This window comes from Paenibacillus fonticola DSM 21315 (assembly GCF_000381905.1).
GTDB lineage: Bacteria > Bacillota > Bacilli > Paenibacillales > Paenibacillaceae > Fontibacillus > Fontibacillus fonticola.
Window position 1 is genome coordinate 307,067 of the sequence record NZ_KB907246.1, and the last position, 57,671, is coordinate 364,737.

Genomic DNA, 57,671 nt, shown 5'->3' on the forward strand with positions numbered 1-57,671 from the left:
CAGATGTAGGGATTGTGTATGAAAAATCATATAGAATCACTCACGTAGCAGCCAGATGTAGGGATTGTGTATGAAAAATAATATAGAATCACTAACGTAACAGTCAGATTTGGGATTGTATATGAAAAATCATATAGAATCACTCACGTAGCAGCCAGATGCAGAGATTATATATGAAATATCGTATAGAATCACTCAATCATATAGAATCACTAACGTAACAGTCAGATGTTGGGATTATATATGAAATATCGTATAGAATCACTCACGTAGCAGCCAGATGTAGGGATTATATATGAAAAATCATATAGAATCACTCACGTAGCAGTCAGATGTGGGATTATATATGAAATATCGTATAGAATTACTCCCGTAGCAGCCAGATGTAGGGATTGTGTATGAAAAATCATATAGAATTACTCCCGTAGTAGCCAGATGTAGGGATTGTGTATGAAATATCGTACAGAACCACTCTTCCATAGCTGCCAATCCAAGCGGAACAGTACGGAAGTCCAATGCTGAGGTTGACGCTGAGACCGTACCGAGAGCTTTACCTGCTATGGAGACGAATTACTGAGACCGGCAGTTGCCGCATCGTAGCGCCGACTTTATTGCCAAAACAAAATTCCTCCGAGCTATTTATCTCCTTACCTTCAAGCAATGGGCACTAGGTTCTAACTGTTTTTTTCTGCAAAAGTAAACCTAACAAGTACTGTCGGCGGATTGCCAGCAGTGCTTTGTTTTATTTTTCATTTCTTTATTTAACCTTCCTTGTCACCGGAGTTATCTTCGCCTTGCCGGTCTCTCACATCGTATCGTCGCGAGCTGCGTTTAATGGCAAATGTCTGTTTGAATAACTTATCCTTCCGAGGTTACACTGAAATATATAGAGTACACCTCTTGGCAAACAATAAAAATGTGATATAATAAATCCAAAGTCAAAGAAAGTCAAAGTCAACAAACGTTAGCCAACACTGAATCATTGGGCCACTGAGTCACCAAGCATGAGTCACTTGCGCCACATGATCACAAGAGTTAAATGAGTCACAAAGTATGTGTTACAAGCATGAACATGAGTCACAAGCATGTGTCACGAGCATAAATTATGAGCCGCGTGAATTACAAGGCATGTGTCACGAGCACAAATTATGAGCCGCGTGAGTCACAAGTATGTGTCACGAGCATAAATTATGAGCCGCGTGAGTCACAAGCATGTGTCACGAGCATAAATTATGGGCCGCGTGAATTACAAGCATGTGCCACGGGCATGAGTAACATGTATGAGCCACATGTATGAGCCACATGTATTACATGTACTACACGAATTACACGGGTAACTTGCCGGACGAGGCGGCATTTCGTGTCGGCTTTACGTTTGAGCATGGGAGGGATGTTTGATTGCGTAATATCTCCGATATTATCGAAAAATATCTAAAGGGTATTTTGCATGAAAGTCCTGAAGGAACCGTTGAAATTCAGCGCAATGAACTGGCTGACCAATTTTCCTGCGTACCTTCGCAAATTAACTATGTCATCAGTACCCGGTTTACTTTAGAGAAAGGGTACCTGGTGGAGAGCAAGCGGGGCGGCGGCGGTTATGTCCGGATTCGGCGCATTGAGCTGCCCGGACCGATCAGCCTGCACACACATTTGCATCAGACGATCGGGAATGAAATGGGTCAAACGGCAGCAGAGGGGCTAATATATCAATTGGAGGAAGCCCGTTTCCTCAGCAGCCGCGAAGCGGCACTCATGCGGGCAGCCATATCCAGAGAAGTGTTAATGATTAAGCTGCCGGAGCGGGATCGAATCCGGGCTAGAATTATGAAGGCTATGCTGATTTCGCTGCTAGGCTAAATGAGTCTATTTGAGTCTATCTGAGTCTATCCAAGGTAAGGGAGGGACGTCCTATGCTTTGTCAAGAATGCGGAAAACGACCCGCAACACTGCATTTTACTAAAATTGTAAACGGTGAAAAGACGGAGTTTCATATTTGCGAAGCCTGCGCCCGCGAGAAGGGCGAGCTTATTCCCGGAACATCCGGAGGATTTTCCATCCACAACCTGTTATCCGGTTTGCTGGATTTCGGACCAGGAGGTCAAGCTCAGGGGAATAAATCACCTGAACATCTTCGCTGCGAGGAATGCGGTCTGACCTATTCCCAGTTTAGCAAAATCGGGCGCTTCGGGTGCAGCTCCTGCTATAAATACTTCAATGACCGGCTGGATCCGCTGTTCAAACGGGTACACGGCAACACGATGCATGTGGGCAAAGTGCCTAAAAGAGTAGGAAGCCACATTCAAGTCAAGCGCAAGCTCGACGAGCTTCGTAAGGAGCTGCAGTACCGAATCCATCAGGAAGAGTTTGAAGAAGCGGCGGCTCTGCGGGATCAAATCCGCGAGCTTGAGAAGAACATTTCCGCAGAGTAGGAGGAATGAGCGATGACAAAACTTCGGTTTACAGAACAACCGCTGAGCGAATGGATGAGAAGCGGAGGCAAGGAGTCCGAAATCGTCATTAGCAGCCGTGTCCGAATTGCGCGAAATTTGCAGAATCAGCCCTTCCCCATGCTGGCTACCAACCAGCAGTCTGAGGAGGTGCTAAATCAGCTGCAGAGCGTACTGGAGGATGAGCAAATGGAGCAATTCGGCCAATTGTCTCCGATCCTTCTCGCAGAGCTGGATGAGCTTGATAAGAAGGTGCTGGTAGAGAAGCATTTGATCAGCCCGAATTTGGCTGGCGAATCCAGAAGCGGCGCGGTGTTCATTAGTGACGACGAAAGCTTGAGCATCATGGTGAATGAAGAGGATCATTTGCGGATCCAATGCCTGTATCCTGGATTACAGATCGAAGAAGCCTGGGAAAAGGCCACCTCGGTGGACGATATTTTTGAAGCGCATGTCGATTATGCTTTTGATGATAATCGCGGCTTTTTGACCAGTTGTCCTACCAACGTAGGAACCGGACTTAGGGCTTCTGTCATGATGCACTTGCCTGCACTCGTGTTGACCCAGCAAATCAACCGCATCCTTTCAGCCGTCTCTCAGGTCGGTCTGACCGTACGCGGTATTTATGGTGAAGGAAGCGAAGCGACTGGGAACTTGTTTCAAATCTCAAATCAGATTACACTGGGACAAAGCGAATCTGAAATTATAGAAAATTTGTACAGTGTCGTAATGCAAATCATTGAGCATGAGAAGTCATCCAGGGAGAGATTAATGTCAGAATCCCGCCTGCGGATGACGGACCGGGTGATGCGTTCCTATGGGATATTGTCCTATGCGGCGGTTATCGATTCCAAGGAAGCGGCCCAGCGATTGTCCGATGTCAGATTAGGCGTAGACCTCGGCTTGATCGATAATTTGTCCGTGCAGGTATTAAATGAATTGAATGTGTTGACTCAGCCTGGATTTTTGCAGAAGAAATTTCAGGTAAGCATGTCTCCGGGCGAACGCGATATGTATCGCGCCAAGCTCATTCGTGAGCAATTGGGTAAATAAAAGAAACAATGTAAAGGAAATAACGTAAAAAGAAACTACGCAAAGATAACATTCATGGAGGTGTAGGAGTATGATGTTTGGAAGATTTACAGAGCGTGCCCAGAAGGTATTGGCACTCGCCCAAGAAGAAGCCGTACGGCTTGGACATAACAATATTGGTACAGAGCATATTTTACTTGGATTAATCCGTGAAGGCGAAGGGATTGCCGCCAAGGCGCTGATCGGTCTTGGACTCGGACTGGAGAAAATTCAGGATGAAGTTGAGACGCTAATCGGCCGCGGACAAGAGCAGCCGACGAATATTGCCTATACACCGAGAGCGAAGAAAGTTATCGAGTTGTCCATGGATGAGGCCCGTAAGCTGGGTCATACGTATGTAGGCACTGAGCATATATTGCTCGGCCTGATCCGGGAAGGCGAGGGTGTGGCTGCGCGCGTGCTGAACAACCTCGGCATCAGCCTGAACAAGGCGCGCCAGCAAGTGCTGCAGCTGCTTGGAAGCAGCGAGGCGGTTTCCAGTCATCACGGCACCCAGCCTAATGTAAATACGCCAACCCTCGACAGCTTGGCGCGTGACTTGACGGTGTCGGCCAAAGAGAGCAATCTCGACCCGGTCATCGGCAGAAGCAAAGAAATCGAACGCGTCATTCAAGTTTTGAGCCGCCGGACGAAGAACAATCCAGTGCTGATCGGTGAGCCGGGTGTAGGGAAGACGGCGATTGCCGAAGGCCTGGCCCAGAAAATCATCAACAACGAAATTCCGGAAACCCTCCGCGATAAAAGAGTAATGACGCTCGATATGGGTTCAGTTGTAGCCGGCACGAAATATCGGGGCGAATTTGAAGATCGGCTGAAAAAAATTATGGATGAAATCCGCCAAGCCGGGAACATCATTTTGTTTATCGACGAACTGCATACATTAATCGGCGCAGGCGGAGCAGAGGGAGCGATCGACGCCTCCAACATTCTGAAGCCGGCACTGGCGCGCGGCGAGCTGCAATGCATCGGTGCAACGACGCTGGATGAATACCGCAAATATATCGAGAAGGACGCCGCTCTCGAGCGCCGCTTCCAGCCGATTACGGTTGATCAGCCTTCGGTAGACGAAGCGATTCAAATTTTACATGGACTGCGTGACCGTTATGAGGCGCACCACCGGGTTAAAATTACCGACGAGGCCATTGAACAGGCGGTGAAGCTGTCTGACCGGTATATCCAGGACCGTTTCCTGCCGGATAAAGCGATTGACCTGATCGATGAGGCAGGCTCTAAAGTAAGGCTCAACTCTTACACGGTTCCGCCTAACCTGAAGCAGCTCGAAAGCCGTCTGGAAGATATCCGCAAAGAGAAGGACGCTGCCGTGCAAAGCCAGGAGTTTGAGAAGGCTGCGGCACTGCGTGACACGGAACAGAAAATCCGCGAAGAGCTGGACGTCACGAAAAACCAGTGGAAAGAGAAGCAGGGCCGTACCGATTCCGAGGTTACGCCGGAGGATATCGCTCAGGTGGTAGCCAGTTGGACCGGTATTCCGGTAAACAAGCTGAAGGAAGAGGAGACAGAGCGTCTGCTTAATATGGAGCAAATCCTGCATGAGCGGGTGATCGGCCAGGCAGAAGCGGTTAAAGCGGTCAGCCGGGCGATTCGCCGGGCCCGCGCCGGATTGAAAGATCCAAAGCGGCCGATGGGATCCTTTATTTTCCTTGGTCCTACGGGAGTCGGGAAGACCGAGTTGGCCCGCGCCCTCGCAGAAGCGATGTTTGGCGACGAGAATGCGGTAATCCGGATCGACATGTCCGAGTATATGGAGAAACATTCGACAGCCCGTCTGGTCGGTGCTCCTCCGGGATACGTCGGTTATGAGGAAGGCGGACAACTGACGGAGAAGGTGCGCCGCAAGCCATATTCCGTTGTGCTGCTGGATGAAATCGAGAAAGCTCACCCCGAAGTATTCAACATTCTGCTTCAGGTGCTGGAAGATGGCCGTTTGACCGATTCCAAGGGCCGTGTTGTTGATTTCCGCAATACGCTGATCATCCTGACCTCGAACGTCGGGGCGGAAGCGATCAGACGCAATACGCGGCTCGGCTTCACCGCAGTGGAGGATTCGGGGGCCGATTACGACAATATGAAGGGGAAAGTAATGGAAGAGCTCAAGAAGAGCTTCCGTCCGGAGTTTTTGAACCGGATCGACGAGATTATCGTGTTCCATTCCCTCGACCAATCGCACATCGGCGAAATTGTATCGCTCATGGCAGAGGAGTTGCGTAAACGGCTGCACGAATACGATGTAGATTTCGTCTTGACCGATCAAGCGAAGGAATTCCTCGCTAAAGAAGGCTTCGATCCGGCATATGGCGCACGTCCGCTTCGCCGGGCGATTCAGAAGCATATCGAGGATCGCCTGTCTGAAGAGCTGCTGACCGGCAATGTGCAGAAGGGCGATGCCCTGACCATTGACGTGGAAGATGGCGGCCTATCCGTCAAAAAGACAGGAGCCTTCGTAAAAAGCGACAAGTAACAAGCGATAAGTAAGAATTAAGGAGCAAGAAAGCAGCAAGTAAGATGCAGCAAGTATGAATAATCACTAAGTAAGAAGTGATAAGTAAGATCAACAAGCAAGAAAGCAACACTCAAAGCGATAGAAAAAAGACAGCTTTAGGAAGCAAGTGCTCCCTAAAGCTGTCTTTTCTTTGCTCCAATGCTGTTACCTTTTTTGCGAATCCAGGAAAAATAATCGTGAATTTGGATCGGCGTCAGCCGGGCGATTCCCATATTTACACAAACCCAGCGAAAAACCTTTACGTTAAATCTGAAACAATGGTAAACTTTGAGTGTTACCCTTAGTGGTTCGAGCTGCAAGGTTTGTCAAATTTTGCAGATATAATAAGGAGAGAGAAATGGTTAAAGTAAAGACGAAGTTTTTTTGTACTGAATGCGGATACGAATCGCCAAAATGGTATGGAAAATGCCCAGGCTGCGGTTCATGGAATTCCATGGTCGAAGAAACGGAGAAGGTTGTAAAGACGCAAGGGATGTCCTCGGGTTTATTTCATACGAAAGAAAAGCCGCTTCCCATCATAAATATAGAAAGTGACAAAGAGCCGCGAATTGTTACCGGAATCGGGGAACTGAACCGCGTGCTGGGAGGTGGAGTTGTTCCGGGGTCATTAGTTCTTGTAGGCGGCGATCCCGGGATCGGCAAATCAACACTGCTGCTACAGACGTCGCACGAGATGGCCAAGGAGGGACTAAGGGTCCTGTATATTTCCGGAGAGGAGTCGATCCGCCAGACGAAGCTGAGAGCGGAAAGGCTGGGCGCCTTGTCACCGGAGCTCTATGTACTCTGTGAGAGCGACATGGAATCCATCGAAGCGTCGATCGATGATTTGAAGCCGGACTTTCTCGTCATCGACTCAATCCAAACCGTATACTTGCCGGAGGTGACCAGTGCGCCGGGCAGCGTCTCCCAAGTACGGGAATGTACAGCGCGCTTCATGCGCATTGCCAAAGGGCAAGGAATTGCCACTGTGCTGGTCGGACATGTGACCAAGGAAGGGGCAATCGCCGGGCCGCGGCTGCTGGAGCATATGGTGGACTGCGTCCTCTATTTCGAGGGAGAACGGCACCATTCTTACCGGCTTTTGCGAGCGGTCAAAAACCGTTTCGGTTCCACAAACGAAATCGGGATTTTCGAAATGAACGAATCCGGCTTAACAGAGGTTATCAATCCCTCGGAATTGTTTCTCTCCGAACGCCCGCTTGGCGTGTCCGGTTCCACTGTTGTAGCCAGCATGGAAGGGACGCGTCCGATGCTGGTGGAACTGCAGGCTTTAATTGCTGCGACGCATTTTCCATCCCCGCGGCGGATGGCCACCGGGGTCGATCATCACCGGATGGGGCTTATTATCGCCGTACTGGAGAAGCGAATGGGCATGTTCCTGCAAAATCAGGACGCCTATGTTAACTTGGCTGGCGGAGTGAAGCTGGATGAACCAGCAGTCGACCTGGCGATCGCTGTCAGCATTGCCTCAAGCTTCCGGGATTTGCCGACCAAGCCGGATGATGTCATCTTTGGGGAAGTCGGCTTGACAGGGGAAGTTCGGGCCGTCTCCAGAGCGGAACAAAGAGTAAGAGAAGCAGCCAAGCTCGGCTTCAAACGGGTTATTCTTCCCGAGAAGAGCATGAAGGGGTGGCAAAGCCCGTCAGGCATTCAATTGATTGGTGTCAATACCGTTGCAGATGCGCTAACTGTTGCGTTAGATTAGGGGGCATTAGAACTCATGAAAGAAACTACCCATGCGGAGAAAATGAACGACTTACTTCGGCTCGTTGCACCAGGCACCGCTTTTCGCGACGGACTGGAGAATGTGCTCCGGGCTAAGACAGGCGGACTGATCGTAGTGGGATACAGCCCAGAGGTAATGGAAGTGGTTGAAGGGGGGTTCTCCATTAACTGTGACTTCTCCCCGAACTACTTATACGAACTGGCTAAGATGGACGGGGCAATCATTATGAGCGAGGATTTGAAAAGAATTCTGTATGCGAACACCCAGCTCATTCCAGATTCCTCTATCTCATCATCAGAGACGGGAATTCGCCACCGGACCGCAGAGCGTGTGGCGAAGCAGACGGGTAAGCTTGTCGTCTCGATTTCGCAACGACGGAACATTATAACGCTGTATCAGGGCGGGCTACGGTATTCACTCAAGGAAATCGGAGTCATACTTACGAAAGCGAACCAGGCGATTCAGACGCTTGAGAAATATAGAGCTGTACTCAATCAGGCACTAACGAATTTAACGGCTTCGGAGTTTGAAGAGCTTGTTTCCGTGCCGGAGGTAATTAATGTTATCCAGCGGGTCGAGATGGTCATCCGAATAAAAATGGAGATCAAGCGCTTCATTAACGAGCTTGGTTCCGAAGGCCGCCTAATCAGTATGCAAATGGAGGAACTGGTTAGCAATATGGAGGAAGAAGCCTGGCTATTATACAAAGACTATGCTAAGGACGATCATGATGAGGCCATTCGCGAAATTATTCTTGGTTTGAAGCGTTCCAGTGACGATGAACTGCTGGAAATAAGCCATATTTCGCGATTGCTTGGTTACCCAGCCTCTGCCGCCATGTCCGAAGATTTGATATCTCCTCGGGGATACCGCGTACTCAACAAGATTCCACGATTGCCAAACGTTATTATCCATAATCTTGTTGAACGTTTTAAGGAGCTTCCTGGCGTGCTGATGGCGACAATCGATGAGCTGGATGAAGTGGATGGTATTGGGGAAGTAAGAGCAAGAACGATTAAAGAAGGTCTGAAGAGACTGCAGGAACAAGCGTTCATTGACAGACAAATTTAATTAAAAACACCCCATTATCCGATATAATTATAATTATTATTATTGGAAATTTATCCGAGGTGAAGAGATGTTTACGAAATCACTTCCAAATGTGTGTACCCTTGGCAACCTGTTTCTCGGGATGTTATCCATTATTTTCGCATTTGAGGGGAAATACAGCATGGCCGCGATTATGGTCATCGTAGCTATGCTGCTCGATGGATTGGATGGACGAGTAGCGCGTGCCTTGAATGCGCAGAGCGAATTTGGCAAAGAACTGGACTCCTTATCCGATGTTATATCCTTTGGCGTTGCGCCTGCGATTTTGATGTACACGATCGCTTTCAGCAGCATCCAACCCGGACTCGCCTGGGCGATCACCGCGATCTTCCCGATGTGCGGCGCGCTGAGGCTGGCTCGCTTCAATGTTCGGAAGGGCGTGCCTGGTTATTTTATCGGACTGCCGATCCCTGCCGCAGGCGGGGTTATAGCAACGTTGTCCTTATTTCATAAAAATATTACGGCTCCATATTTTATCTTTGGAATTATACTCGTTTCATACTTGATGGTCAGCTCCGTCAAATATCCGAACTTCAAAAAGATCGGTCTTCCCAAAAAGGGAGTGATGCTGGCTCCGCTGGTCGTTATTTTTGCGGTCACCATTGCGGTGGTATTTCCAGAGGAATTATCGAAATTGATATTCATACCGCTTGTTCTTTATGCTGCTTATGGGATTAAGCAGACTTTCGACAAATTGCTTCGCCGCAGCAAGCAAGCGGAAGAGGAAGAGGCGGAGGAAGCCTACAACACCAAGCGATGACAGGACCAATGTCCGAATATGGACAGTCTGAACGATGAATTCAAAAAAGCATGAATGCCTGCATTGGCATCCATGCTTTTTTTGTTCTTTGCAACAACATTAAGCGCATCCCCGCAGGGGACAGCGAACACTAGCACATAATGACAACAAAAAGCCCAAACGTCGTCCCCCCGCCAGCAGGAGCTCAATGGTTGAGCGGTACCCGCAGGTACCAAGCGCGCAATATACAACATTAAGCGCATCCCCGTAGGGGACAGCGAGCACAAGCACATAGTGACAACAAAATGCTCAATACGACCGCCTCCCACCTGCAGGAGCTCAGAAGTTGAGCGTACCCGCAGGGTGACAAGCGGATCCCAGCACACTGCTGCCCAGGCGCTCCGAAAGAAGAATTACGAGCAGCATGTTTCCAGGCAGCCCGGGTGAGCCAAGAGTAAGACGTACCCGAAGGGGGAAAAGCGTTCCACGCACAACGTTAAGCGCATCCCCGTTAGGGGACAGCGAGCAGGAGCGTCTCTTCCCCTCCCACGTTACTTTCATTGTGGGAGTCCAGAGGGCAAAGCCCTTGGGGCCCTCCCTAGGCAGGGAGGGTTTGGGTGGGTACGAAAGAAACTATGATAAATTAAACAATCCCAACGTGGAGCATTTCTGTGATTCGCGTTTAACGACTTCATCCATGTCGATATCAAGCGAATTACATAGTGCGGACATATAGAAAAGATTACGCCCTAATTCATTAGTGATGGCGTCTCGGCAGTTCTCGCACAGTTCGCCATGAACATGCTTGCGGATCGTTTCCTTTGCGTGCTGCAAATCCATGCCGGGCTCGAATTGCTGCTTTGTGGCATGAAGCTCGATGCAACCGCATTCAGTTACTGATTTCGTGACAGAGCGGACGACGGCCGCATTGGTTTGTCCTAACTTGGACAGGACATCTAGTAAACTTCGGTGACGGAGTAACAAATCGGAAACTTGTTCTTGAAAAGATTGCAGGCTTGGAGCGCTCATTTTTCCATCCACCTCAAATTATTATGAATTGAGTTCATTATATGCCACAATTTCCCTTGATATCAAGCTGGAATTCCCATAATGATAGGGTTTGTGCCCATTTTAATGCGGAAGAGGTCCGGATTTTACAGCCGGTTGGGCAAATATCGGCAGCGAATGAGGGGTTGCGGTGAAAATGAGAGCACGCGGTGAAAATCAGGATACTTACATAGCGAGGCCTGGCATGAGCCGGGTTGCCAAAATCCCGGGAGTCCATGCCAGGCAAGTTTTGCTGGAGTTTATTTGAAGCTTTTTTGGTACTCGGCTAATGCTGCTTCCATTGCTTGCGCCCATTCATCCAGGAATTCCTCTGGGCTCTCTTTTCCTAGAAGAACGGATTGAAAGCCGGGCTCCAGCACATTGAGCTGAATTGAAGAGTAATCCGGTAAATAAATTGGAGGGATCAGCACCTTCGTCGTGGGATCGGCGATGGCTTCGGACAGCGCAAGTATATGCTGGCTGTTCTTTACCCACTCACTGTTCAAGGAATCGACACGAGTTGGCATTTGACCGATGTTTTGATTCCAATAGTTTTGGCTTTCCTCGCTTGCTAGGAACGTAAGGAATTTCCAGGCGGCTTCCGGGTTTTTGGACGATTTAAAAATGGCCAGGCCTACATTGTCGCCGCCGGTAACTACCCGGTACCCTTGTGTGGATTTCGGCAATGGAGCAGCCTTGAATTCCGTAGCATTTTCTCCAAATGCCTTCGTGTGCTCGCCGAAGGAGCCTAAATTATGCTGGACCATGGCGGCTATTCCCGTATCAAATACAGCGACCATTTCTTTATAACCGTTTGTTACATCACTGGTTGGCGTATTTTTTCCATACAGCTGCACATATTTCTCTAAAAATTCGACGTGAGCCGGATCGTTGATCGTTGCTTTCCCGTCTTGATCAAAGTACTCGGTAATTCCGGAATAGGCATATAAAATTTCTGTAAGCTGCTTGGAACTGCCTGCACCGCCGCGAATCGTATAGCCATAGCGCCCCTTTGCGGAATCGGTCAGCTTACCCGCCGTAGCGAAAAATTCATCAAAGGTTTGCGGCACGCTTATGCCCGCGTCCTCGAACCAGTCTGCGCGATACCACAGAGTGCTGTAGTTACTCGTATTCGGAATTTGATAAAGCTTCCCGTCCGGCGCGGAGCTTCGGCTGCCGTCAATGGCGGATGGGGCGATTTTATCCTTTTCGCTCCAATTGCTGAAGTAATCCTCCAGGTCAAGCAGCACTCCTTTGGCAACGAAATCTGAAATCCAGAATTGATTGAGGCCTCCGATATCAGGCATTTCATTAGAGGCGATGGCGACATCATACTTTTGCTTGGCGCTTGAAGCGGGCAAGCCTACATAATCAACCTTGATATCCGGGTTGGCAGCTTCAAAGCGGTTGATCAGCTCCTCGTAATATGGAGTACGCTGGGGACCGGAGTTTTCGTCCCAAAACGTAATCGACACCTGTTCACCGGAACTGCTGGAATTACCAGAGCCCCCAGAGCCTTCAGAACCTCCAGAGTTGTCGGAACTGCTCAAACTGACGCTGCCATTGCCGCCATTCACCGATTTGTTAGAGCCGCAGCCGGTTAAAGCTGCGGAAAGAATTAAAATAATGGCTATTGCTGCAGCCGCATATCTTCTCATTTTCATCATGCGAGACTCCCCCTTATAGTAGCTAAAAATTAGGATACGGTACGCAAAGCTAGGCAAAAGTAAAGCAAAAGCCCGAGAAACAGAAAGCAAGTGAGGCAAGTGAAGTAAGTGAGCAGATAAAAAAGCAAGCAGTAAATCAAGCAAAATTAAGTAATAAAGTAACCAAGTAGGCTGAGCCATCTAAGCAATCTAAGCCATCTAAGAAAACTAAGTAGACTAAGTAGACTAAGTAGACTAAGCAGATCAAGCAGATCAAGCAAACCAAGCAATCTAAGCAATCCAAGCAAACCAGTAAGCCAAAACCAAGCTGAGTCAAAGCTAAGTCAAAGCGCTAACCTTTCACCGCACCTGCACCAAGGCCTTGAACCAAATATTTTTGCACATAGGAGAACAGGATGACGACGGGTACGAGGGCGATGACGCTTCCGGCCGCAAGCGCACCATAATTGATGTCGAATTCCCCCTGCATATAGCTAAGACCAACGGGCAGGGTGAACAAGGGCTTCTTGGTAATGAACATGAGCGCAAACAGGAATTCGTTCCATGCTCCGATAAACGTAAAGACTGATGTAGCCACAAGACCCGGGACCAGAATGGGGAGGATAACATGGTAGATCGCTTGTAAGCGGTTGCAGCCATCGACCTCCGCCGCCTCCTCCAGCGCTTCTGGAATGCCGCGGATAAATCCGCTCATCAGAATGGCATTGAAGGGAAGCTGGAAAGCGGAATAAGTAATAATTAGTCCCAAGTGCGTACCTGTAAGGCTCATCGCTTTAAACTGCATAAACAGCGGAATGAGAAGCATGGCCCCTGGTACAAATTGCGTGCAGAGCAGCAAGAGCATAAAAGCGTTCTTGCCTTTGAACTGAAACCTGGAAATCGCATATCCCGCCAGGATGGAAAGGATCAGTACGATGAGTACGGTAGCTAAAGCGATGAACATACTGTTCCTGAAAAAAATGGAGAAACCGACATTGTTCCACGACAGGATAAAATTTTCCAAGGTAGCCGGCGTCGGTAAATATTGAATCGGCATCTTCGTAATATTCGCTTCGTGTTTAAGGGAAGTATTGATCGTCCAGTAGAACGGGATCATGATGAACAAGAGCAGAACGGTCAAAGGCAGGTAGCGATAGATGAAATGACTGTAGAGCCTTTCCAGCTTGTGGTTCATCTGTTACTCCTCCTTTCCGAAGCCGCTGAATTTCAAATAAAGTGCTGCGAACAGAGTCAGCAGAATAACGCCAATGACAGTCAGGGCCGATCCATAACCATAGTTGTTCGACTTGATCGCCTGATTGGCGATATACATTGGCAGCGTCATCGTCATGTTAGCCGGGCCGCCGCCCGTCATCGTAAAGATGAGGTCGACGTTGTTAAACTCCCATACCGCCCGCAGCAGGGTGGTCAGGACGATCGTATCTTTAAGATAAGGCAGTGTAATGCTGAAAAAAGAACGCCATCTGCCGCCGCCATCCACTTTGCAGGACTCATACAGCTCGCCCGGAATATTTTGCATCGCGGCCAATAGTGTAATCGCGAAGAATGGAATGCCCCGCCACAGCTCGGCCGTTACGATGGAACCGAAGGCAGTATCCGGACTGGCGGTCCAGGCGATATTTTGTGATATGATCCCGATCTTTTTCAACAGATCGTTGATTACGCCAAAATGCTCATTAAACATAATGGACCACATAGTTGCCGTAATGACGCCGGAGATAGCCCAAGGAAGGAAAGCGGCAGCCCGGGCTAATCCGCGAAACCGGAACGTCTGATTAAGCAGCAGTGCCAGAATCAGGCCTAGGATCAATTGCAGGACAACCTCGGACAATACCCATTTTAAAGAGATAGACAATGTCGAATAGAAAATTTTGTCGTTCGTAAATATTTGCACGAAATTATCGAACCCGGTAAAGCCATTTGCATAAGGCTTCGCAGGGTTGTAATTTTGTAAGCTTAGAACAAACACGTTTGCGATGGGGTAGAACAGAAATCCAACCAGCAGGATGACCGACGGTGCTATGAACAGGTATGGCCGCCATTTCTTGTTGATGAATACACTCATGAACTTTATCACCATCTCCCTTTTGAACAAGTTTGCTAGCCGGCTTGCAAGCGAATTCGTACAAACTCATTATAAAATTGGATGGCGAGCTCACGGAATGCAATATCTTATCACGAATGTTTCATATTTTAGGATGAACCTTTAAAGGCGGAAGGTGAGAAACCGGTATATTTTTTGAAGCAGGTGCTGAAATATTGGGCATTGCCGTATCCAACCAGTTCGGCCACTTCGTACGATTTCAAATCCTTCAGGCGCAGCAGCTCCATGGCTGCCGTCATTCGGGTTTCCAGCAAATAATCACTGAAGTTGACGTTCTGTTCCTTTTTGAAAATATAACTCAGATAGGTCGGGCTAATATGAACCTCGTCCGCTACGTCCTGCAAAGAGAGACGCTCTCGCATGTAGTTTTTCTCGATATATTCCATCGCTTGCTTGACGATCTCCTTCTGCTGATTTTCTCTGCTGGTATTGACAGCGTTCGCCAAGCGGGCGGCCATCTGCCGAATTTCCGCGAAAACCTCTTTAATCGTTTGCGTATGTTGAATGAGCTCGGTTAACCGGTTGAAATCATCATCGTGCACAAGCTCTCGCAAATCGGAGTCGGCGTAAATGAGAATGACCGTCTCTAGCGCCTTCAGCTTGACTTGATGCAGCGTAATTGAACGGGCGCTCAGCAGCTTGGCTTCGATTTGGTCCAGCAGCAGTCCCGCGTCTTTCTCCAGACCCAGCTTGACCTTGAGCGTCAGCATCTTCTCCAGATCCAAAATATCAATCGACTGGGGCAGATGGGGCAGACCCGTATCCTGAATGGAAATCACCTGATTTTTGCCGATAATATGCCGGATTTCTAAGGCGGACTTGGCATCTGAATACGATTTTGTCACCTGGGCAAGGTGCTGATATAGAAAGCCCATGCCCGCCGTCACCGTCGTTTTCAAATAGCGCTCTACGCTTTCGCGGATCTCCTCGGTGATGGAGAAGCAGCAGGATTGCAGGGTTTCTTCCGTACCCTTCAAGGCAAGAAGGACGATGATTTCATCATCGATCGATTCGAATACAAACCCGGCCTGCTCCCGGGCGATAATTTCTTCGGCGACGTTCTCGATGCAGTACTTGAGCATTTCCTTGCCGAACCGGTGATGATAATTATCGGCGGTGTAATCATCTGCTTTCAAAATGACCGTCATGTAGAAATCGTAATCGAAGTTTAAGTCAAGGATGCCGGCCTGAAAGGCTAAGGCCTCAGCGGACAGCTTGCCGCGGATTAAACGCTCGAAAAATCGCTGCTTCAGCAAAGGGATGCCTTCCAGCAGCTTTAGCTTCAACTGATGATCATAGTTCCATTCCGCAGCGGCACGCTGCACGGTATCAAGTAAATTACCGTTATCGACCGGCTTTAACAAGTAGTCGAAAACTTTCATTTTTAACGCTTCTTTGGCGAATTCCAGCTCGTCATATCCTGTCATCAGAATGATTTTCATTTCCGGATATTTGGATTTCACGATGCTTGTCAGCGTCAGTCCGTCCATAATAGGCATACGAATGTCGGCGATAATGATATGAGGCTCCGTTGCTTCAATCAGTTCCAGCCCCCGCTCGCCGTCTCCGGCCGTGCCTGCCAGGACAATGTCCAGCGCTTCCCAGCAAATGGTTTGACTAAGACCTCTGCGAATTAATCCGTCATCATCAATAATGACCAGCTTTAACATAGCGCACACTCCTTAAATATTTATGTTGAACTACTCCTGTTGGCAGATTATGACTGTCACACAGGTCCCTTTGCCCGGCTCACTTTCATAGGTCAAGCCGCAGCTTGGGCCGTATTGCATGCGCAGCCGCATCTGAACGTTGCGAACGCCGTATCCGACCTGGGAATGCTCTGATTCTGGGTCCTCCAGGCTGGCCGTAATTTCGGCGAGACGCTCAGCAGACATCCCTGCCCCATTATCGATCACCTGGAAGCGGATTTGGCCGCAGTGGAAAGCGCCTGTAACGCGGATTTCCCCTTTGCTGCGCTGCTGCTTCACTCCGTGATAAAGGGCGTTCTCCAGCAGTGGCTGGAGTGTCAGCTTGAGAATTTTATAAGGATACAGTGCAGGATCGACAGCGATTCGATAGTCGAAATCGTCTCCGTACCGCATATGCTGAATGAATAAATAATTTTCGATATGCTCCAGCTCTTCCTTGATCGTAATGATCTCGATGCCCCGGCTGATGCTGGTGCGGTAATAGTTGGACATCGCCTGCACCATCTTGCTCGCATCCCGGGCTAATCCCATGTCGCACAGCTGCCGGATGGAATATAAGGTGTTGTACAGGAAATGGGGTTGAATTTGCGCTTGCAGCACCTTGAATTCGGCGTTTTTGACTTGAATTTGTTTATTTTCCACTTCGACTAGCAAATCTTCGATCCGTAGAATCAAGTTTTGAACTCCCCGGCTTAGCACCCCGATCTCATTTGGCAGTTCTTTATCGAATTGAAGCTTCAAATTGCCATTCCCGATTTTGTTGACGATGCGCGTCAGTTTAATTAACGGCTGAGTTAGAAGCCTGGCCAATATGATCGAGAAGATCATCGCGCAAATCATCATGATGCCCATAGATATGAGGGTGACGTACTTGATCGATTCGATTTTTAGCAGGAGCTCGTTTTTGGGAAACACCGCGGCGATCCGCCATTTGTTAATTTCAATCGTATCGTAGAGGACGATTAATTTGACTCCATCTGCGCTTAACATCTCCTCCACGCCGGCCGGCTCGGAGGACAGCTGGATTTTGCTGATCATGTCGGGCTGGAGTGAATATCTGCTGTCAACAGGCTTGAAGTAAATATCGCTATCCGGACTGATCAGCATCAAGTAACCGCTTTCACTAATTTGCGGACTGGCTAAATAATCATTGAAAAACTGTTCCCTCAGTTCAAACAAAATGAACCCGTCAGGGGTAAGCTCCCGATTTTCGAGGAATTTGTACATGCTGATGAACGTGACCTGTTCAGGATCCGTGTCTTCCCGGCTCGTGTCCGGCTGCTGAAATCCTTTCCACTGCACGATAACCGAGTTTGAATCATAATCGCTGTAAGGAATATAGTCGTAGTCGTAGGTGCTGTAATAGTCATATTTTTTCTGAAAAATAGTTTGCCCATAGTTGAGAGAGACGTATATCGTATCGACGATGGAGTAATAATCTGAATAAATTTTGTTCAGCTTCGTATTAATCGTAAGATAGTCCTCAGGAGTTAGTGTATAGTCCGCGTTCTGAAGCTTTTTGATGAGCATATTTAAATCATAATCTTTGGATAAAATATTGAGTTCGGTAAACAGGGCTGTCAAACGCTCGTTGACAAAATGACTCGTTTGGGAAAGCGTATCGCTGATGCTTGAATAGGCATTTTCTTTCAGCTGGGCTGCAGCCAATTGATAGGATATGAGCCCGGATAGCAAAATGAATGCGGAAATCGTCGGGACAAACAGCCACAAAATCGTCGTTCGCAGCGATCTGAATCGGGGGAATCTCATAGGCTACGTCTCCTTCTGTGCAATGATTATTTTCGATGGATATGTGCTGAACAACGGATAGAGATTCTTTATGTATCAAACAGTTGAATAAGTTATATGACAGAATAGCATGGCGATTTGAATTATGGAATCATTGACTTTTAATTATGAAAAATAATATGAAAAAAGTTCCTCATCCGAAGATTACGCCTCCATAAATTGGATCATACTGGATAAAGAACGTACTTTATTTGGAGGTGAAGAGGGACATGGTCAAAAGATGGCTAACGGTCGTGTCCGCATTGAGCGGAGCGTGGCTCGGCTATACGATGGATGAGCTGACCGGTTTGTTGCCGGAGCCGCTGCGCGCCTGGTTTAGCGGGATGAGCCCTCTGATGTCGCATTTGCTATTGGCGGCAGTCGGGGCTATTTTATGCGTATTCATATTCTCCCTTGTTGCGGATATCGCATCTGCAGCAATCAGGCGGTGGATTGAAACGATTACGGATATACCGATGAATGAAATGATGGCCGGGGCGACCGGGTTAACTGCAGGACTACTTCTTTCTTTAATGGTCAACCCTGTTTTGGCCTTGCTTGGCTCGATGGAGCACTTCGCGCAGTTCGGGATTTCGGCACTTTTAGGCTATATGGGGCTGCGCGTTGGACTTGCTAAGAAGGAGGAACTGTCCTCGTTCTGGAAATCGGGCAAGTGGGGGAATAGCGGAACAGGGGCCGAACGTAAGCTGGAGGAGCATAAAATTCTCGATACGAGCGTCATCATTGACGGACGGATTGCCGATATTTGCAAAACGGGCTTTATCGAGGGCACGATCGTCATTCCCGAATTCGTGCTGGAGGAGCTGCAGCATATTGCGGATTCCTCGGACTTGCTCAAGCGCAACCGGGGCCGCAGGGGACTCGATATTCTGAATAAAATTCAGAAAGAGCTGGATATCAAGGTGATGATCTATGAAGGGGATTTTGAGGAAATATCGGAAGTAGACAGCAAACTGGTCAAACTGGCCAAAGTGCTGGAGGGCAAAGTGGTGACGAACGATTTCAATTTGAACAAGGTGTGCGAACTGCAAGGGGTCTCTGTGCTGAATATCAACGATTTGGCCAATGCTGTTAAACCGGTCGTGCTGCCTGGCGAGGAAATTATGGTCCAGGTCATCAAGGACGGCAAGGAGCATGGGCAAGGCGTGGCCTATTTGGATGACGGAACGATGATCGTCGTCGAAGGGGGCCGGGATTATATCGGTACCATTACCGAGGTGCTCGTCACGAGCGTGCTTCAGACTTCAGCGGGCCGGATGATTTTCGCTAAACCGAAACTGTTGGAAAAAGCCCAGTAAAAACGGTATGATGGGAATATCTGCGCAGCGCTGGCGGGTCTCCTTAAGCGGAGTGACCAGGCCAGATTGCTGGCGCAATTCCAACGGATGAGGCAGGGAAGCATGGTGGCACAAGCGAACAGCGCCGGAGCTGGAGCGATTATCGTAGCGGCCGGGCGCGGTACACGCATGGGTACGAAGGAAAGCAAGCAGTACCTCATGCTGCAGAACAAGCCGATCGTCGTACATACGCTAGAGGTGTTTGACCGCCATCCTCTGATCACCGAGATCGTCCTGGTGACAGGAGAGCAGGATGTGGAGCGGGTCCTGGCGTGGATCGATGAATATGGCATTACAACTCCAATCAAAGTTATTCCGGGCGGCGCCGAGCGTCAGCACTCCGTATACCAAGGGCTGCTTCAAATGAGCTCAGCTTGGGTACTGGTGCATGATGGCGTCCGCCCTTTTGTCACGGAAGAGCAGGTGACCGCCTGCTATGAAGCAGCACGGGCGCATGGAGCGTGCGTGCTGGCGGTTCCAGTGAAGGATACGGTCAAGCAGGTCGATGAGCAGGGCTGGGTGACCGCGACACCCGACAGGCGCAGCCTGTGGGCCATTCAGACGCCGCAGGCTTTCCGCCGCTGTGATCTCTTACAGGCTCATGAGCAGGCCGCGCGGGACGGGTTCGTCGGTACGGACGATTCGATGCTCGTCGAGCGGGCCGGCCTATCGGTTTGCGTCGTGGAAGGCGCATACAGCAACATTAAAATTACGACGCCAGACGATTTGGACTACGCCGAGTTCGTTCGCGCGCAGAAGGAAGCTAGAGGGAGAGGTAACGGATGATTAGAATTGGACAAGGATTTGACGTGCATCAGCTCGTGGAGGGCCGGCCTTGCGTTATCGGCGGGGTAACGATTCCTTTCGAGAAGGGGCTTCTCGGCCATTCCGACGCTGATGTGCTGCTGCACGCCATCACGGATGCGGTGCTTGGAGCGCTCGGGCTCGGGGATATCGGCAGGCATTTCCCCGATACGGATCCGGCCTACAAGGATGCGGACAGCTTGAAGCTGCTGGAGCGGGTATGGGCTATGGCCGTAGAGCGCGGCTACCGCCTTGGAAATCTGGACGCGACGATCATCGCCCAGCGTCCGAAGATGGCACCGTACATCCCGCAAATGGTCGAGGTTATCGCTGGCACGCTGCAGGCGGAGCCGGGGCTCGTGAACGTAAAGGCGAGCACGACGGAGCAGCTCGGCTTCAACGGGCGGGGGGAAGGCATTACCACTTTGTGTGTTGTGTGCCTGACGAAAGATATGCTATCATCTTAAAAACATTTTTGAAGTTTCTGTAATCGTTATTCATTCCAGGAGGGGATTATTATGACGGAGGTTCGCGTACGTTATGCTCCAAGTCCGACGGGGCATTTACATATCGGCAATGCGAGAACGGCGCTGTTCAATTATCTGTTTGCAAAACATCACGGAGGCAAGCTGGTCATCCGCATTGAGGATACCGACGTGAAGCGCAATGTTGCCGGCGGGGAAGAGAACCAGCTGACTTATTTGAAGTGGCTCGGTATCGAATGGGACGAGAGCGTCGACATCGGCGGAGACTACGGCCCGTACCGCCAGACGGAGCGGCTGGATATTTACCGCAAATATTGGGAGGAGCTTCTCGACAAAGGGCTCGCTTACCGCTGCTATTGCACGGAAGAGGAGCTGGAGCAGGAGCGCGAGGAGCAGATGGCCCGCGGAGAGACGCCGCGCTATTCCGGCAAGCACCGGGATTTGACGCCGGAGCAGTGCGCCGCTTACGAAGCCGAGGGACGTCAGGCGAGCATCCGCTTCCGCGTGCCGGAGGGACGCACGTATACGTTTGACGATTTGGTCAAAGGCCAGATCACATTCCAATCCGAGACGAGCGGTGATTTCGTCATCGTCAAGAAGGATGGCATTCCGACCTATAACTTCGCGGTCGTGCTTGACGATCACCTGATGAACATTTCGCACGTGCTTCGCGGCGAAGACCACGTATCCAATACGCCACGCCAGTTAATGATCTATGAAGCGTTCGGCTGGGAACCGCCAGTGTTCGGCCATATGACGCTCATCGTGGGCGAGAACCACAAGAAGCTGAGCAAACGAGACGAATCGGTCATCCAGTTTATCGAGCAGTACGATGATTTGGGGTATTTGCCGGAAGCGATGTTCAATTTCATCACGCTGCTCGGCTGGTCGCCGGAAGGCGAGGAGGAGATTTTCTCGAAGGAAGAGCTGATCTCGATATTCGATGCGAAGCGGCTGTCCCGCAGTCCTGCTGTGTTCGATACGAACAAGCTGGCCCACTTGAACAACCACTACATCAAGAATGCCGACCCTGACCGCATTGCTGCGCTGGCAATTCCGCACCTGCAGAAGGCTTCGCGGCTGCCTGTTGAGCTTGCTCCTGAGCAGGAGGCCTGGGCCAAGGCGCTGGTCGCCCTGTACCAGGAGCAGATGACCGCAGCCTCGGACATCGTCGGGCTGTCGGATTTGTTCTTCCGCACGCATTTAGAGCTTGATGCGGAGGCGGCAGCCGTTCTGTCCGGAGAGCAGGTGCCGGAAGTGCTGAGCGCATTTCTTGCCAAGGTCGAGGCCCTCTCTGATTACACGGCCGAGAACATCGCCGTGCTTATCAAAGAGGTGCAGAAAGAGACTGGGCACAAAGGCAAAAACCTGTTCATGCCGATCCGTGTAGCCCTGACCGGTCAGATGCACGGCCGCGACTTGAACCAGACGATCTATTTGCTCGGCCAAGACCGGACGATCGATCGGCTGAAGGCGCAAATCCGCGGGGCATAACGACAAATCAAATGTTGTCATTTTTGGAGCGTTTCGGGTAATATATAGACATGATGAATGAAATGAAGATTCGATGTCGAATTACTTCTAGGACTACATCGTGATCAAAAGGTGTCTTTTTGAATTAATGTATAGCTTGCAAATGCATAGATCGGGAGAAGTACGACAGACCATTGTATTGTCCAGAGAGGATAACCGAGGAGCCGACAAGCGGCACCGGGGTGGAAGTTATCTCAATACATGCTTCGGAAATGCACCCGGGAGCAGTGAAGTTGAGCGTGCTTTTGGCTTGGCATGACGGCGGTGACCGTATGCGAACGCCTGGCTCGGGTAGACTTTGCCGCGTCGTCCCCGTTAAGGACGCCAAGAGGGATGGAGAACCTGAAGACCGTTCTGCCTGCGGGCAGGCGATGAGTTCAGCTTCCGTCCGAAGCAGAGTGGAACCGCGCGTCAAGCGTCTCTGCAGCGAAAGCTGCAGGGGCGCTTTTTTTTGCAGACATATTTGCAGACATATATGTACGTACAATGCAGGCACTTGTGTAGACAGATACACATGCAAGCCCATATGCAGACACGTATGCAGCATATACAGAGATAGGCACGGGAGTGTTCGTCTCCTCATACACAGATAAAGAGCAGACGAGAGACCGGAAGAGAAAAGAGGGGAAGCATGATGTTCAAAAGGATGAAATCCGATATTCAAGCCGTTTTCGATAACGACCCGGCTGCAAGAAGCTGGTTCGAGGTTATCTTCACCTATTCCGGGCTGCATGCCATTTGGAGCCATCGGATGGCGCATGCTTTCTATCGCCGCCGGTTGTTCACGATCGCCCGGATCATTTCGCAAACCAGCCGCTTTTTTACGGGGATTGAGATTCACCCGGGAGCGCGGATCGGCAATCGGCTATTCATTGACCACGGCATGGGCGTAGTCATTGGGGAAACTTGCGAAATCGGGGATGATGTGGTTATCTATCAAGGAGTTACGCTGGGCGGGAGCGGTAAGGAGAAGGGTAAGCGCCACCCGACCATCGGCAATAACGTTGTCATCGGATCGGGTGCCAAAATTCTCGGTTCCTTTAAAATCGGGGACCAATCGAACATCGGGGCTAATTCCGTCGTCCTGAAGGAGGTACCGTCCGAGAGCACGGTGGTCGGAATTCCCGGCAAAGTGGTACGACTTCGCGGGAAGCCGCTCGACCGGCTTAGCCACCAGCTTCCGGACCCGGTCATCGATTCAATGAAGGCGCTGCAGCACCAGATCGAAGAACTGCAGTCCGAAATTGCCGATCTGAAGGGGAAGGGGCAGCTGCGCCAAGAGCATGTGACATCAGAGTAAACCATATAAAAGTGCTGAAAGGAATGTGGGTATGGGATTGCAAATATACAACACGTTAACTCGTATGAAGGAAGCTTTCGTCAGCCAAATACCGGGCAAGGCAAATGTTTATGTGTGCGGTCCTACTGTTTATGGGTATATTCATATTGGCAACGCGCGTCCGATGATCGTGTTTGACGTGGTCAGAAGCTATTTGGAGAATCAGAATTATGAAGTCAACTATGTAGTCAATTTCACTGATGTAGATGACAAGCTAATCCGGAAAGCCGAGGAGATGGGCACTACGGTGCCGGAAGTTGCAGAAATGTTCATTCAGGCGTATTACGAAGATTTGGACGGACTCAACATACCGCGGGCGACCGCTAATCCGCGCGTGACGGACAGCATGGAGACGATCATTGACTTCATCAAAGATCTGGAGAGCAAGGGGTACGCATACGCCAGCGGCGGGGACGTCTTCTTCCGGACAAAGAAATTTCCCGATTACGGTAAGCTATCCGGTCAGAATCTTTCGGAGCTGCAGTTCGGCATCCGTATTGACGTTGATGAGCGCAAGGAGAATCCCGAGGATTTCGTGCTCTGGAAAGCGGCGAAGCCGGGAGAAATCCACTGGTCGAGCCCATGGGGCGAAGGCAGACCGGGCTGGCATATTGAATGCTCCGCGATGTCTCGCGAGCTGCTTGGCGATACGCTGGATATCCACGGAGGGGGCCAGGATCTTCAATTCCCGCATCACGAATGCGAAATCGCCCAATCCGAGGCTGCAACAGGCAAACCGCTTGCTAAGTATTGGATGCACAATGGATATATTAATATCGATGGCGAGAAAATGTCGAAATCGCTCGGCAACGGCATTCTTGTCAAAGATCTCCGTACCGAATATAAGTGCGAGGCCATTCGATATTTCATGCTGTCCACTCATTATCGCAATCCGCTTAATTTCTCTACTGAAATTATGGCCCAGGCCGAGCGGAGCGTCGAGCGCATTGCGAACGCCGCAGGCAATCTGCGCCACCGGTTGAAGGCTGCAACCGACGGGAGCGGGGAAGTAACTCCGGAATGGGGGGCTAAGCTGCGCGACATCCGAGCCGTTTTCCATGCGAAAATGCAGGACGACTTCAATACCCCGGACGCGATTACAGCGATGTTTGAATGGGTAAATGAGGTCAACTCTTTGCTGCAGCAGCCGATCGTATACCGCGCAGATCTCGAAGCGGCGCAGAAGCTTTTCGATGAAATGAACAGCATCTTGCGCATCGCCAAAGAAGAGGAAGCAGAGCTGCTGGATAATGACATAGAAGCGCTTATCGCCGAGCGGGTTGAAGCGCGCAAAATGAAAAATTGGGCTCGTGCCGACGCAATCCGCGATTTGCTCGATGCGCAAGGAATCTTGCTGGAAGATACACCGCAAGGTATGAGATGGCGGCGGAAATGAGCGGGCCGGATGCGGAAAATGTCGAATTTCAAGCTGCGGCACCATTGAGCAGCGAGCCGTCAGAAAGAAGTAAACAGTCGTCAGAAACGAGCAGCCAGCCGTCGCGAATGAGTGAGCAGCCGTCAGAAAAAAGCGGTCAATCACCGCTAGCAAACGAAGGCTATTCCGGTGTCGACGAGGAAGGGGCAGAAGCGCCCCTCTGGTTCCCGGATAAGCCATCCAAGCCGGCAAGGCTGCTGCCGCCGCTGGCGTTGGCTTATATCGGCGACGCCGTCTTTGAAATTGCGGTGAGGCAGCATGTTATAGCCCGCCCCAACCTTCGTCCGCATCACCTTCATATCCAGTCGACGAAATTTGTCTCGGCGAAGGCGCAGGCCAGAATGCTTGCGCTCATCGAGCCGCAGCTTACGCAGAGTGAACTGGATATCGTGCGGCAGGGGCGCAACGCGAAATCTGGAACGGTGCCGAAAAATGCGAATGTGCTCGATTACCGCCATGCGACGGCTTTTGAGTGTCTGATCGGTTATCTGTATTATGCAGGGGCGCACGATCGCCTCCGGGGGCTCATACTACAGGGGTTTGAACTGCTGGAGCGGGATAATGAAACGAATACAAATGACAGATAGATAAAGAATCGGGATCAAAATCAGTGATCAAGATCAAAGTTCAAGATCAAGAGCAGCTAGATCAAAGAGCTAAACCAAAGAGCTAAATCGGTGGTCAAAACTAGTGGTCAAGATCAGGGATCGAGATCAAAATTTAACAAAGATTAGAGCTCAAAGTATAAAGCATAAAAATAAAAGCTCATAAGCAGGGCGCCCGCTTCACGGTAAGTATATTACAACAAGGGAAAGAGGACGTATCACTTAAAATCCCCGGGAGGCTATCGTATGGATGATCAAGAATGGATCGGCGGGAAGCATTCGCTGTTGGAAGCGATGCGGGCCGGACGAACAATTAATAAAATATGGGTCGCAGAAGGCGCCCAAAAGCATCTGACTCAACCGATTGTGGCAGAGGCCAAAAAAAACGGCATCATCGTGCAGTTTGTCGATAAGCGCAAGCTGGATCAGATGGCGCCAGGCTTGCAGCATCAAGGGGTTGTCGCGCAGGTTGCCCCCTATGCTTATGCCGAAGTGGAAGATCTTCTGCACAGGGCGAAGGAGCGGGGAGAACCGCCTTTTCTGCTCATTTTGGACGAGATTGAGGACCCGCATAATCTCGGTTCGATTCTGCGTACCGCAGAATGCACTGGCGTACACGGTGTGATTATTCCGAAGCGCCGCTCTGCTGCCATTACTGCAACGGTGTCGAAGACGTCGGCAGGCGCCGTGGAATACGTGCCGGTAGCCCGGGTGACCAATTTGGCCCAGACGATGGAGCAGTTGAAGGAAGCCGGAGTGTGGATCGCTGGCACAGATGTCTCTGCGAAACAGGAGATGTATGAGGCTGGTGAAGTGCTTAGCGGTGCGCTGGCCATAGTGATCGGCAACGAGAACAAAGGAATGGGACGGCTCGTGCGGGAGAAATGCGATGTTTTGCTGAAGCTGCCCATGGCGGGAAAACTCAACTCCTTAAACGCTTCGGTCGCGGCGGGGGTTATTATGTACGAAGTGCTGCGTAGACGCCGCGCCGAAGGTTAGTCGGCATGCGCGAAATGCGCGATGTCCTGCTGGTTGACGGCTACAATATGATTGGCGGATGGCCTGAGCTTTCTGCATTGGCTAAACTGGGAATGCAGGAAGCCCGCGACCGTTTACTGGAAAGGCTCGCCAATTATCAAGCGTTTTCCGGAAGGAAAGTGATCGTGGTGTTTGATGCCTATCGCGTGCCCGGTCTGGGAAAATCTTTTAATCAGAGCAAGGTTGAGGTTCATTTTACAAAAGAGAAGGAAACGGCCGATGAATGCATCGAGCGCCTGGTGCGTGAGCTGACGCACCGCCGCAGGAAAATATATGTCGCTACCAGCGATACGGTGGAGCAGCATGTTATATTTGGGCAGGGCGCACTGCGTGTATCTGCGCGTGAGTTGCTGAATCAGGTTGAGGAGAATGAGAGGGAGATTCAATCGAAAATTGCCGAACGCAGCTCCAAATCGAGTCGAAATAGTATCGATGCAAAGCTAAGCCCTGAAGTGCGTATGATGTTTGAACGATGGCGCAGGGAATGAACGGATATTATTTCGTTCTCCTTCCAAATGCCCTTGACAAAGTTCGACTTTACATCTTTTGGTACTTTTGTGGTTGACGCTCATATGCGCCATCATATATACTGATCGTATTACTTGACTGAGTGACGGGGCACCGTGCGTTGCAGCCGGAGGGATTTGTGGTGAGTGTCAATCTCGAGACGTGGGTTAGGTTTGACTATGAGATCCAAAGTGACGAAGACATTGTCGAAGCGGTCCGCGAAGGCGACAGTGAAGCGCTGGAGTACTTGATTAACAAGTACCGAAGCTTTGTGCGCGCGAAGGCCAGATCCTATTTTCTGATTGGTGCTGACCGGGAGGATATTATCCAGGAAGGGATGATAGGCCTATATAAGGCGATCCGGGACTTTCGGGGGGATAAGCTTGCATCGTTTAAGGCATTCGCCGAGTTATGCATCACGCGGCAGATTATTACAGCGATCAAGACGGCAACGCGGCAGAAGCATATTCCGCTGAATTCGTATGTTTCTTTGGACAAGCCGATCTATGATGAAGATTCGGATCGGACGTTGTTGGATGTCATTTGTGGTTCCCAGGTGTGTGATCCGGAAGAATTGATCATTAACCAGGAAGAATTTGTTGGTTTGGAAGATAAAATGTCGGAAATACTTAGCGATTTGGAACGCAAAGTATTAATGCTGTATTTGGATGGACGTTCATATCAGGAAATTGCAGTAGACTTGGATCGTCATGTTAAGTCGATTGATAACGCCCTGCAGCGGGTAAAGCGCAAATTGGAACGATATCTCGAAGTTCGTGACGGGGCAATGTAACTGTTGCGTCAGAGAGGTTAGCCCGATATTTAGGCTGCTTTGCTAAATTGAGAAGTAAGTGCGAAGATAACTAATATATAGTTATCAGATTATTGAGAAACCCGCGTCTTCATTAGACGCAGGGTTTTTCTTTTTGGAATGGAAAGCTTGTGAAAAAGGAACTGCTTCCGTCCTTCCAGGCGTTTTGAGGGGAACCGCCATCATTTTCACATACTGTACGGCTGCTTTCATCTGGAATTTACCTAGGATTAGCGAGTACCCGCTACGCTAGCAAAACCACACAGCATTAGCAGCCCTAGCCGCGCTAGCAAAACCACACAGTATTTAGCAGCTATAGCCGGCTAGCAAAATCACGCAGCATTAGCACCCGCGCAACGCATGCAAGTCCGTGCACCGGCAAATAAAGCGGGCCGAAACGAGTGCGCTTGAGTAAGGTGGAGCCAGTAAACCGGTATGCATCTATTAAACAGTTGAGACAAATTTGGCGGCGGCCCAGGGCGATAAAGGATGAGAAGTGCCAATAAGGGTTTATCTTGGAAAACGTTGTGTTATACTGGTAATAATCAAATACTTGAGAAGCTCTAAGTCTCGTTGACATGGATATGGCCTTATGATAAAGTGTTTTAGGTAGGCCTAAATTTGCGTTTTTCGGATCTTTAGGTTCAATAAGAGACTTCTCAAATTTGATGAAGGTCTTCGGGAGGTGCACATCATGCGGGTAATTATTACGTTAGCTTGTACGAATTGCAAACAAAGAAACTACACAACGACCAAAAACAAGCGTAACCACCCCGACCGCATGGAGATGAAGAAATTTTGCAAGTTTTGTAACGAGCAAGTTCCTCATCGCGAAACCAGATAGTCTTTGGAGGTGTAATCGCGTATGAAACGAAGTTTCAAATCGTTGTTCTCTTATTTCTCTGAAAGCTGGGCTGAGCTTAAAAAAGTTCGCTGGCCTAATCGTAAAGAGCTGACCAATTATACGATGATTGTCCTCGGTACAATTGTAGTAGTCGCGATTTATTTTTGGGTACTTGATATCGGCATCTCCGCTGTGATCGAAGCGATAATTTAAGAAGGGTCCTTAGGTGGCTTGATATGGAGAAAAGATGGTATGTAGTACATACCTATTCTGGGTATGAGAACAAGGTCAAAGCCAATTTGGAGAAACGCGTCGAGTCGATGGGCATGGAAGACAAGATATTCCGTGTTCTTGTTCCTATGGAAGAAGAAGTGGTAAACAAGGACGGTAAGAAGAAGACCGTTATGCGTAAAGTTTACCCCGGCTATGTTTTGGTGGAAATGATCCAGACTGACGATTCTTGGTATGTTGTTCGCAACACGCCAGGGGTGACGGGTTTTGTCGGCTCAACAGGTTCCGGCTCCAAACCAACTGCGCTGCTCCCTGAAGAAGTGGAACAGATTTTGCGGCATATGGGTATGGAAGAGCCGAAGCCGGTAATTGAGTTCGAGGTCAAAGAATCCGTTCGTATCAAAGTTGGTCCATTTGCGAACTTTGTCGGATCGATTGAAGAAATTCTCGTCGACAAAAGCAAGCTCAAGGTTCACGTTAACATGTTTGGACGAGAAACCCCGCTTGAACTGGATTATACTCAAGTGGAGAAGATATAGGTTTCTTAGGGTTTTATGTGGGAGGGGAGAAATTCCCGTCGACCACTATTAGGGCAAGGAGGTGTCTTACATGGCAAAAAAGGTTATCAAAATGGTAAAACTGCAAATTCCTGCAGGTAAAGCGAACCCTGCACCTCCGGTTGGTCCGGCGCTAGGTCAAGCAGGTGTCAACATCATGGCATTCTGTAAAGAATTTAACGCACGTACTGCCGATCAAGCAGGTTTGATTATTCCAGTTGAGATCTCGGTGTTCGAAGACCGTTCTTTCACTTTCATCACCAAGACTCCGCCAGCTGCCGTTCTGCTTCGCGTTGCTGCGAAAGTTGAGAAAGGTTCCGGCGAACCGAATAAGAAAAAAGTAGCTACCGTGAAACGCGACGCAGTTCGTCAAATCGCGGAGCAAAAAATGCAAGACCTGAACGCAGCTACTGTTGAAGCGGCTATGCGTATGGTCGAAGGTACTGCCCGCAGTATGGGGATTGCTATCCAGGACTAATTCTTGGGCGTATGAGCAATGGGCTGCATGACACCTATGAGAAAACTTGACGGAGCAGCTGAAGTTATGTGAATCGGACTAAAGAGGCGATCGGCCTGTCTGGCCTATCTTGTCTATAGTTTTCGATTTCGCGGATGAAAGTATATTGCGAACTGCAAGTATACATTTTCATCATCTGGATGGAGTTTTATAATGCTTATGCATATCTAAAATTTCATCTTCAGTGGGAGGAATTTCCGCTAACACCACAAAGGAGGACGATTTTCATGGCTAAACACGGTAAAAAATACCTTGAAGCCGCTAAGCTGATTGACAGCGAAGCAACCTATGAGCCTGCAGAAGCCGTTGAACTGGTGAAAAAGGCTGCAAGTGCTAAATTTGACGAAACTGTTGAAGTAGCAGTTCGTTTGGGTGTAGACCCTCGTAAACAAGACCAAGCCGTTCGCGGTATTGTTGTCCTGCCTCACGGCACGGGTAAAACGCAGCGTGTATTGGTATTCGCCAAAGGTGAGAAAGCGAAAGAAGCGGAAGCGGCTGGAGCGGACTTCGTTGGCGATCAAGACATGATCAACAAAATTCAACAAGGATGGTTCGACTTCGACGTTTGCGTAGCGACACCAGACATGATGAGTGAAGTTGGTAAATTGGGACGCTTGCTCGGTGGTAAAGGCCTTATGCCTAACCCTAAAGCCGGCACAGTTACGTTTGACGTAGCTAAAGCGGTTCAAGAGATTAAAGCGGGTAAAATCGAATACCGTTTGGATAGAGCGGGTCAAATTCATGCGCCGATCGGCAAAGTATCCTTCAGCGCCGAGCAATTGAACGAGAACCTTCAGGCTCTCATTGAAGCGTTGAACCGTGCTAAACCGGCTTCAGCCAAAGGTGTTTACTTGAAGAACGTCGCCGTATCCTCGACGATGGGACCAAGTGCTCGCGTAGATGCAACTTCATTCAAATAATACCTTTCGCATTTAGCGGAAAAGGGTTTGACATATGCTCAGCCCCTTGGTATACTGAACAAGTTGTTTCTGAGTAATGAACTAAATTTGAATATGCTTACCGTAGACAGTAGGTGCCCCGTAAGGCTTAATTTCCTACCGAGGTGTTATGATAGAACGTCAACATGCTGCAGGCATACTGTAGCTGATGATTCATCTGGCCTTCGTAAATCTACGGAGGCTTTTTTAATGAACAGATTGCGGTTGGGGTGACACTCTGACTGTGCGTTCTTTAAAAGTCTTTCTAGGCGAGGTTTCGCTTCAGAGGGGGACGTAAGGTCGAAAGTTGACTGGCTCGTTCCAGCATATCTATCAGGAGGTGTACAGTTTGGCAAATGCAAAAGTGATTCAAGCAAAGCAGGAAGCCGTTGACGTGGTGACAGCTAAGCTTCGCGAAAGCGCAACGACTGTTGTTGCTGACTACCGCGGACTTAACGTTACTCAAGTTACGGAACTGCGTAAACAGCTTCGTGAAGCTGGCGTAGAATTCCAAGTACTGAAAAATACGCTCGTTCGCCGCGCAACTGCGGCTGCGGAACTTAGTGAACTGGACGAAGTATTGACTGGTCCTACAGCAATCGCGTTCAGTGCTGACGATGCAGTAGCTCCGGCTAAAATCATCAGCGATTTCGCAAAGAAGAACGAAGCGCTTAAAGTAAAAGGTGGCGTGGTTGAAGGCCGTGTAGTCGGCGTCGACCAAATCAAAGAGCTCGCAGATCTGCCATCCCGCGAAGGTCTCCTTTCTATGCTTCTCAGCGTGCTTCAAGCTCCAGTCCGCAACTTCGCGCTGGCAGTCAAAGCCGTTGCAGAGAAAGAAGAAGGCAACGCAAGCGCGTAAGTTTGCTTTTCATGCAGTAGTTAATCAATGAATTTAACTCTTATCAATTATAAAATGGAGGTTCTACCATGAGTAAAGAAACAATTTTAGAAGCGATTAAAGGTATGTCTGTTCTTGAGCTTAACGACTTGGTTAAAGCAATCGAAGAAGAGTTTGGTGTAACTGCAGCAGCTCCTGTTGTTGTTGCTGGCGGTGGCGGCGGTGCTGCTGAAGCGGCTGAGCAATCCGAATTTGACGTTGTTTTGACTAGCGCTGGCGCATCCAAAATCAACGTTATCAAAGTTGTTCGCGAGATCACAGGTCTTGGCCTGAAAGAAGCCAAAGAACTCGTAGACAACGCTCCAAAACCAATCAAAGAAAAAGTAGGCAAAGAAGAAGCAGAAGCAGTAAAAGCAAAATTGGAAGAAGCAGGCGCAGCTGTAGAATTGAAATAATTCGCCTATCTTCTGTGACAACCCCCTTGAACTTGGTTCAAGGGGGTTGTTTTCAGAAACTCCGGGTTTTAGCAGCTTCTATATCAATGTAAACATGCATTCATACTTGCAAGGATCGAGCTTTTAAGCGATGGGCGGCAAATAAGACACCGCTGCGGCGGTGTCTGAATGTGTATTGCGGTCAGCTAATTGAGGAAGAATGAATGTATAAATTCGTTTATTATTTATATGGATTTGAAAAGGGCAATCTATACGTCGTTGCTTGGGCTGAGTTTGCCTGAACTTAGGCGAGCCAGCAAAACGGCAGCGCATTTGGAGGTGAGCGGAGATGTCAAATCACTACTACACTAGCGAGCCTGCTGCAGCCCATGATCGAAAGGAATGGGAGGCAACTTTGCGTGGACTAACTTTTCGCTTCATCAGCGACGCAGGGGTGTTTGCGAAGGGCGGAGTTGACTATGGCAGCCGGGTATTAATCGATGCGATGGATATCCCAGACGATGCGCAAGTGCTGGATGTAGGGTGCGGCTATGGCCCGATTGGACTTACCGCGGCCAAACTTGCAAAAAACGGGCATGTGACGATGATTGATGTAAATCGGCGCGCCGTACAATTGGCACAGGAGAATGCTAATCACAATAAAGTGCCCAATGTCACTATACTGGAAAGTGATTTGTTTGCGGCTGTAGGAGAACAGCAATTTGATGTGATTTTGACCAATCCTCCTATTCGGGCCGGCAAGGAGACGGTGCACGCTATTTTTGAAGGGGCTTATACAAGACTTGTCGATGGCGGTACATTATGGGTTGTCATTCAGAAAAAACAAGGGGCGCCGTCAGCCAGGCAGAAGCTGGAATCTTTGTTCCCGCTTGTGGAGGAAGTGACGAAGGATAAAGGTTACCGCATATATAAAGCGACGAAATAGACAACGTTTTACAACGATCGCAGCCTCAACTAAAATTAAAAGGTTGACTTGGAAAAGTGGTTGTGATATTATTATAAAATGTCAGTATTAGGATGCCCTCTGTGACTTTAGTTTGCTGAAATGTCAAGAGTTTTACGTGCCAATGAATAAAATCACGCTGTTTAACGTATAATGTGTACATTTTAGGCAAATCTACTGAATACGGGGACATCAGGCAGAAACGACACGGATAATGGTGCTCTTTTTTCGAAAGCATTCGATAAGGGCTTTTCTTTATTTGTGCAGCACGAGTTAATCCGTCTTGAACCTATTATATAGGTGCAAACACGGGTTCGCAATGTATTTTTTTTAAAGTGAGTAGACATGAGGGGTGAGTATAAGTTGGCAGGACATCTTGTTCAATATGGTCGACGCACTCGGCGAAGTTATGCACGAATTAACGAGGTACTCGAAGTTCCGAACCTGATCGAAATCCAACAGAAATCCTACGATTGGTTCTTGGAAGAAGGTCTTCGGGAGATGTTCCAGGACATTTCGCCGATTCAGGATTTTACTGGGAACTTGGTGTTGGAATTTATCGATTACAGCCTTGGTGAACCGAAGTACACCGTTGACGATGCGAAAGAACGTGACGTGACGTATGCGGCTCCGCTTCGGGTCAAAGTCCGGCTGATTAACAAAGAAACCGGCGAAGTCAAAGAGCAGGAAGTGTTTATGGGAGATTTCCCGCTGATGACGGAAACCGGCACCTTTATTATTAATGGTGCGGAACGGGTTATTGTCAGCCAGTTGGTTCGCTCTCCTAGCGTCTATTTCAGTACAAAAATCGATAAGAACGGCAAGAAAACTTATACCGCTACAGTTATTCCAAACCGCGGTGCATGGCTGGAGCTTGAGATGGATGCGAAGGATATTATCTATGTCCGGATCGACCGTACTCGGAAAATTCCAGTAACCGTCTTGCTTCGCGCACTTGGCTTCGGCACAGATGCTGAGATTTTGGATCTGCTGGGTAATGACGAATATATCCGCAACACCTTGGACAAAGACAACACCGATTCCACGGAGAAGGCTCTGATAGAAATCTATGAGCGCCTGCGTCCGGGTGAACCGCCAACGCTCGACAATGCCAAGAGCTTGCTGGTCGCTCGGTTCTTTGACCCGAAACGCTATGACCTGGCCAATGTCGGCCGTTATAAAATCAATAAGAAGCTTCATATCAAGAACCGTTTGTTCAATCAGCGTCTCGCGGAGAGTCTGATCGACACGAATACGGGTGAAATTATCGCTGAAGCCGGTCAAATGGTTGACCGCCGTCTTTTGGACGAGATCCTTCCGTACCTGGAGGAGAGCGTAGGCTTCAAAAACTACCACGTAGCCAACGGCGTGCTTGATGCGAACGATGTACCTCTTCAGACGGTTGATATTTTCTCACCGATCGAAGACGGCAAAGTCGTTAAAGTTATCGCCAATCGCAATATCGACAAATCGGTCAAGCATATTACACCTGCTGACATCATTTCGTCGATCAGCTACTTCCTGAACCTGCTGCACGGCATCGGCAGCACGGATGATATCGACCACCTCGGCAACCGTCGTCTCCGTTCGGTCGGCGAGCTTCTGCAGAACCAGTTCCGCATCGGATTGTCCCGCATGGAACGCGTCGTCCGTGAAAGAATGTCGATTCAAGATGCGAATGTCATTACGCCGCAGGCGCTTATTAATATTCGTCCGGTAATCGCATCGATTAAAGAGTTCTTCGGAAGCTCCCAGCTGTCCCAGTTTATGGACCAGACGAACCCGCTCGCAGAGTTGACGCACAAACGCCGTCTGTCTGCGCTTGGACCTGGTGGTTTGACGCGTGAGCGCGCAGGCTTCGAAGTTCGTGACGTTCACCACAGTCACTACGGCCGGATGTGTCCGATTGAGACGCCGGAAGGACCGAACATCGGTCTTATCAACTCCTTGTCAACGTTCGCCCGCATTAACGAGTATGGCTTCATCGAAGCACCGTATCGCTGGGTCGATCCGAAGTCCAGTAAAGTAACCGATCAAATTGCTTACTTGACGGCGGACGAGGAAGATAACTATATCATTGCGCAAGCGAACGCGATTCTGAACGAAGATAATACGTTCCAGGATGAGAACGTCATTGTTCGTTACAATAAGCAGTCAGATAACATCCTGACGATGCCGAGCGACCGTGTGGACTACATGGACGTATCGCCGAAGCAGGTTGTATCCGTAGCGACTGCACTGATTCCGTTCCTGGAGAACGATGACTCCAACCGTGCGCTGATGGGCTCAAACATGCAGCGGCAGGCTGTTCCGCTTCTAATCCCTAAAGCTCCTCTAGTAGGAACGGGTATGGAGCATAAGGCTGCCAAAGATTCCGGTGTATGTATTGTGTCCAAATACGACGGAATTATCGAACGTTCCGCAGCGAATGAAATTTGGCTGCGCCGTGTCGAGGAAGTGGACGGCAAGGAAGTTCGCGGCGACCTTGTTAAATATAAATTACACAAATTTATGCGTTCGAACCAAGGAACTTGCATCAATCAGCGTCCGATCGTTAAGCGCGGGGATGTCATCAAGAAGGGTGATATTCTGGCTGACGGGCCATCGACAGAGATGGGCGAATTGGCGCTGGGCCGCAACGTCGTCGTTGCCTTCATGACTTGGGAAGGCTACAACTACGAGGATGCAATCTTGCTTAGCGAGAAACTGGTGAAGGAAGATGTGTACACATCCATTCACATTGAAGAATACGAGTCCGAAGCCCGCGACACGAAGCTGGGACCTGAGGAAATCACCCGCGATATTCCGAACGTAGGGGAAGAAGCATTGCGCAATCTGGATGAGCGCGGAATTATCCGCGTAGGTGCAGAAATTAGCGCTGGCGACATCCTGGTCGGTAAAGTGACGCCGAAGGGCGTTACGGAGCTGACGGCGGAGGAACGCTTGCTGCATGCGATCTTCGGTGAGAAGGCGCGCGAAGTTCGCGATACCTCCTTGCGCGTTCCTCACGGAACCGACGGAATCGTCGTGGACGTGAAAGTGTTTACCCGTGAGAACGGTGACGAATTGCCGCCGGGTGTAAATCAGCTCGTTCGCGTTTACATCGCCCAGAAACGTAAAATCTCCGAAGGCGATAAAATGGCCGGACGCCACGGTAACAAAGGTGTCGTAGCCCGTATTTTGCCTGAAGAAGATATGCCGTTCATGCCGGATGGCACACCGGTTCAAGTCGTTTTGAACCCGCTGGGCGTTCCTTCGCGGATGAACATCGGTCAGGTGCTGGAAATCCATCTTGGCATGGCTGCACTGCACCTCGGCATTCACGTTGCTACTCCTGTATTTGACGGCGCGAATGAATACGACGTGTTCGATACGATGGAAGAAGCCGGCATGCAGCGCAACGGTAAGACCGTGCTCTATGATGGCCGGACCGGAGAAAGATTTGAACGTGAAGTAACCGTCGGCGTCATGCATATGATCAAGCTGGCGCACATGGTTGACGATAAAATTCATGCTCGTTCTACGGGTCCTTACTCACTTGTTACACAGCAGCCACTCGGCGGTAAAGCCCAGTTCGGTGGTCAGCGGTTCGGGGAGATGGAAGTGTGGGCGCTTGAAGCTTATGGCGCAGCATACACGCTTCAGGAAATCCTCACCGTCAAATCCGATGACGTCGTCGGTCGGGTGAAAACCTATGAATCGATCGTCAAAGGTGAGAACGTACCGGAGCCTGGCGTACCAGAGTCGTTCAAGGTCTTGATCAAAGAGCTTCAAAGTTTAGGTATGGACGTCAAAATCCTCACCGAGAACGAAGAAGAGATCGAGATGAAGGAAATCGACGATGAAGAGGACGCGGCTGGAGATAAACTGAGCCTGAACCTGGAAGGCGCGGAAGTCGGCGTAGAATAACACTGGCGGAGAACCGCCGGGTGATAATGATAACCGCAGCGGAAGCTGCCTGCCTGGATGATCGGCCTACCTTTGGGAGGCCGATATTTCCCTAGACAGATAGATCAAAGGGGCAATCCGTTACCCTGCATTTGATCTATGTAGAATGCTAAAATCAGGACTTGGTTAAGGAGGGATGCTCCTTGTTGGACGTCAACAACTTCGAGTTTATGAAAATTGGGCTTGCTTCCCCAGATAAAATTCGTTCTTGGTCCCGCGGAGAAGTGAAGAAACCGGAAACGATTAACTACCGTACGCTGAAACCGGAAAAAGAAGGGCTGTTCTGTGAAAAAATCTTCGGCCCGACGAAGGACTGGGAATGTCATTGCGGTAAGTATAAGCGTGTCCGTTATAAAGGCGTCGTCTGCGATCGCTGTGGCGTTGAGGTGACGAGAGCCAAAGTTCGCCGTGAGCGTATGGGGCACATTGAACTGGCTGCTCCGGTATCCCATATTTGGTATTTCAAAGGGATTCCGAGCCGTATGGGTCTGGCGCTCGATATGTCGCCGCGTTCGTTGGAAGAGATTATTTACTTTGCATCTTATGTCGTTACCGATCCGGGCGAAACTCCGCTGGAGAAGAAACAGCTTCTGTCCGAGAAGGAATACCGCAGCTATCGTGAGAAGTACGGCTATGGATTCCAAGCCGGCATGGGCGCCGAGGCGGTTAAGAAGCTGCTGCAGGATCTCGACATCGATAAAGAGCTGGACTTCTTGAAAGAAGAGCTGCGCACTGCTCAAGGGCAGCGCCGTAACCGGGCGATTAAGCGTCTGGAAGTCATCGAGGCATTCCGCAATTCCGGCAATGAGCCGGAGTGGATGATTCTCGATGTGCTGCCGGTTATTCCGCCGGAACTTCGTCCGATGGTACAGCTCGATGGCGGCCGTTTTGCGACATCCGACCTGAATGATCTGTACCGTCGCGTAATTAACCGCAACAACCGTCTGAAGCGTCTGCTTGACCTTGGCGCCCCGGATATCATCGTACAGAACGAGAAGCGGATGCTGCAAGAAGCAGTAGATGCTTTGATTGACAACGGCCGTCGCGGCCGTCCGGTCACAGGACCTGGTAACCGTCCGCTGAAATCCCTCAGCCATATGCTGAAAGGGAAGCAAGGACGCTTCCGTCAGAACCTGCTCGGTAAACGGGTTGACTATTCCGGTCGTTCCGTTATTGTCGTAGGTCCTTACTTGAAAATGTACCAATGCGGCCTGCCGAAGGAAATGGCACTGGAGCTGTTCAAGCCGTTCGTGATGAAGGAACTGGTCAATAAAGGCCTGGCTCATAACATCAAGAGCGCCAAACGTAAAGTTGAGCGCGTCAGTCCGGAAGTATGGGATGTGCTTGAAGAAGTAATTAGAGAGCATCCGGTTCTGCTTAACCGTGCGCCTACGCTTCACCGTTTGGGAATTCAGGCGTTCGAACCGATTTTGGTCGAAGGCCGCGCAATTCGTTTGCATCCGCTCGTATGTACCGCTTATAATGCGGACTTTGACGGTGACCAAATGGCGGTGCACGTACCGCTGAGCGCAGAAGCTCAAGCGGAAGCCCGGATTCTGATGCTTGCTTCCGGGAACATCCTGAACCCGAAAGACGGTAAACCGGTTGTTACGCCATCACAGGATATGGTTCTCGGCTCCTACTATCTGACGATGGACGATAAGGAAGCCAAGGGAACGGGGATGATTCTTGGCACCACTCATGAAGCGGTGTCCGCATATCAGCGGGGCTCGGTATCGCTGCATGCTCGCGTAGCTATCCCTGCTAAGGCCCTCGGCAAGGAAGGATTTACCGAGGAACAGCAAAACGCACTGCTCGTAACGACGATCGGCCGGATTATTTTTAACGAAATTTTCCCAGCCAGCTTTCCGTACATTAACGAGCCTTCGCGCAAGAACCTGTTCCAAGGAACGCCGGATCATTACTTTATTTATGATAAGGGCGTTGACGTTACTAAGCACATTTTGGAAGTGCCGCATACCGGAGGAATCGGTAAAGAGTACCTCGGGGAAATTATCGGCCGCTGTTTCGAAATTTATCATACGACGGAAACGTCGGTTATTCTGGATAAAATCAAACAAACGGGCTTCACCTATTCTACTCGTGCAGGCGTCAGCATCGCCGTATCCGACGTTGTCGTTCCGGATGCAAAGCAGGAAATTTTGCGCGAGTCGGAGGAGAAGGTTCGCGTCGTCACGAATCAGTACCGCCGCGGTCTGATTACGAACGAAGAGCGTTATGACCGCGTTATCGATATTTGGTCCAAATCGAAGGATCAAATTACCGACGTGCTCATGAAATCGATGGACCGCTTCAACTCGATCATGCTCATGGTAGATTCCAAGGCCCGGGGTAACAAATCGCAGATCACGCAGCTTGGCGGTATGCGGGGGCTGATGGCCAACCCGTCTGGACGGATCATCGAGCTTCCGATTAAGTCCAACTTCCGCGAGGGCCTCACCGTTCTCGAGTACTTCCTGTCGACGCACGGTGCCCGTAAAGGTCTGGCGGATACCGCGCTGCGGACCGCGGACTCCGGTTACTTGACCCGTCGTCTCGTTGACGTAGCGCAAGACGTTATCGTCCGCGAGGAAGACTGCGGTACGGACAAAGGCTTCACCGTCGGCGTCATTCAGGACGGCAAAGAGGTCATCGAGGATCTGTACGACCGTATTGAAGGACGTTATTCCTTCGAGACGATCAAGCATCCTCAGACGGGCGAGGTTATCGTTCACCGCAATGAGCTGATCGATTCTGATAAAGCGCATGAAGTCGTGAACGCCGGTATTGGGAAACTGCAAATCCGCTCCGTGCTGAGCTGCCGCGCGCGCCATGGCGTATGTAAGAAGTGCTACGGCCGCAACCTGGCAACAGGCAAGCACGTAGAGATCGGTGAAGCGGTCGGCATCATCGCTGCGCAATCGATCGGTGAGCCGGGGACCCAGCTTACGATGCGTACGTTCCACACTGGGGGCGTTGCGGGTGACGATATTACCCAAGGTTTGCCGCGTATTCAGGAGCTGTTCGAGGCGCGTAACCCGAAAGGGCAAGCCACGATCAGTGAAATCGACGGCGTAATCAAGGAAATCCGCGAAGCCAAAGACCGCCGCGAAATCGAGGTCCAAGGCGAAGCCGAAACGAAAGTCTACTCTGTAACCTACGGATCCCGCCTGCGCATCAGCGAAGGCCAGGAAATTGAAGCGGGCGACGAACTGACGGATGGTTCCATCGACCCGAAAGAAATTTTACGCATTAAAGGGATTCGCGGCGTGCAGAACTATATTTTGCAGGAAGTTCAGCGCGTATATCGTAACCAGGGCGTTGAAATCAACGACAAGCACATCGAGGTTATGATTAAGCAGATGCTTCGCAAAATCCGGATTGTGGATGCAGGTGATACACCGCTTCTGCCAGGAGCCTTCGTCGATCTTTATGAATATGAAATGGCGAATAAGGATGCCATCTTGTCCGGCAAAGAGCCGGCAGTTGCCAAGCCTGTCCTGCTCGGAATTACGAAAGCGTCGCTTGAAACGGATTCTTTCCTGTCGGCCGCTTCCTTCCAGGAAACGACCCGGGTGCTTACCGATGCGGCGATCAAGGGCAAAGTTGACAAACTGCTCGGCCTGAAAGAGAACGTCATAATCGGTAAATTGATTCCTGCCGGTACAGGCATGAACCGTTACCGCAGCGTACAGTTTGAAGAGCCGGAAAACGCAGGATTGAGCGAGGAAAGTCTCGAGCAGCCGGTCTCTGTTGAATAAATAAGTAATATGGACGGTGCGCCGAGAGGTATTCCTTTCTTATCGGACGCACCGCTCTTTTTTTAAAAAAAAAGGACGAAATATTGTTCTTCATAAATAGCTTGACATCGTCTATACCAAAGTGCTACTATATCAAAGTGCGTGAGTACGGTAATTCTCTGTGTATTGGAGGACTTTATGATGTCTAACGATCGAGGACTACAGGACGCTCATGTCAAAATCGGCACGAAGCAAACGATGCGAATGATCGAGCTCAATCGGGCCGAAGAAGTATACGTGGCTGAAGATGCAGATCCACGCCTTACATCGAAGATTATCGCTCTATGTGATCAACATGGAGTCAAGGTGACTTATGTGGATACGATGCACAATCTCGGCAAAGCCTGCGGGATTGAAGTCGGAGCAGCGATGGCTGCGATTGTAAAGACATAGCTTAAGAAATCGTTTTTGCTGATTCGGAGCAAACCTTTCGGCAAAAACTTTTCCTTTGTTCTTTTATGAACCGCCTGGGTCTGTGGGCTTAAAACAATGGTTTGTAAAGAAACAATCAATACTTAGGAAGGGGGTGGCAACAACATGCCAACAATTAACCAATTGGTGCGTAAAGGACGTCAAGACAAGGTTTACAAATCCAAATCACCAGCATTGCATAGAGGGTTTAACGCACTCAAACGTGAAGCTACGGAATTGAAATCTCCTCAAAAACGTGGGGTGTGCACTCGGGTAGGGACAATGACTCCTAAGAAACCGAACTCCGCACTTCGTAAATACGCTCGTGTTCGCTTGACGAACCGCGTTGAGGTGACTGCTTACATCCCAGGGATCGGACATAACCTGCAAGAGCACAGTGTCGTGCTGATACGCGGTGGCCGGGTCAAAGACCTTCCGGGGGTGCGTTATCATATCGTTCGCGGAGCGCTGGATACGGCTGGAGTGAACAACCGTATGCAAGCTCGCTCCAAATACGGCGCGAAACGTCCGAAAGCTAAGAAATAATAAGCTGACGATTTAGGCTTTATATGTTTGAACTAACACTGAAAGGGGGATAACTATGCCACGCAAAGGTCCAGTTGCCAAAAGAGACGTATTGCCGGATCCGGTGTATAACAGCAAACTTGTTACTCGCCTGATCAACCGCATTATGCTCGACGGTAAACGCGGTGTTGCTCAAAGCATTCTGTACGACGCTTTTAACCTTATTCAAGAGCGTACGGGGAATGACCCGATGGAAGTATTTGAAGCAGCACTTAAGAACATTATGCCGGTACTTGAAGTTAAAGCTCGCCGTGTGGGCGGATCGAACTACCAGGTACCAATTGAAGTTAAACCTGAAAGACGTACAGCTCTAGGGCTTCGTTGGCTCGTGAACTACTCCCGCAACCGCGGAGAGAAGACGATGGAAGAGCGTTTGGCTGCTGAGATTATCGACGCATCCAACAACACAGGCGCTTCTGTTAAGAAACGCGAGGACACGCACAAAATGGCCGAAGCAAACAAAGCGTTTGCTCACTACCGCTGGTAGGATTCGGTTAGCAGTATAACTATTATGAAATCTATAATTCGAAGGGAGAAAATTTCATGACAAGAGAGTTCTCCTTGAAGAATACACGTAATATCGGGATCATGGCGCATATTGACGCCGGTAAGACGACAACAACAGAACGGATCTTGTTCTACACTGGTCGGACACATAAAATCGGCGAAACCCACGAGGGTTCTGCGACGATGGACTGGATGGATCAAGAGCAGGAGCGCGGAATAACAATTACATCTGCAGCTACAACCGCTTCTTGGAAGGGTCACCGCGTTAATATCATCGATACCCCGGGACACGTCGACTTCACCGTTGAAGTCGAACGTTCTCTTCGTGTATTGGACGGGGCAGTAGGCGTATTCAGTGCGAAGGAAGGTGTTGAGCCTCAGTCTGAGACCGTATGGAGACAGGCTGACCGCTATGGTGTTCCTCGGATTGCTTACGTCAATAAAATGGATATCATCGGTGCTGATTACCTCAATGTTGTAAAAGATATGCGCGAGCGTCTGCAAGCGAACGCAGTTGCCATTCAACTGCCAATCGGTGCAGAGGACAACTTTGTTGGGATTATCGACATTGTTGCTGAGAGAGCGTACATCTACAAAGACAACATGGGCCAAAACATCGAAGAGACCGAAATTCCTGAGGATTACAAAGCTCAAGTAGAAGAGCTTCGCGCTGAACTGGTTGAGAAGGTTGCAGAACTGGATGAAGACTTGACAATGAAATACCTCGAGGGTGAGGAAATCACTGTTGATGAAATCAAAGCAGCGCTTCGCAAGGGTGTTGTTGAAGTAAAAATCTTCCCGGTTATTTGCGGATCTTCTTACCGTAACAAAGGCGTTCAACTGATGCTGGATGCTGTTATCGATTACTTGCCAGCTCCGATTGATGTACCGAGTATTCAGGGACATCTCGAAGATGGTACGGTGGTTGAGCGTCACTCTTCTGACGAGGAGCCATTCTCAGCATTGGCATTTAAAATTATGACCGACCCTTACGTTGGTAAGCTGACGTTCTTCCGCGTATACTCCGGTGTTCTTCAATCCGGATCTTACGTACTGAACGCAACAAAAGGCAAACGTGAGCGGATTGGCCGTATCCTGCAAATGCACGCGAACAGCCGTCAAGAAATCACTGAAGTTTACTCCGGTGACATCGCTTCTGCTGTTGGTTTGAAAGATACGGGAACAGGTGATACACTGTGTGATGAGAAGAATCCGGTTATCTTGGAGTCCATGAACTTCCCTGATCCGGTTATCGAGATCGCAGTTGAACCTAAAACTAAAGCAGACCAAGATAAACTTGGTGTAGCTCTTGGTAAACTGACTGAGGAAGACCCTACACTTCGTGCTCATACAGACGAAGAAACTGGTCAAACCATCCTTGCTGGTATGGGTGAGCTTCACCTCGATATCATCATCGAGCGTATGCGCCGCGAGTTCAAGGTTGACACCAACGTGGGTAAACCACAGGTTGCATACCGTGAAACATTCAAGGCATCTGCGCGCGTTGAAGGTAAGTTCGTACGTCAATCCGGTGGTCGTGGACAATACGGTCACGTTTGGGTTGAATTCGAACCGCTGGAAGCAGGTTCAGGCAACCAATTCGACAGCAAAATCGTCGGTGGTGCTGTACCGAGAGAATATATCGCTCCAGCACAACAAGGTATTGAAGAAGCTATGAAGAATGGTGTTCTTGCAGGCTTCCCGCTTGTAGACGTTAAAGCCACTATCGTAGATGGTTCATACCATGATGTTGACTCCAGTGAGATGGCGTTTAAGATCGCTGGCTCGATGGCTTTGAAAGCAGCCAAAGACAAATGTCAAGCTGTTCTTCTTGAGCCAATTATGAAAGTTGAAGTTACGGTTCCGGAAGAGTACATGGGTGATGTGATGGGTATGCTGAACTCCCGTCGCGGACGTATCGAAGGTATGGATTCCCGCGGAAGCGCGCAAATCATTCGTGCCAAAGTACCTCTTTCCGAAATGTTCGGATATTCAACAACGCTTCGTTCCGGTACGCAAGGACGCGGTGTGTTCTCCATGGAGCTTTCCCACTACGAAGAAGTTCCTAAGAACATCTCTGAAGAAATCGTATCGAAACACAAGGGCGAAGAATAATTTTTGTATCTGCTGATGGGAGGGATTCCTTCGTGGAAGCCCTCCGATCAGTCCAACATAACAATCCATATTTAAGGAGGAACTGTTTAAAATGGCAAAGGCAAAATACGAACGTACAAAACCGCACGTTAATATCGGTACAATCGGTCACGTTGACCATGGTAAAACTACTTTGACTGCAGCAATCACTACCGTTTTGACTAAAACTTACGGTGGAGGTAGCGCGATCGCATACGATCAAATCGACAAAGCTCCAGAAGAGCGCGAGCGCGGTATTACAATCTCTACTTCCCACGTTGAGTATGAGTCGGCTAATCGCCACTACGCTCACGTTGACTGCCCAGGTCACGCCGACTATGTTAAAAACATGATCACTGGCGCGGCTCAAATGGACGGCGCAATCCTGGTTGTATCCGCAGCTGACGGCCCAATGCCGCAAACTCGCGAGCACATCCTGTTGTCCCGTAACGTAGGCGTTCCTTACATCGTTGTATTCTTGAACAAATGCGACATGGTTGAAGACGAAGAGCTTCTGGAATTGGTTGAAATGGAAGTTCGCGACCTGCTTAACGAATACGAGTTCCCTGGTGACGACACTCCAGTTGTTCGTGGATCCGCTCGTGAAGCGCTTCAAAACCCAGATGGCGACTACGCTAAGAAAATCATCGAAATGTTCGAAATCATCGACGAGTACATTCCGCTTCCAGAGCGTCCAGTTGACAAGCCATTCTTGATGCCAGTTGAGGACGTATTCTCCATCACTGGTCGTGGTACGGTTGCTACAGGCCGCGTTGAGCGTGGTACTGTTAAAGTCGGCGACGAGGTTGAAATCGTTGGTATCGCTGAAGACACTAAGAAATCCGTTGTTACGGGCGTTGAAATGTTCCGTAAATTGCTTGATTCCGCTGAAGCGGGCGACAACATCGGTGCATTGCTCCGTGGTGTAGACCGTTCCCAAATCGAGCGCGGTCAAGTACTTGCAAAGCCAGCTTCCGTTAATCCGCATACTGAGTTCACTGCTCAAGTATACGTATTGACTAAAGAAGAGGGCGGACGTCACAAACCTTTCTTCACAGGTTACCGTCCACAATTCTATTTCCGTACAACTGACGTTACAGGTATCATCAACCTGCCAGAAGGTACTGAAATGGTTATGCCTGGTGACAACATCGAAGTTACTGTACAGCTGATCGCTCCAATCGCGATTGAAGAAGGAACTCGCTTCTCCATTCGTGAAGGCGGACGTACAGTTGGATCCGGTGCGGTTGTTACTATCCAAAAATAATAAGGTTTTATAAACCTTATTTCCAAAGCTGCCCTGAAGGTCATTAGACTTTCAGGGCAGTTTTTTTACGTTGGTTGGCTGCATTAGCGTAGCTTTTGACGTGGTTTTCAAGAAGGTACTAAAATGCCAGTCGTATAATGCTAGAATGCTGCTAGCGTGATGTTAATAAGCTGATAGCGTAATGCTTAACTTAAATGCCGAAATATGATGCTAAAGAGCTGAAAGCCTGATGTTAAAATATAGTGAAAGTGATGCTAGTCCTTCATATGAGTAATGCTAGAATTTCTACTGTGAATGGCTAGCTCACAAGTCTAATGGGCCCCTCATTCCGTTATTTTAAATTAGTTAGCTGCCGGCTGTCGGTTCGATTTTGAAGCCTAGTGATTTGACTTGATGAAAATTACCTATATTGAATAAATCAATGTTTAAATAAATCGATCACTGACAAATCGATGCTTAGCGTGACAAAACCAGCTGCCGGTGAATCGGCGATTTGTCCTGAAAATGGCGAGGAAAAAGTCTAATATTTTGCTTGCATTACATCTCTCTTTTCTATATAATAGTGAATGTTGTTCTGTGACTGTGCGATGATGTGAGAGGTTACTGACACACCCGGCCCCTTTGCCATGGGAGGGCGGTCAGAAAATTTTCACGGAGTATGTCCGATAATAAATTGGGCGATAGAAGGAGGGACTAAAATGGCAAAGCAAAAAATTCGTATTCGTTTGAAAGCTTATGATCACAGAATTCTTGATCAATCCGCAGAGAAAATCGTTGAAACGGCAAAACGTTCAGGTGCTGGCGTATCCGGACCGATTCCGCTTCCAACTGAGAAACAAATCATTACTATTCTCCGTGCGGTACACAAGTACAAGGATTCTCGGGAGCAATTCGAAATGCGTACGCACAAGCGTCTGATCGACATTGTGAACCCGACTCCACAAACTGTGGATGCCTTGATGCGCTTGGACCTGCCGTCCGGTGTAGATATCGAAATCAAATTGTAATATCAATCGTAAGTTGATTAGGAAAGGAAAAGAGGTGTCAACATGAAAGGTATCTTAGGGAAAAAACTCGGAATGACTCAAGTGTTTACCCCAGAAGGAATTGTTATTCCTGTAACGGTAATCGAAGCTGAGTCCAACATCGTTCTTCAGAAGAAAGATGTAGAGAACGATGGCTATGAAGCGATTCAAATCGGTTATACCGATAAGAAAGAAAGCAGAGCCAACAAACCTGAAGTAGGTCATGCTAAGAAGGCGAACACAGCACCTAAGCGCTACGTTCGTGAAATTCGCGGTGTTGAATTGGCAGGATATGAAGTTGGCCAAGAGGTCAAAGTTGATATTTTTGCTGAAGGCGAATTTGTTGACGTAACAGGTGTTTCTAAAGGTAAAGGATTCCAAGGTAATATCAAACGTTGGGGTCAAAGCCGCGGACCTATGTCTCACGGTTCCCGTTACCATCGCAGACCTGGTTCCATGGGCTCCATCCAAGCGAACCGCGTCCCTAAAGGCAAGCGTCTTCCAGGGCACATGGGTAGCGAAACGGTGACGATCCAAAACCTTGAGGTTGTTCGTGTGGATGCAGAGCGTAACGTATTGCTCATTAAAGGATCCATTCCAGGTCCTAAAAATAGCGTGGTTAAAATTAAACAAGCGGTTAAGAAGTAATCGCCTTAAGGAAAGGAGGAACAAGCAATGCCTAAAGTAGCACTATATAATGTCAGCGGTAGCCAAGTAGGCGAAGTTGAACTGAATGACGCGGTATTCGGTATTGAACCGAACGTTCACGTTCTTCACGACGCAGTTGTTATGCAGCGTGCTTCCCTGCGTTTGGGTACTCATAAAGTAAAAGGACGCTCCGAAGTTCGCGGCGGCGGCCGTAAACCATGGAAACAAAAAGGCACAGGTCGTGCTCGTCAAGGTTCGATCCGCTCCCCGCAATGGGTTGGCGGCGGAATCGTGTTCGGTCCGACTCCACGCAGCTATGCGTTCAAATTGCCTAAGAAAGTTCGTCGTTTGGCGATCAAATCGGCTCTTTCTTCGAAAGTGATCGATCAAGACATTATCGTATTGGATGCGCTCAGCCTGAACGCTCCTAAGACGAAAGAGTTCGCAGCGATTCTGAACAACCTGAAAGTAGACCGCAAAGCATTGATCGTAGCGCCTAGCTATGATGACAATGTAGCGTTGTCCGCACGCAACATCCCAGGTGTTAAATTCGTTGCAGCTGACGGCATTAATGTTCTTGACGTGCTGACGCACGACAAACTGATCATTACGAAAGAAGCAGTTCAGAAGGTAGAGGAGGTGCTCGCGTAATGAAAGATCCTCGTGATATAATTAAACGTCCGGTGATTACGGAACGTACAGCTGACTACATGGGTGAGAACAAATATGTTTTCGAAGTAGACATTCGTGCGAACAAAACCGAAATCAAACAAGCTGTAGAAGCGATCTTCAATGTAAAAGTGAGCAATGTGAACACACTGCGTGTTCCTGCCAAGCCTAAACGTTACGGACGCCACTTCGGGTATACTCCTGAATGGAAAAAAGCATTCGTTACGCTCACGGCTGACAGCAAGCCACTTGAATTCTTTGAATCGGTATAATAGAACGTTAGAGCAAGGAGGGAAAAACAGTGCCAATTAAAAAGTATAAACCGACATCTCCGGCAAGACGGAATATGTCTGTATCCACTTTTGAAGAAATTACTACGGACCGTCCGGAGAAATCGTTGCTTGCTCCATTGAGCAAAACGGCTGGACGCAACAACCACGGTAAAATTACGGTTCGCCACCATGGTGGAGGACATAAGCGTAGCTACCGGATCATCGACTTCAAACGCAACAAAGATGGAATTCCAGGTCGCGTTGCTACGATCGAGTATGACCCGAACCGGACTTCCAACATCGCTCTGATCCACTATGTGGACGGCGAGAAGCGCTACATTTTGGCTCCGAAAGGACTGAAAGTAGGCGACATGATCGAGTCGGGCCCGAATTCCGACATCAAAATCGGTAATGCTCTTCCTTTGGAGAACATTCCAGTAGGTACAGTTATCCACAATATTGAACTTCAACCAGGCAAAGGCGGACAGCTCGTTCGTGCAGCTGGTACAGAAGGGCAATTGCTCGGTAAAGAAGAGAAATACGTATCCGTTCGCTTGTCTTCAGGCGAAGTTCGTAAAATTCTCAAAGTTTGCCGCGCAACAATCGGATCTGTAGGTAACCAAGACCATGAATTGATCAAGATCGGTAAAGCCGGTCGCGGTCGTTGGCTCGGCAAGCGTCCTTCCGTACGCGGTGTCGTCATGAACCCGAACGATCACCCGCACGGTGGTGGTGAAGGTCGCGCGCCAATCGGACGTAAGTCTCCGCTATCTCCATGGGGCAAACCGACGCTTGGTTACAAAACGCGTAAAAAAGGCAAAGCTTCTGATAAATATATCGTTCGCGGCCGTACGAAGTAATCCGCTGCTAGCGGATCACTTCCTGGTTGCGGCAATGGAAGAGTTCAACAGCTGGCATAGGCCGGCTTGAAGCCCGAAATAAGGCGAAGTCATTTTTTAAAGTGGCGAAGGGAGGAAAAATATACATGAGTCGCAGTCTGAAAAAGGGGCCATTTATTGATGGTTACCTGCTGAAGAAAGTGGAAGAAGCGAGCGCATCGAACAAGAAAGTGGTCATCAAAACTTGGTCCCGTCGCTCTACGATTTTCCCGCAATTCATTGGGCATACGTTCGGTGTGTATGATGGCCGCAAGCATGTTCCGGTATATGTTACTGAGGATATGGTCGGACACAAACTGGGCGAATTTGCTCCAACCCGTACCTATAAAGGTCATACGGACGATGATAAGAAAACGAGACGTTAAGGGATAAGTTCTTCGTTTGAGAGGAGGTAACACACAATGGAAGCTAAAGCACATGCAAGGTCCATCCGTATTGCTCCACGGAAAGCTAAATTGGTTATCGATTTGATCCGTGGCAAGCAAGTTGGCGATGCTATCGCGATTCTGCGCCACACGCCAAAGGCCGCTTCCCCGATCGTGGAGAAGCTTTTGAATTCGGCGATTGCCAATGCTGAGCATAACTATTCTCTGGATGTAAATAAATTGGTTGTTACGGAAGCGTACGTAAACCAAGGTCCTACAATGAAACGTTTCCGCCCGCGGGCAATGGGACGTGCAAGTCGGATCAACAAACGCACCAGCCACATTACTTTGGTGGTATCCGAAAAATAAGGAGGGAAAACGCGTGGGCCAAAAAGTAAATCCGGTCGGACTACGAGTAGGGATTATCCGTGACTGGGAATCCAAATGGTACGCAGGCAAAGATTTCGGTGATCTTTTGCTTGAAGACGTTAAAATTCGTGAGCACCTGAAAAATAAACTGAAAGACTCCGCGGTATCTCGGATCGAAATCGAGAGAGCGGCTAATCGTGTGAATGTAACGATCCATACTGCAAAACCGGGCATGGTTATCGGTAAAGGCGGTTCGGAAGTTGAAAACCTGCGTAATCAAATTACGAAAATCGCAGGCGGAAAAAAAGTTCACATCAATATCTCTGAAATCAAAACTCCTGATCTTGACGCGATTCTTGTCGCTGAGAGCATCGCGCAACAACTGGAGCGTCGTGTGTCTTTCCGTCGTGCGCTTAAGCAGGCGATTCAAAGAACGATGCGCGCAGGCGCGAAAGGGATCAAAACAGCAGTCAGCGGTCGTCTTGGCGGTGCTGAGATTGCTCGTTCGGAAGGCTACAGTGAAGGAACTGTTCCACTTCATACGCTTCGCGCTGATATCGACTACGGTACGGCTGAAGCTCATACGACCTATGGACGCCTTGGCGTAAAAGTATGGATTTATCGTGGAGAGGTTCTTCCTACGGCTAAGAAACAACAAGCTGCCCAGGAAGGAGGCAATTAATCATGTTGGTACCTAAACGTGTAAAACACCGCAAGCAGCAGCGCGGTAGTTTGAGAGGCCAAGCTAAAGGCGGAACTGAGCTGAACTTCGGCGAATACGGTCTGCAAGCTCTTGAGCCTACATGGATTACGAACCGTCAAATCGAGGCTGCGCGTATCGCGATGACTCGTTACATCAAACGGGGCGGTAAAGTATGGATCAAAATTTTCCCTGACAAGCCAATTACTCAAAAGCCTCTCGAAGTGCGGATGGGTAGCGGTAAAGGTAACGTCGAGAAATGGGTTGCAGTTGTGAAACCAGGCAAAATCATGTTTGAGCTTGCTGGTGTATCCGAGGAAATCGCTCGTGAAGCTATGCGGCTTGCCGCTCACAAACTGCCAATCAAAACGAAGTTTGTGAAACGTGAAGAATTGGGTGGTGAAGCAAATGAAAGCTAATGAACTTCGCAACTTAACCACTGCTGAAATCGAACAAAAAATCGCTGGTTTTAAGGAAGAGCTTTTCAACCTCCGTTTTCAATTGGCCACCGGCCAGCTTGATAACCCGACTCGGATCCGTGATGTGCGGAAAGATATAGCTCGTGCTAAAACCATTTTACATGAAAGAGAACTTGGTATTACTAGCTAATACTGCGCTCCAAGTAAGCGAAGCGCCTAAGTCCAGGAAGGAGGCTAACCATGAGCGAACGCAATGCCCGTAAAGTGCAAGTTGGTAAAGTTGTGAGCGACAAAATGGATAAAACCATCGTTGTAGCTGTTGAGACTTACAAGAAGCATGATTTGTACCATAAGCGCATCAAATATACGAAGAAATTTAAAGCGCATGATGAGAATAATACTGCAAAAATTGGTGATACCGTTAGAATCGCTGAAACTCGTCCGCTGTCTAAAGACAAGCGTTGGAGACTTGTAGAGATCGTCGAAAAAGCAGTTATTATCTAATAGCATGGCAGCTTATATTGAAAGGAGGAAATCCCCATGATTCAAGCTTTCTCTCGATTGAATGTAGCCGACAACTCCGGTGCGAAGGAACTGATGTGTATCCGCGTGCTTGGCGGTACGAATCGCCGTTCGGCGCAAATCGGTGATCTGATCGTTTGTTCCGTGAAACAAGCAACACCTGGGGGCGTTGTCAAAAAAGGAGACGTTGTTAGAGCGGTTATCGTTCGTACGAAGCGTTCTGTTCGTCGTAAAGACGGCTCCTACATTTCTTTTGACGAAAATGCAGCGGTTGTTGTTAAAGATGACAAGAGCCCGCGCGGCACACGTATTTTCGGACCTGTTGCTCGTGAACTTCGCGATAGAGATTTCATGAAAATCATTTCCTTGGCTCCGGAAGTTATCTAGTACGTATGTGAACCATGAAGTTTCGACGAAACAGGAGGTGTAAAGAATGCCTAGACTGAAAAAGATTTTGGAATCCCATAACAATAAACTGCACGTCAAAAAGGACGACACGGTTATCGTGATCAGCGGGAAGGACAAAGGCAAGAAAGGCCGCGTCATCGCCGCGTATCCTCGCGAAAACCGCGTGCTTGTGGAAGGCGTGAATATGGTTAAGAAGCACCAAAAACCTAATCAGCTGAACCCGCAAGGCGGAATTATTGAGAAGGAAGCTCCGATTCATGTTTCGAACGTTATGCATGTTGATCCTAAGAGCGGAGGCGTAACCCGTATCGGTTACAAAGTGTTGGACAACGGCAAGAAGGTTCGTGTTGCTAAAAAATCGGGTGAAGTAATCGACTAATCCAGTAACGCAAAGAAAGGAGGTCCATGATTCATGGCAGCAAGATTGAAAGAACGTTTTTTGAATGAAGTAACGCCTGCTTTGATTCAAAAATTCAACTATACAACGGTAATGCAAGTGCCTAAAGTTGAGAAGGTAGTTATCAATATGGGTGTTGGCGAAGCCGTAGCAAACTCGAAAGTGCTTGATTCCGCAGTGAACGATTTGCAGTTGATTGCCGGACAAAAGCCGGTTATCACGCGCGCTAAGAAATCCATCGCCGGATTTAAGCTTCGTGAGAACATGCCAATCGGCGTGAAGGTAACTCTTCGCGGCGAGCGTATGTACCATTTCCTCGACAAATTGTTCAACGTAACGCTTCCGCGTGTACGTGACTTCCACGGCGTATCGAACAAAGCGTTTGACGGACGCGGCAACTACACGCTTGGTTTGAAAGAGCAATTGATTTTCCCTGAGATCGAATACGATCAAGTAGACAAAGTTCGCGGTATGGACATCGTTATTGTAACGACGGCTAAGACGGATGAAGAGTCCCGTGAATTGCTCACTGGACTGGGAATGCCTTTTGTAAAGTAAGATAGTTCGTTATGAATTCTCCGAAACTATTTAGGAGGTGTCAGGCTAAGTGGCAAAAACTTCGATGAAAGTTAAACAACAACGCGCACCGAAATTCAAAGTACGGGCATATACCCGCTGTGAGCGTTGCGGTCGTCCACATTCGGTACTGCAAAAGTTTAAAATATGCAGAATTTGTTTCCGTGAATTAGCTTATAAAGGCCAGATTCCTGGCGTGAAAAAAGCAAGCTGGTAAACAATCAACAACGGGAAGGAGGTTTACACGTATGACTATGTCAGATCCAATTGCAGATATGCTTACTCGTATTCGTAACGCGAACACAGTTCGCCACGAAACGGTGGAACTGCCTGCCTCAACGATCAAGAAGCAAATCGCCGAGATTCTGAAGCGTGAAGGCTTCATCCGCGATGCAGAATATATCGATGACAACAAACAGGGGATCATCCGTCTTTTCCTGAAGTACGGCCCTAACAATGAGCGCGTTATTACTGGCTTGAAGAGAATCAGTAAACCAGGTCTTCGCGTTTACACGAAGAGCAATGAAGTTCCTCGTGTGCTGGGCGGTTTGGGAATCGCGATTATTTCCACTTCCAAAGGTGTTATGACCGACAAAGAAGCACGTCAGTCTAAAGCCGGCGGCGAAGTTGTCTGCTACGTTTGGTAATTAACGTCACAAAACAAGGAGGTGCAGCAAATGTCTCGAATTGGTCGCAAACCAATTACAGTACCAAGTGGTGTGGATATCACACTTGATAATAACGTGATTACGGTAAAAGGACCGAAAGGTTCTTTGACTCGTGAACTTCACAAGGACATGAAAATCACTGTTGACAACAACGAGATCACAGTGGAACGTCCTTCTGATCATAAAACGCATCGTTCCCTGCACGGTACAACACGCAGTGTAGTGAGCAACATGGTAAGCGGAGTAACCGAAGGTTTCACCAGAAACCTTGAGCTGGTTGGGGTCGGATACCGCGCAAGCAAATCCGGAGAGAAGCTCGTACTCAACGTAGGGTACTCTCATCCAGTGGAAATCACTCCAGAGCAAGGCATTACATTTGAAGTGCCTTCCAACACGAAGATCGTCGTTAGCGGAATCAATAAAGAGCGTGTTGGCGAATACGCTGCTAAAATCCGTTCCGTACGCGAGCCTGAGCCGTACAAAGGCAAAGGGATCAAGTACGAAGGTGAGCGCATTATTCGTAAAGAAGGTAAAGCCGGTAAGAAGAAATAACTTTCTTCTTAGCGGACCAATCCTTCTGGCGAGTTGAACGATATGTGTTGTTTACGTAAACCGAAGGGAGTGAAATGGAAGTCATGATTACTAAAGCTGACAAGAACAAAGCTCGTCTGAAAAGACATTTGCGCGTACGGAGAAAAATCCAAGGAACGGCTGTTCGTCCGAGATTGAACGTATTCCGTTCTTCCAAACATATCTATGCACAGCTGATCGATGATGTGGCTGGGGTAACTCTCGTGTCGGCATCGACGCTTGATAAAGAATTGAGCGGAAACATTACTAGCGGCGGCAATGTTGAGTCTGCCAGCAAAGTTGGCGAACTGATCGCGAAACGTGCTCAAGACAAAGGCTTCAAAAACATCGTGTTTGACCGTGGCGGATACTTGTACCATGGACGTGTTCAGGCGCTGGCTGAAGCGGCTCGCGAAGCAGGCCTTGAATTCTAGAATAATGACTAAAAGGAGGTTAACGACTTGCGTGTAGATCCGAATACTTTAGAACTGACTGAAAGAGTTGTAAATATTAACCGCGTAGCTAAAGTAGTTAAAGGCGGACGCCGTTTTAGCTTCAGTGCGCTAGTAGTTGTCGGGGACGGCAAAGGCTGGGTTGGCGCTGGAATCGGTAAGGCAGGCGAGGTTCCTGATGCGATTCGCAAAGGAATTGAAGATGCCAAGAAAAACCTTGTATTCGTTCCGCTCGTAGGAACGACACTCCCTCACCAAGTAATCGGTCACTTCGGTGCAGGCCGCGTGCTTCTTAAACCGGCTTCCGAAGGTACTGGGGTTATCGCAGGCGGACCAGTTCGTGCGGTACTCGAACTTGCTGGCGTAGGCGACATTCTAACAAAATCATTAGGTTCTTCGAATTCCATCAACATGGTTAACGCGACTTTGGAGGGCTTGTCCCGTCTGAAACGCGCTGAAGATGTTGCGAAATTACGCGGTAAAACCGTCGAAGAACTTCTCGGTTAAGGAGGGAATCTCATGGCTAAACTGCAAATTACCCTCGTACGTAGTTTGATTGGCACATCGGAGAGACAACGCACAACCGTTAATACATTGGGGCTGCGTAAAGTGAATCAATCCGTGGTTCAACAAGACAATCCTGCCATCCGCGGCATGATTAATCATGTAAGCCACCTGGTATCCGTTGAAGAAATCCAAGGATAATTCCCTGACGAACAATAGCGATTTTCGTTATGTATCGTAATGGTGAGCCTTTGGGTTGCCGTTATTTGCAAGTACAAACAATAAATAAGGAGGTGCAACGAACGATGAAGTTACATGAGCTTTCCCCAGCTCCAGGTTCCCGCAAAGAGCGCAAACGCGTAGGCCGCGGAACAGGTAGTGGTATGGGTAAAACATCAACTCGTGGTCACAAAGGTCAAAATGCTCGTTCCGGCGGTGGTGTTCGTCCGGGCTTCGAAGGCGGTCAAAACCCGTTGTATCGTCGCTTGCCAAAGCGCGGATTTACGAATCCGACGCGGAAAGAGTATGCGATTGTGAACACCCAGGAATTAAACAACTTTGCGGCGGATACAGAGGTTACTCCTGAGCTGTTGTTTGAACAAGGAATCGTGAAAAACGCCAAAAGCGGCATCAAGATTCTTGGCAACGGTGAACTGACTGTCAAACTGACAGTTAAAGCGAATAAGTTCTCCCAATCCGCGGTAGAGAAAATCGAGGCTGCCGGCGGTAAAACCGAGGTGATCTAATGTTTAAAACCATTCAGAACATTTGGCGCGTTAAAGATTTGCGTACCCGTATTCTGTTCACGCTCTTCGTGTTTATTATTTACCGGATCGGTACATTCGTTCCGGTTCCGGGCGTTAATAAGCAAGTATTTGAACAGAGCAACACAGCGGGCAGCGATTTGCTCGGGCTATTGAACACCTTTTCGGGCGGCGCGTTAATGAACTTCTCGATTTTTGCGATCGGGATCTTCCCTTATATTACGGCCTCCATTATCATACAGCTTCTGTCTATGGATGTTATTCCTAAGCTGGCAGAATGGGCGAAACAAGGTGAGCACGGTAAGAGGAAGTCGGCCCAAGTCACTCGTTACTTAACAGTTGTCCTGGCGCTGATTCAAGCTTTTGCCACCTCGATTGGTTTCAACCGTTTGTATGGTATCGAGATGATCCCTAATGCGACGTTTGGGGATTATATGTTAATCGCGATCGTATTGACCGCAGGTACGTCGTTCTTGATGTGGCTGGGTGAGCAGATTACGGAGAAAGGTATCGGTAACGGTATTTCCCTCATTATTTTTGCGGGTATTGTTGCTTCGATCCCTACTCATATTCAGAGCATCGCCACGTCTAATTTCATTGTTCCAGATCAGCTCTTCATGAATATCGTGAAGGCTATAGCGATTGTCATCGTGCTGGTGCTGATTGTGATCGGTGTTATCTATATCCAGCAGGCGATACGTAAAATTCCGGTGCAATACGCGAAGCGTGTTGTCGGGAATAAAATGTATGGCGGCCAAAATACGCATATTCCGCTCAAAATTAACGCAGCGGGCGTAATTCCGGTTATCTTCGCTTCATCCTTGCTGCAGTTTCCAGTAGTCCTCGCCAGCTTCTGGTCAACACATGGCTGGGCACAATGGATCAGCAGCAATATGAACATTGACCGTCCGCTTGGCATTGTGCTGTATGTAATCATGATTATTGGATTTACGTTCTTCTATACTTTCGTACAGATGAACCCGCAGCAAATGGCGGATAACATGAAGAAGAATGGCGGCTATATTCCAGGGATTCGTCCGGGGAAAACAACGGCTACTTACTTGACCCGGGTGCTATCCAGACTGACGATGACGGGAGCACTGTTCCTTGCATTCATCTCAGTGATACCGGTTATTCTCGGTGCAGTGGCTGGATTGCCGCGATCCGTGCAAATTGGCGGTACTTCGATTCTGATCGTTATCGGTGTTGCGCTAGATACGATGAAGACGATTGAAGGGCAATTGATTAAGCGTCATTACAAAGGCTTCATTAATAAATAGGGGATAGGTTCCAGGATTGAGCTTGGTTAACGAACTCTCCTGGCGCCTATTATTCTGTTTTCTTAGCGAAGTGAACCAATCTCGAAGGGAGTGCTTGACATGAATATTTTATTCATGGGACCTCCTGGAGCGGGAAAAGGAACACAAGCAGAGGCGATCGTTAACGAATTTGGCATTCCTCATGTGTCAACAGGCGATGCATTTCGTCTGGCGATCAAGCAGGGAACACCTGTGGGGCTGAAAGCCAAAGAGTATATCGATCAAGGCCTGCTGGTACCTGATGATGTAACTGTCGGTATCGTCCGCGAGCGTCTGCAGCAGTCCG

Annotated in this window: 62 protein-coding genes and 1 other annotated feature (1 of these 63 cut by a window edge); of the genes, 55 read left to right on the forward strand and 7 right to left on the reverse strand. The window is 49.0% G+C overall.

The annotated features are described in order from the left end of the window. The first annotated feature begins 1,398 nt into the window (after positions 1–1,398). The 7 genes from G358_RS0103000 (at position 1,399) to pssA (ending at position 9,656) form a co-directional block, all read left to right on the forward strand. Entirely contained in the window at positions 1,399–1,857 is a 459-nt protein-coding gene (locus G358_RS0103000) for a CtsR family transcriptional regulator (RefSeq protein WP_019635728.1), read from the forward strand. 53 nt (positions 1,858–1,910) lie between these two features. After that, positions 1,911–2,429: a protein-arginine kinase activator protein McsA gene (locus tag G358_RS0103005; RefSeq protein WP_019635729.1), complete on the forward strand. Its 519-nt coding sequence runs from the start codon at positions 1,911–1,913 to the stop codon at positions 2,427–2,429. A 12-nt stretch (positions 2,430–2,441) separates the two neighbouring features. After that, the gene (locus G358_RS0103010; protein WP_019635730.1) at positions 2,442–3,500 is read left to right on the forward strand and encodes a protein-arginine kinase McsB; all 1,059 of its coding nucleotides are present in this window, start codon (positions 2,442–2,444) and stop codon (positions 3,498–3,500) included. 70 nt (positions 3,501–3,570) lie between these two features. Beyond that, positions 3,571–6,018, forward strand: a complete 2,448-nt coding sequence (gene clpC / locus G358_RS0103015; protein WP_019635731.1) for an ATP-dependent protease ATP-binding subunit ClpC — start codon at positions 3,571–3,573, stop codon at positions 6,016–6,018. A 379-nt stretch (positions 6,019–6,397) separates the two neighbouring features. After that, positions 6,398–7,765: a DNA repair protein RadA gene (radA, locus tag G358_RS0103025; RefSeq protein WP_019635733.1), complete on the forward strand. Its 1,368-nt coding sequence runs from the start codon at positions 6,398–6,400 to the stop codon at positions 7,763–7,765. Positions 7,766–7,780: 15 nt separating this feature from the next. Beyond that, positions 7,781–8,857 carry a DNA integrity scanning diadenylate cyclase DisA gene (gene disA, locus G358_RS0103030; RefSeq protein WP_019635734.1) on the forward strand — a complete coding sequence of 359 codons (1,077 nt, stop codon included), beginning with the start codon at positions 7,781–7,783 and terminating at the stop codon, positions 8,855–8,857. Positions 8,858–8,924: 67 nt separating this feature from the next. Next, on the forward strand, positions 8,925–9,656 hold the full coding sequence (gene pssA / locus G358_RS0103035) for a CDP-diacylglycerol--serine O-phosphatidyltransferase (RefSeq protein ID WP_019635735.1): 732 nt from the start codon (positions 8,925–8,927) through the stop codon (positions 9,654–9,656). A 318-nt stretch (positions 9,657–9,974) separates the two neighbouring features. On the opposite strand, the gene G358_RS32850 is transcribed toward pssA, so the two are convergent. The 7 genes from G358_RS32850 to G358_RS0103070 form a co-directional block, all read right to left on the reverse strand. Continuing rightward, a complete protein-coding gene (locus G358_RS32850; protein WP_157274240.1) occupies positions 9,975–10,196 on the reverse strand; it encodes a hypothetical protein in 222 nt (73 codons plus the stop codon). Positions 10,197–10,268: 72 nt separating this feature from the next. Further along, complete coding sequence (locus tag G358_RS0103040) at positions 10,269–10,664, reverse strand: nucleoside triphosphate pyrophosphohydrolase family protein (protein WP_019635736.1); 396 nt, start codon at positions 10,662–10,664, stop codon at positions 10,269–10,271. Between the two features lie 278 nt (positions 10,665–10,942). Beyond that, entirely contained in the window at positions 10,943–12,349 is a 1,407-nt protein-coding gene (locus G358_RS0103050) for an ABC transporter substrate-binding protein (RefSeq protein ID WP_019635738.1), read from the reverse strand. A 331-nt stretch (positions 12,350–12,680) separates the two neighbouring features. Further along, positions 12,681–13,523: a carbohydrate ABC transporter permease gene (locus tag G358_RS0103055; RefSeq protein WP_019635739.1), complete on the reverse strand. Its 843-nt coding sequence runs from the start codon at positions 13,521–13,523 to the stop codon at positions 12,681–12,683. A gap of 3 nt (positions 13,524–13,526) precedes the next feature. Further along, the gene (locus tag G358_RS0103060; RefSeq protein WP_019635740.1) at positions 13,527–14,414 is read right to left on the reverse strand and encodes a carbohydrate ABC transporter permease; all 888 of its coding nucleotides are present in this window, start codon (positions 14,412–14,414) and stop codon (positions 13,527–13,529) included. Positions 14,415–14,542: 128 nt separating this feature from the next. Then, entirely contained in the window at positions 14,543–16,123 is a 1,581-nt protein-coding gene (locus G358_RS0103065; RefSeq protein WP_019635741.1) for a response regulator, read from the reverse strand. 30 nt (positions 16,124–16,153) lie between these two features. Beyond that, a complete protein-coding gene (locus G358_RS0103070; RefSeq protein WP_019635742.1) occupies positions 16,154–17,932 on the reverse strand; it encodes a sensor histidine kinase in 1,779 nt (592 codons plus the stop codon). A gap of 248 nt (positions 17,933–18,180) precedes the next feature. Here G358_RS0103070 and G358_RS0103075 point away from each other — a divergent pair, with 248 nt between their 5' ends. From G358_RS0103075 to G358_RS0103305, 48 genes are all read left to right on the forward strand, one after another. Beyond that, the gene (locus tag G358_RS0103075; RefSeq protein ID WP_019635743.1) at positions 18,181–19,269 is read left to right on the forward strand and encodes a PIN/TRAM domain-containing protein; all 1,089 of its coding nucleotides are present in this window, start codon (positions 18,181–18,183) and stop codon (positions 19,267–19,269) included. A 102-nt stretch (positions 19,270–19,371) separates the two neighbouring features. Beyond that, positions 19,372–20,094, forward strand: coding sequence for a 2-C-methyl-D-erythritol 4-phosphate cytidylyltransferase (gene ispD, locus G358_RS0103080; RefSeq protein WP_019635744.1), 723 nt, complete (start codon positions 19,372–19,374; stop codon positions 20,092–20,094). Beyond that, a complete protein-coding gene (gene ispF / locus G358_RS0103085) occupies positions 20,091–20,579 on the forward strand; it encodes a 2-C-methyl-D-erythritol 2,4-cyclodiphosphate synthase (protein ID WP_019635745.1) in 489 nt (162 codons plus the stop codon). The genes ispD and ispF overlap by 4 nt, the downstream gene beginning before the upstream one ends. A 48-nt stretch (positions 20,580–20,627) precedes the next feature. After that, a complete protein-coding gene (gene gltX / locus G358_RS0103090; protein WP_026342026.1) occupies positions 20,628–22,091 on the forward strand; it encodes a glutamate--tRNA ligase in 1,464 nt (487 codons plus the stop codon). A gap of 673 nt (positions 22,092–22,764) precedes the next feature. Next, on the forward strand, positions 22,765–23,430 hold the full coding sequence (cysE, locus tag G358_RS0103095) for a serine O-acetyltransferase (protein ID WP_026342027.1): 666 nt from the start codon (positions 22,765–22,767) through the stop codon (positions 23,428–23,430). A gap of 31 nt (positions 23,431–23,461) precedes the next feature. Then, positions 23,462–24,865 (forward strand): cysteine--tRNA ligase, encoded by a 1,404-nt coding sequence (gene cysS, locus G358_RS0103100; RefSeq protein ID WP_019635748.1) that lies wholly within the window; start codon positions 23,462–23,464, stop codon positions 24,863–24,865. A 236-nt stretch (positions 24,866–25,101) separates the two neighbouring features. Continuing rightward, positions 25,102–25,491, forward strand: a complete 390-nt coding sequence (locus tag G358_RS34475) for a Mini-ribonuclease 3 (protein WP_240479927.1) — start codon at positions 25,102–25,104, stop codon at positions 25,489–25,491. Positions 25,492–25,755: 264 nt separating this feature from the next. Next, on the forward strand, positions 25,756–26,508 hold the full coding sequence (gene rlmB / locus G358_RS0103110) for a 23S rRNA (guanosine(2251)-2'-O)-methyltransferase RlmB (RefSeq protein ID WP_019635750.1): 753 nt from the start codon (positions 25,756–25,758) through the stop codon (positions 26,506–26,508). 5 nt (positions 26,509–26,513) lie between these two features. Next, positions 26,514–27,035, forward strand: coding sequence for an NYN domain-containing protein (locus G358_RS0103115; protein ID WP_019635751.1), 522 nt, complete (start codon positions 26,514–26,516; stop codon positions 27,033–27,035). A gap of 158 nt (positions 27,036–27,193) precedes the next feature. Continuing rightward, a complete protein-coding gene (gene sigH, locus G358_RS0103120) occupies positions 27,194–27,847 on the forward strand; it encodes an RNA polymerase sporulation sigma factor SigH (protein WP_407668607.1) in 654 nt (217 codons plus the stop codon). Positions 27,848–28,559: 712 nt separating this feature from the next. Beyond that, a complete protein-coding gene (gene rpmG, locus G358_RS32090; RefSeq protein ID WP_071784256.1) occupies positions 28,560–28,709 on the forward strand; it encodes a 50S ribosomal protein L33 in 150 nt (49 codons plus the stop codon). Between the two features lie 21 nt (positions 28,710–28,730). Further along, positions 28,731–28,922, forward strand: a complete 192-nt coding sequence (gene secE / locus G358_RS0103130) for a preprotein translocase subunit SecE (RefSeq protein WP_019635754.1) — start codon at positions 28,731–28,733, stop codon at positions 28,920–28,922. 23 nt (positions 28,923–28,945) lie between these two features. Next, entirely contained in the window at positions 28,946–29,479 is a 534-nt protein-coding gene (nusG, locus tag G358_RS0103135; protein WP_019635755.1) for a transcription termination/antitermination protein NusG, read from the forward strand. Positions 29,480–29,549: 70 nt separating this feature from the next. Then, a complete protein-coding gene (gene rplK / locus G358_RS0103140; RefSeq protein ID WP_019635756.1) occupies positions 29,550–29,975 on the forward strand; it encodes a 50S ribosomal protein L11 in 426 nt (141 codons plus the stop codon). Positions 29,976–30,241: 266 nt separating this feature from the next. Beyond that, on the forward strand, positions 30,242–30,934 hold the full coding sequence (rplA, locus tag G358_RS0103145) for a 50S ribosomal protein L1 (protein ID WP_019635757.1): 693 nt from the start codon (positions 30,242–30,244) through the stop codon (positions 30,932–30,934). Positions 30,935–31,016: 82 nt separating this feature from the next. Beyond that, positions 31,017–31,170: a sequence feature (ribosomal protein L10 leader region), on the forward strand. 131 nt (positions 31,171–31,301) lie between these two features. Then, positions 31,302–31,811, forward strand: a complete 510-nt coding sequence (rplJ, locus tag G358_RS0103150) for a 50S ribosomal protein L10 (protein ID WP_019635758.1) — start codon at positions 31,302–31,304, stop codon at positions 31,809–31,811. A 68-nt stretch (positions 31,812–31,879) separates the two neighbouring features. After that, entirely contained in the window at positions 31,880–32,245 is a 366-nt protein-coding gene (gene rplL / locus G358_RS0103155) for a 50S ribosomal protein L7/L12 (RefSeq protein ID WP_019635759.1), read from the forward strand. A 328-nt stretch (positions 32,246–32,573) separates the two neighbouring features. Continuing rightward, positions 32,574–33,170, forward strand: coding sequence for a class I SAM-dependent methyltransferase (locus G358_RS0103160; RefSeq protein WP_019635760.1), 597 nt, complete (start codon positions 32,574–32,576; stop codon positions 33,168–33,170). A gap of 381 nt (positions 33,171–33,551) precedes the next feature. After that, the gene (rpoB, locus tag G358_RS0103165; protein ID WP_019635761.1) at positions 33,552–37,097 is read left to right on the forward strand and encodes a DNA-directed RNA polymerase subunit beta; all 3,546 of its coding nucleotides are present in this window, start codon (positions 33,552–33,554) and stop codon (positions 37,095–37,097) included. A 182-nt stretch (positions 37,098–37,279) separates the two neighbouring features. Continuing rightward, positions 37,280–40,897, forward strand: coding sequence for a DNA-directed RNA polymerase subunit beta' (rpoC, locus tag G358_RS0103170; RefSeq protein WP_019635762.1), 3,618 nt, complete (start codon positions 37,280–37,282; stop codon positions 40,895–40,897). A 180-nt stretch (positions 40,898–41,077) separates the two neighbouring features. Beyond that, the gene (locus tag G358_RS0103175) at positions 41,078–41,329 is read left to right on the forward strand and encodes a ribosomal L7Ae/L30e/S12e/Gadd45 family protein (RefSeq protein ID WP_019635763.1); all 252 of its coding nucleotides are present in this window, start codon (positions 41,078–41,080) and stop codon (positions 41,327–41,329) included. Between the two features lie 144 nt (positions 41,330–41,473). Beyond that, positions 41,474–41,893, forward strand: a complete 420-nt coding sequence (gene rpsL, locus G358_RS0103180) for a 30S ribosomal protein S12 (RefSeq protein ID WP_019635764.1) — start codon at positions 41,474–41,476, stop codon at positions 41,891–41,893. A 55-nt stretch (positions 41,894–41,948) separates the two neighbouring features. Beyond that, entirely contained in the window at positions 41,949–42,419 is a 471-nt protein-coding gene (rpsG, locus tag G358_RS0103185; RefSeq protein ID WP_019635765.1) for a 30S ribosomal protein S7, read from the forward strand. Positions 42,420–42,475: 56 nt separating this feature from the next. Further along, positions 42,476–44,554 carry an elongation factor G gene (gene fusA / locus G358_RS0103190; protein ID WP_019635766.1) on the forward strand — a complete coding sequence of 693 codons (2,079 nt, stop codon included), beginning with the start codon at positions 42,476–42,478 and terminating at the stop codon, positions 44,552–44,554. 91 nt (positions 44,555–44,645) lie between these two features. Continuing rightward, positions 44,646–45,839 carry an elongation factor Tu gene (gene tuf / locus G358_RS0103195; protein WP_019635767.1) on the forward strand — a complete coding sequence of 398 codons (1,194 nt, stop codon included), beginning with the start codon at positions 44,646–44,648 and terminating at the stop codon, positions 45,837–45,839. A 698-nt stretch (positions 45,840–46,537) separates the two neighbouring features. Next, positions 46,538–46,846 (forward strand): 30S ribosomal protein S10, encoded by a 309-nt coding sequence (gene rpsJ / locus G358_RS0103200; RefSeq protein WP_005544556.1) that lies wholly within the window; start codon positions 46,538–46,540, stop codon positions 46,844–46,846. A 42-nt stretch (positions 46,847–46,888) separates the two neighbouring features. After that, positions 46,889–47,512: a 50S ribosomal protein L3 gene (gene rplC, locus G358_RS0103205; protein WP_019635768.1), complete on the forward strand. Its 624-nt coding sequence runs from the start codon at positions 46,889–46,891 to the stop codon at positions 47,510–47,512. A gap of 27 nt (positions 47,513–47,539) precedes the next feature. After that, a complete protein-coding gene (rplD, locus tag G358_RS0103210; protein WP_019635769.1) occupies positions 47,540–48,163 on the forward strand; it encodes a 50S ribosomal protein L4 in 624 nt (207 codons plus the stop codon). Continuing rightward, positions 48,163–48,453 (forward strand): 50S ribosomal protein L23, encoded by a 291-nt coding sequence (gene rplW / locus G358_RS0103215; RefSeq protein ID WP_019635770.1) that lies wholly within the window; start codon positions 48,163–48,165, stop codon positions 48,451–48,453. The genes rplD and rplW overlap by 1 nt, the downstream gene beginning before the upstream one ends. Before the next feature lie 29 nt (positions 48,454–48,482). Continuing rightward, complete coding sequence (rplB, locus tag G358_RS0103220; RefSeq protein ID WP_019635771.1) at positions 48,483–49,313, forward strand: 50S ribosomal protein L2; 831 nt, start codon at positions 48,483–48,485, stop codon at positions 49,311–49,313. Positions 49,314–49,438: 125 nt separating this feature from the next. Then, positions 49,439–49,717: a 30S ribosomal protein S19 gene (gene rpsS / locus G358_RS0103225; RefSeq protein WP_019635772.1), complete on the forward strand. Its 279-nt coding sequence runs from the start codon at positions 49,439–49,441 to the stop codon at positions 49,715–49,717. Between the two features lie 36 nt (positions 49,718–49,753). Next, positions 49,754–50,086, forward strand: coding sequence for a 50S ribosomal protein L22 (rplV, locus tag G358_RS0103230; protein WP_019635773.1), 333 nt, complete (start codon positions 49,754–49,756; stop codon positions 50,084–50,086). Between the two features lie 13 nt (positions 50,087–50,099). Beyond that, a complete protein-coding gene (rpsC, locus tag G358_RS0103235) occupies positions 50,100–50,768 on the forward strand; it encodes a 30S ribosomal protein S3 (protein ID WP_019635774.1) in 669 nt (222 codons plus the stop codon). A 2-nt stretch (positions 50,769–50,770) separates the two neighbouring features. Further along, positions 50,771–51,205, forward strand: a complete 435-nt coding sequence (gene rplP / locus G358_RS0103240) for a 50S ribosomal protein L16 (RefSeq protein WP_019635775.1) — start codon at positions 50,771–50,773, stop codon at positions 51,203–51,205. Continuing rightward, positions 51,195–51,395: a 50S ribosomal protein L29 gene (gene rpmC / locus G358_RS0103245; RefSeq protein ID WP_019635776.1), complete on the forward strand. Its 201-nt coding sequence runs from the start codon at positions 51,195–51,197 to the stop codon at positions 51,393–51,395. The genes rplP and rpmC overlap by 11 nt, the downstream gene beginning before the upstream one ends. 50 nt (positions 51,396–51,445) lie before the next feature. Continuing rightward, positions 51,446–51,709 carry a 30S ribosomal protein S17 gene (rpsQ, locus tag G358_RS0103250; RefSeq protein ID WP_019635777.1) on the forward strand — a complete coding sequence of 88 codons (264 nt, stop codon included), beginning with the start codon at positions 51,446–51,448 and terminating at the stop codon, positions 51,707–51,709. A 36-nt stretch (positions 51,710–51,745) separates the two neighbouring features. Further along, a complete protein-coding gene (gene rplN, locus G358_RS0103255) occupies positions 51,746–52,114 on the forward strand; it encodes a 50S ribosomal protein L14 (RefSeq protein ID WP_019635778.1) in 369 nt (122 codons plus the stop codon). 46 nt (positions 52,115–52,160) lie between these two features. Then, positions 52,161–52,514, forward strand: a complete 354-nt coding sequence (rplX, locus tag G358_RS0103260) for a 50S ribosomal protein L24 (RefSeq protein ID WP_019635779.1) — start codon at positions 52,161–52,163, stop codon at positions 52,512–52,514. A 33-nt stretch (positions 52,515–52,547) separates the two neighbouring features. Next, the gene (gene rplE / locus G358_RS0103265) at positions 52,548–53,090 is read left to right on the forward strand and encodes a 50S ribosomal protein L5 (RefSeq protein WP_019635780.1); all 543 of its coding nucleotides are present in this window, start codon (positions 52,548–52,550) and stop codon (positions 53,088–53,090) included. Between the two features lie 49 nt (positions 53,091–53,139). Continuing rightward, complete coding sequence (locus tag G358_RS32095) at positions 53,140–53,325, forward strand: type Z 30S ribosomal protein S14 (protein ID WP_010348808.1); 186 nt, start codon at positions 53,140–53,142, stop codon at positions 53,323–53,325. Between the two features lie 31 nt (positions 53,326–53,356). Continuing rightward, the gene (gene rpsH, locus G358_RS0103270; RefSeq protein WP_019635781.1) at positions 53,357–53,755 is read left to right on the forward strand and encodes a 30S ribosomal protein S8; all 399 of its coding nucleotides are present in this window, start codon (positions 53,357–53,359) and stop codon (positions 53,753–53,755) included. Between the two features lie 30 nt (positions 53,756–53,785). Beyond that, on the forward strand, positions 53,786–54,328 hold the full coding sequence (rplF, locus tag G358_RS0103275; RefSeq protein WP_019635782.1) for a 50S ribosomal protein L6: 543 nt from the start codon (positions 53,786–53,788) through the stop codon (positions 54,326–54,328). 83 nt (positions 54,329–54,411) lie between these two features. After that, positions 54,412–54,780, forward strand: coding sequence for a 50S ribosomal protein L18 (gene rplR / locus G358_RS0103280; protein WP_026342029.1), 369 nt, complete (start codon positions 54,412–54,414; stop codon positions 54,778–54,780). A 27-nt stretch (positions 54,781–54,807) separates the two neighbouring features. Further along, positions 54,808–55,305: a 30S ribosomal protein S5 gene (rpsE, locus tag G358_RS0103285; RefSeq protein ID WP_019635784.1), complete on the forward strand. Its 498-nt coding sequence runs from the start codon at positions 54,808–54,810 to the stop codon at positions 55,303–55,305. A 12-nt stretch (positions 55,306–55,317) separates the two neighbouring features. Further along, a complete protein-coding gene (gene rpmD, locus G358_RS0103290; RefSeq protein WP_019635785.1) occupies positions 55,318–55,503 on the forward strand; it encodes a 50S ribosomal protein L30 in 186 nt (61 codons plus the stop codon). 104 nt (positions 55,504–55,607) lie between these two features. Further along, entirely contained in the window at positions 55,608–56,048 is a 441-nt protein-coding gene (gene rplO / locus G358_RS0103295; protein ID WP_019635786.1) for a 50S ribosomal protein L15, read from the forward strand. Further along, on the forward strand, positions 56,048–57,346 hold the full coding sequence (secY, locus tag G358_RS0103300) for a preprotein translocase subunit SecY (RefSeq protein ID WP_019635787.1): 1,299 nt from the start codon (positions 56,048–56,050) through the stop codon (positions 57,344–57,346). Before rplO ends, secY begins: the two co-directional genes overlap by 1 nt. A 99-nt stretch (positions 57,347–57,445) precedes the next feature. Continuing rightward, a protein-coding gene (locus G358_RS0103305; RefSeq protein WP_019635788.1) for an adenylate kinase crosses the window boundary here: on the forward strand, positions 57,446–57,671 show its beginning. It continues 419 nt past the right edge of the window; only the first 226 of its 645 coding nucleotides appear in the window; its start codon is at positions 57,446–57,448; its stop codon lies beyond the right edge, outside the window.

What these genes read in the sequence shown, in the direction of transcription:
- G358_RS0103010 (WP_019635730.1), top strand. Translation starts at nt 2,442, where the DNA reads ATGACAAAACTTCGGTTTACAGAACAACCGCTGAGCGAATGGATGAGA.
- secY (WP_019635787.1), top strand. Translation starts at nt 56,048, where the DNA reads ATGTTTAAAACCATTCAGAACATTTGGCGCGTTAAAGATTTGCGTACC.
- G358_RS0103055 (WP_019635739.1), bottom strand. Translation starts at nt 13,523, where the DNA reads ATGAACCACAAGCTGGAAAGGCTCTACAGTCATTTCATCTATCGCTAC.
- rplX (WP_019635779.1), top strand. Translation starts at nt 52,161, where the DNA reads ATGCCTAGACTGAAAAAGATTTTGGAATCCCATAACAATAAACTGCAC.
- rplR (WP_026342029.1), top strand. Translation starts at nt 54,412, where the DNA reads ATGATTACTAAAGCTGACAAGAACAAAGCTCGTCTGAAAAGACATTTG.
- G358_RS0103070 (WP_019635742.1), bottom strand. Translation starts at nt 17,932, where the DNA reads ATGAGATTCCCCCGATTCAGATCGCTGCGAACGACGATTTTGTGGCTG.
- G358_RS0103075 (WP_019635743.1), top strand. Translation starts at nt 18,181, where the DNA reads ATGGTCAAAAGATGGCTAACGGTCGTGTCCGCATTGAGCGGAGCGTGG.
- ispF (WP_019635745.1), top strand. Translation starts at nt 20,091, where the DNA reads ATGATTAGAATTGGACAAGGATTTGACGTGCATCAGCTCGTGGAGGGC.
- rplC (WP_019635768.1), top strand. Translation starts at nt 46,889, where the DNA reads ATGAAAGGTATCTTAGGGAAAAAACTCGGAATGACTCAAGTGTTTACC.
- rplL (WP_019635759.1), top strand. Translation starts at nt 31,880, where the DNA reads ATGAGTAAAGAAACAATTTTAGAAGCGATTAAAGGTATGTCTGTTCTT.
- nusG (WP_019635755.1), top strand. Translation starts at nt 28,946, where the DNA reads ATGGAGAAAAGATGGTATGTAGTACATACCTATTCTGGGTATGAGAAC.
- rplF (WP_019635782.1), top strand. Translation starts at nt 53,786, where the DNA reads ATGTCTCGAATTGGTCGCAAACCAATTACAGTACCAAGTGGTGTGGAT.
- rpmG (WP_071784256.1), top strand. Translation starts at nt 28,560, where the DNA reads ATGCGGGTAATTATTACGTTAGCTTGTACGAATTGCAAACAAAGAAAC.
- rpsL (WP_019635764.1), top strand. Translation starts at nt 41,474, where the DNA reads ATGCCAACAATTAACCAATTGGTGCGTAAAGGACGTCAAGACAAGGTT.
- G358_RS0103060 (WP_019635740.1), bottom strand. Translation starts at nt 14,414, where the DNA reads ATGAGTGTATTCATCAACAAGAAATGGCGGCCATACCTGTTCATAGCA.
- G358_RS0103005 (WP_019635729.1), top strand. Translation starts at nt 1,911, where the DNA reads ATGCTTTGTCAAGAATGCGGAAAACGACCCGCAACACTGCATTTTACT.
- rplD (WP_019635769.1), top strand. Translation starts at nt 47,540, where the DNA reads ATGCCTAAAGTAGCACTATATAATGTCAGCGGTAGCCAAGTAGGCGAA.
- G358_RS0103115 (WP_019635751.1), top strand. Translation starts at nt 26,514, where the DNA reads ATGCGCGAAATGCGCGATGTCCTGCTGGTTGACGGCTACAATATGATT.
- cysE (WP_026342027.1), top strand. Translation starts at nt 22,765, where the DNA reads ATGTTCAAAAGGATGAAATCCGATATTCAAGCCGTTTTCGATAACGAC.
- G358_RS0103175 (WP_019635763.1), top strand. Translation starts at nt 41,078, where the DNA reads ATGTCTAACGATCGAGGACTACAGGACGCTCATGTCAAAATCGGCACG.
- rpmC (WP_019635776.1), top strand. Translation starts at nt 51,195, where the DNA reads ATGAAAGCTAATGAACTTCGCAACTTAACCACTGCTGAAATCGAACAA.
- tuf (WP_019635767.1), top strand. Translation starts at nt 44,646, where the DNA reads ATGGCAAAGGCAAAATACGAACGTACAAAACCGCACGTTAATATCGGT.
- rplK (WP_019635756.1), top strand. Translation starts at nt 29,550, where the DNA reads ATGGCAAAAAAGGTTATCAAAATGGTAAAACTGCAAATTCCTGCAGGT.
- G358_RS32850 (WP_157274240.1), bottom strand. Translation starts at nt 10,196, where the DNA reads ATGAAAGTAACGTGGGAGGGGAAGAGACGCTCCTGCTCGCTGTCCCCT.
- fusA (WP_019635766.1), top strand. Translation starts at nt 42,476, where the DNA reads ATGACAAGAGAGTTCTCCTTGAAGAATACACGTAATATCGGGATCATG.
- G358_RS0103040 (WP_019635736.1), bottom strand. Translation starts at nt 10,664, where the DNA reads ATGAGCGCTCCAAGCCTGCAATCTTTTCAAGAACAAGTTTCCGATTTG.
- rpsG (WP_019635765.1), top strand. Translation starts at nt 41,949, where the DNA reads ATGCCACGCAAAGGTCCAGTTGCCAAAAGAGACGTATTGCCGGATCCG.
- pssA (WP_019635735.1), top strand. Translation starts at nt 8,925, where the DNA reads ATGTTTACGAAATCACTTCCAAATGTGTGTACCCTTGGCAACCTGTTT.
- disA (WP_019635734.1), top strand. Translation starts at nt 7,781, where the DNA reads ATGAAAGAAACTACCCATGCGGAGAAAATGAACGACTTACTTCGGCTC.
- rpsS (WP_019635772.1), top strand. Translation starts at nt 49,439, where the DNA reads ATGAGTCGCAGTCTGAAAAAGGGGCCATTTATTGATGGTTACCTGCTG.
- rplA (WP_019635757.1), top strand. Translation starts at nt 30,242, where the DNA reads ATGGCTAAACACGGTAAAAAATACCTTGAAGCCGCTAAGCTGATTGAC.
- rpsH (WP_019635781.1), top strand. Translation starts at nt 53,357, where the DNA reads ATGACTATGTCAGATCCAATTGCAGATATGCTTACTCGTATTCGTAAC.
- cysS (WP_019635748.1), top strand. Translation starts at nt 23,462, where the DNA reads ATGGGATTGCAAATATACAACACGTTAACTCGTATGAAGGAAGCTTTC.
- rpsQ (WP_019635777.1), top strand. Translation starts at nt 51,446, where the DNA reads ATGAGCGAACGCAATGCCCGTAAAGTGCAAGTTGGTAAAGTTGTGAGC.
- radA (WP_019635733.1), top strand. Translation starts at nt 6,398, where the DNA reads ATGGTTAAAGTAAAGACGAAGTTTTTTTGTACTGAATGCGGATACGAA.
- rplO (WP_019635786.1), top strand. Translation starts at nt 55,608, where the DNA reads ATGAAGTTACATGAGCTTTCCCCAGCTCCAGGTTCCCGCAAAGAGCGC.
- rpmD (WP_019635785.1), top strand. Translation starts at nt 55,318, where the DNA reads ATGGCTAAACTGCAAATTACCCTCGTACGTAGTTTGATTGGCACATCG.
- rpsJ (WP_005544556.1), top strand. Translation starts at nt 46,538, where the DNA reads ATGGCAAAGCAAAAAATTCGTATTCGTTTGAAAGCTTATGATCACAGA.
- rplP (WP_019635775.1), top strand. Translation starts at nt 50,771, where the DNA reads ATGTTGGTACCTAAACGTGTAAAACACCGCAAGCAGCAGCGCGGTAGT.
- clpC (WP_019635731.1), top strand. Translation starts at nt 3,571, where the DNA reads ATGATGTTTGGAAGATTTACAGAGCGTGCCCAGAAGGTATTGGCACTC.
- rplW (WP_019635770.1), top strand. Translation starts at nt 48,163, where the DNA reads ATGAAAGATCCTCGTGATATAATTAAACGTCCGGTGATTACGGAACGT.
- rplV (WP_019635773.1), top strand. Translation starts at nt 49,754, where the DNA reads ATGGAAGCTAAAGCACATGCAAGGTCCATCCGTATTGCTCCACGGAAA.
- rplE (WP_019635780.1), top strand. Translation starts at nt 52,548, where the DNA reads ATGGCAGCAAGATTGAAAGAACGTTTTTTGAATGAAGTAACGCCTGCT.
- rplN (WP_019635778.1), top strand. Translation starts at nt 51,746, where the DNA reads ATGATTCAAGCTTTCTCTCGATTGAATGTAGCCGACAACTCCGGTGCG.
- G358_RS0103160 (WP_019635760.1), top strand. Translation starts at nt 32,574, where the DNA reads ATGTCAAATCACTACTACACTAGCGAGCCTGCTGCAGCCCATGATCGA.
- rlmB (WP_019635750.1), top strand. Translation starts at nt 25,756, where the DNA reads ATGGATGATCAAGAATGGATCGGCGGGAAGCATTCGCTGTTGGAAGCG.
- ispD (WP_019635744.1), top strand. Translation starts at nt 19,372, where the DNA reads ATGGTGGCACAAGCGAACAGCGCCGGAGCTGGAGCGATTATCGTAGCG.
- secE (WP_019635754.1), top strand. Translation starts at nt 28,731, where the DNA reads ATGAAACGAAGTTTCAAATCGTTGTTCTCTTATTTCTCTGAAAGCTGG.
- G358_RS0103065 (WP_019635741.1), bottom strand. Translation starts at nt 16,123, where the DNA reads ATGTTAAAGCTGGTCATTATTGATGATGACGGATTAATTCGCAGAGGT.
- G358_RS0103050 (WP_019635738.1), bottom strand. Translation starts at nt 12,349, where the DNA reads ATGATGAAAATGAGAAGATATGCGGCTGCAGCAATAGCCATTATTTTA.